The following is a 56,660-nucleotide window of genomic DNA, read 5'->3' on the forward strand; positions in this document are numbered from 1 at the left end:
CAGAGGATCGCCGGGCATGTACACCAGCACGGGGCCGGTGGAAAAATCCTCGGCGCCCGCCTGACTGAACACCAGCACACCCCACAGGTTGGCATGATGAGCCGCGATGCCCTGCCAGCGCAGCGGCTGCCCATTGAACCGCACGTGGGTGAGGCGGTTGGCGGGCCGATCGGCATCGATCAGTGTTTGCAAAGCCGCGTACGCCGCCTGGCCGACATCGCCTTTGGCGAAAGCGATATGCAGGTCGACCAGCATGTTCATGCACATGGCCGGGCCGATGGCAGCGATTGTCGGGTTGTAATCCAGTTCAGCGTTCACCGGTTCGTCAGGTGCCGGCAGGTTGAACACCTCGCGCAGGTGCTGCTGGTAAGCGCCGCCGACATCCAATTCGCGGCAAGCGTCTACAAAGGCCTGGGCGCTGAGCGCCTTGACCACGGACTGATCCGAAGCGCGTCGAATCACCGACCCTGGCGGCAGGCTGACTGACGCCACGGTTTGCATGGCGGCGTGCAGCAAGGTGTCGTTTTGCGCAGGCTCCATTTCAACATGGGGGCCATCCAGCAGGCCGCCCGTCAGGAAATACACCCTGGGTACCTGCAGCAGGTCCCGTTCGACATTCAGGTCGGCCAGCCCCTTGGCGACCAACAGTGCCTGCAATCGGTCGCGGCAGAATTGCCGCAGCGGTATGACCCGTTCAAGCAGGCGCGCTGCCGTGTCGCGCGCGGGCTGACCGGCCTCGTAGCTGTTGAGCAGCGCCTGGCGCACCTGCGAGCTGGCGCCGGTCAGCCAGGTCGGCAAGGTGCCTTGCAGTATCTGGGCCTTGTCCAGGTCGCCGGTCAGCTCCAGCAGCGTTGCCATCATGCTGTCGGGTACGGTGGGGTCGGGCTTGGTGGCACCGTCAAGGGGTGAGTCCATGGCAATCGTCCTTATTGCGTTGAATGATGCCTGCGGACGATACGTGCACAACGCCGGATAAAGGGTTCGAATACTGGGTGGATCGAGGCGCCTGAACCGCCGAACTTTGGATAAAAGCTTGACCTGTGCACCGCACATTCCGGGCAGGCCGCGCGCGCCGGTGAGGCGTCAAGGCGGATTGCCTTATAACGTATTGTTCTAAAACTCCCACAATCTGCTCGGGTCAGTTTCTGGGTACCCGCCGTTTTGGCGCGCGGTACTTCATCCCTCCCCAACGGAAAAACCGGTAAGGAATTTATGTGCGGATTAGCTGGTGAGTTACGTTTCGATGCCCAACCTGCCGACCTGGCTGCGGTTGAGCGCATCACCCATCATTTGGCGCCACGCGGCCCTGACGCGTGGGGCTTCCATGCCCAAGGGCCGATTGCCCTGGGCCATCGCCGTCTGAAAATCATGGACCTGTCGGATGGCTCCGCCCAACCGATGGTAGACGCCCAATTGGGGCTGTCCCTGGCGTTCAACGGTGCGATCTACAACTTCCCGGAACTGCGCCAGGAGCTTGAAGCCCTCGGCTACGCGTTCTATTCCGGCGGCGACACCGAAGTGCTGCTCAAGGGTTATCACGCCTGGGGCGAAGCGCTGCTGCCCAAGCTCAATGGCATGTTTGCCTTCGCCATCTGGGAGCGCGATGCGCAGCGGCTGTTTATCGCCCGCGACCGCCTCGGCGTGAAGCCGTTGTACCTGTCGCGCACCGGTCAGCGCCTGCGCTTTGCCTCGGCGCTCCCGGCGCTGCTCAAGGGCGGCGATATCAACCCGATCCTCGATCCGGTGGCGCTCAACCATTACCTGAACTTCCACGCCGTGGTGCCGGCGCCGCGCACGTTGCTGGCGGGCATCGAAAAGCTGCCGCCGGCCAGCTGGATGCTCATCGACGCCGACGGCAAGACCGAGCAGAAAACCTGGTGGACCCTGCCCTACGGCCCCCATGACGATGAAAAGAACCTGACCCTGCAAGACTGGACCGACCGCGTGCTCGACAGCACGCGCGAAGCCGTGGCGATCCGCCAACGCGCCGCCGTGGACGTGGGCGTGTTGCTCTCCGGCGGTGTCGATTCGAGCATGCTCGTGGGCCTGTTGCGGGAAGTCGGCGTGCAGGACCTGTCGACCTTCTCCATCGGTTTTGAAGATGCCGGCGGCGAGCGTGGTGACGAGTTCCAGTATTCGGATTTGATCGCCAGGCACTACGGCACGCGCCATCACCAGTTGCGCATTGCCGAGAGCGAAATCATCGAGCAACTGCCGGCGGCCTTCCGGGCCATGAGCGAGCCGATGGTCAGCCACGACTGCATCGCCTTCTACCTGCTGTCGCGGGAAGTGGCCAAGCATTGCAAGGTGGTACAGAGCGGCCAGGGCGCCGACGAATTGTTCGCCGGTTACCACTGGTACCCGCAAGTGGACGGCGCGAGCGACCCGTACGCGGCCTATCGCGAGGCGTTTTTCGACCGCAGCTACGACGACTACGCGGCCACCGTCGCGCCCAAGTGGTTGACCGCCAACGACGCCGCCGGTGACTTCGTACGCGAGCATTTTGCAATGCCGGGCGCCGATGCCGCCGTGGACAAGGCTCTGCGCCTGGACAGCACGGTGATGCTGGTGGACGACCCGGTCAAACGCGTCGACAACATGACCATGGCCTGGGGCCTGGAAGCGCGCACGCCCTTCCTCGACTATCGCCTGGTGGAACTCTCGGCCCGTGTGCCAGGTAAGTTCAAACTGCCCGATGGCGGCAAGCAGGTGCTTAAAGAGGCCGCACGCCGAGTGATCCCCAGCGAGGTCATCGACCGCAAGAAAGGCTACTTCCCGGTGCCGGGTCTCAAGCATTTGCAGGGCGATACCCTTAACTGGGTGCGTGAATTGCTGCTGGACCCGAGCCAGGATCGCGGCCTGTTCAACCCAGCGATGCTCGATCGTCTGCTGACCGACCCCCAAGGCCAGCTGACCCCGCTGCGCGGCTCCAAGCTGTGGCAACTGGCAGCGCTGAACCTGTGGCTCAGCGAACAAGGAATCTGATTGATGAAACCTCACGCCGCGGCTTACAGCCAACGTTTGTTGAAGGGCCAGGCGCCGACCTATGAGCGCCTGCAGGCCCGCCTGGCCGAGGATGGCAGCCCCCTGGCCGCCGAGCCGATTGCGGTGCATTGCGGCTGGGGTCGCCTGTTGATCGGTCACACCTTTCCCGACCCGACCAGCCTGGCTAAAGAGTTGCTCAAAGAGCAGCCGGGGGAGCGCGATATCGCACTGTACGTGGCCGCGCCCCAGCAGATTCTGGGGATCGACCCGCAGCAATTGTTCCTCGACCCGTCCGACACCCTGCGTTTGTGGTTCAGCGACTATCGCCCGGCCACGCGAGTATTTCGCGGGTTCCGCATTCGCCGTGTGCAAAGCGAGGCGGATTGGCACGCGGTTAACCTGCTGTATCAAGGCCGGGGCATGTTGCCGGTGGACGCCGAGCGCCTCACTCCACGTCATCAGGGCGGCCCGGTGTACTGGCTGGCCGAGGATGAAGACAGCGGCGCGGTAATCGGCAGCGTCATGGGCCTGAACCATCAAAAAGCCTTTCACGACCCGGAAAACGGCTGCAGCCTATGGTGCCTGGCGGTCGACCCGCAGTGCACCCGCCCCGGTGTGGGCGAAGTGCTGGTGCGCCATTTGGTCGAACACTTTATGAGCCGTGGCCTGAGCTACCTCGACCTGTCGGTGCTGCACGATAACCGCCAGGCCAAGAACCTCTATGCCAAGCTGGGTTTTCGCGCGCTGACGACCTTTGCGATCAAGCACAAGAACGGCATCAACCAACCGCTGTTCCTTGGCCCCGGCCCCGAGGCGGGGTTCAACCCGTATGCGCGGATCATCGTCGAAGAAGCCCATCGGCGCGGCATCGATGTGCAGGTCGATGACGCCGATGCCGGGCTGTTCACCCTCAGTCACGGCGGGCGCCGGGTGCGCTGCCGCGAATCGTTGAGCGACTTGACCAGCGCCATCAGCATGACCCTGTGCCAGGACAAGAGCCTGACCCACAAGGCCTTCGAGGCGGCCGGGTTGAACGTGCCGTCGCAGCAGTTGGCGGGCAGCCCCGACGACAACCTGGAGTTTCTCGATCGACACCAGCGCATCGTGGTCAAGCCGCTCGATGGCGAACAGGGCCAGGGGGTGGCGGTGGATCTGCGCACCATTGAAGAGGTCCAGCAGGCCATCGAAGCGGCGCGCCAGTTCGACAGCCGCGTGCTGTTGGAGAGCTTCCACGAGGGCCTGGACCTGCGCATCCTGGTGATCGGTTTCGACGTGGTCGCCGCCGCGATCCGGCGTCCCGCCGAAGTCACCGGCGATGGTCAGCATTCCATCCGTGCGCTGATCGAAGCCCAAAGCCGACGTCGCCAGGCCGCCACCGACGGCGAGAGCAAGATCCCACTCGACGCCGAGACCGAACGCACCCTCGCCGCCGCCGGTTATGACTACAGCAGCATCCTGCCACGCGGCAAAACCCTGGCGGTGCGGCGTACCGCCAACCTGCACACCGGCGGTTGCCTGGAGGACGTCACGGCAATCCTGCACCCCACGCTGGTGGACGCCGCCGTGCGCGCCGCCCGTGCCCTGGACATCCCCATGGTGGGCCTGGACCTGATGGTGCCCGCCGCCGATCAACCCGAGTACGTGTTTATCGAAGCCAACGAACGGGCCGGCCTGGCCAACCACGAGCCGCAGCCGACGGCCGAGCGATTTGTGGACCTTCTATTTCCACACAGTTAGAAGCCTCGAGTTACAAGCTGCAAGCTTCAAGAGTAGAGCATTGCCGGCAAGCCTCAGATACCGCTTTTAACTTGAAGCTTGCAGCTCAACGCTTGCAACTAAAGGAAACCTTTATGACCCGAACCATCCCAGAACCGGATCTCAACTACCTGCAAAAAGTCCTGCTGGAAATGCTCGCCATTCCCAGCCCTACCGGCTTCACCGACACCATCGTGCGCTATGTGGCCGAGCGCCTGGAAGAACTGGGCATTCCGTTTGAAATGACCCGGCGCGGCACTATTCGCGCCACGCTCAAGGGTCAGAAAAACAGCCCGGACCGCGCGGTGTCGGCGCACTTGGACACCATCGGCGCCGCCGTGCGCGCGATCAAGGACAACGGCCGCCTGACGCTGGCGCCGGTCGGTTGCTGGTCGAGCCGCTTTGCCGAAGGCAGCCGGGTCAGCCTGTTCACCGACAACGGTGTGATCCGTGGCAGCGTGTTGCCACTGATGGCCTCCGGGCATGCGTTCAACACCGCCGTGGATGAAATGCCGGTGAGCTGGGACCATGTCGAGCTACGCCTGGACGCCTACTGCGCGACCCGCGCCGACTGTGATTCCCTGGGGATCAGCGTGGGCGACTACGTGGCGTTCGACCCGTTGCCCGAGTTCACCGAAAGCGGGCATATCAGTGCCCGCCACCTGGACGACAAAGCCGGCGTCGCCGCCCTGCTCGCGGCGCTCAAGGCAATTGTCGACAGTGGCGAACCGTTGCTGATCGACTGTCATCCGCTGTTTACCATCACCGAAGAAACCGGCAGTGGTGCGGCGGCGGCGCTGCCTTGGGATGTGAGTGAATTTGTCGGTATCGACATCGCCCCGGTCGCGCCCGGCCAGCATTCCAGCGAGCATGCGGTGAGTGTGGCAATGCAGGATTCCGGCGGGCCGTACGACTATCACCTGTCCCGGCACCTGCTGCGCCTGGCGGCGGATAACGAACTGCCGGTGCGCCGTGATCTGTTCCGCTACTACTTCAGCGACGCCCATTCGGCGGTGACCGCCGGCCACGATATCCGCACCGCCCTGCTGGCATTCGGCTGCGATGCAACCCACGGCTATGAACGCACGCACATCGACAGCCTGGCCGCGCTGAGCCGCTTGCTGGGCGCGTATATTCTCAGCCCGCCGGTGTTCGCCAGCGACGCGCAACCGGCCCAAGGCTCACTGGACCGCTTCAGTCATCAGATCGAGCACGAAACGCAGATGGAGAGCGACACGCGAGTGCCATCGGTGGACAGCCTGATCGGTCAAAAGTCCTGACGCTGGCAACTGGAGTCCCGGCGCAGTAGGATCGCCGGGATCCAACACCCGAGGCTTGTATGCTGATTCCCTACGATGCACTTGAAGTCGACACCCTGACCCGCCTCATCGAAGACTTCGTCACCCGCGACGGCACCGACAACGGCGACGACACGCCGCTGGAAACCCGCGTGCTGCGCGTGCGCCAGGCGCTGACCAAGGGCCAGGCCCTGATTGTTTTCGACCCTGAAAGCGAGCAGTGCCAACTGATGCTCAAGCACGACGTGCCCAAGCATCTGTTCGACTGAGCGGATCTTTCAGGGGTTGGGCACCACCACCGGATGAGTGGCGGGTCCCTGGCGCTTGAGGATTTTCTGGTACACCTCGGCGCGATGAACATTCACCCCGGCCGGGGCCTGGATGCCGAACTTCACGTGGTTCCCGTTCAATTCGACGATGTGCAAGGCGATGTCATCGCCGATGGAAATGCTTTCGCCTACGGCGCGGCTTAAGACCAGCATGGCGGTTGTCCTTTTAGAGTGACAGGACCCCGACCATGCGCGCCGGATGTAAAAGCATCAATGCCCTGCCCCTAAAACAGGCAGGCCCTACATCGACCGGTAATTTAACTGACAGACTGGGTGAAAGATGCGAAGGGGTTTTCCACTCTCTCACCTATGGTTTTCTACATAAATTCATCACCCTCGGGGGCAAGCCTGAGAAATTGAGGTTCTTGTGATGTTTCAGCCTTTGGTCGCCTGCGCCTTGGCGCGCATTTTGTCGGCCATGCTGGCCATTTCGTCATAAAGCAGTTGCGGGTTCTTTTGCTTCAATGCCCAGGCCATCCGCCCCTGTTCATGGGGCAGAATCATGAACTCGCCCTCGGCGACACGCTGGTAGATGTAATCGGCGATATCCGCCGCCGAGATCGGCGAACTCTCGAGCAACTTGCCTACCTGCGCTTTCATGGCCGGCGTGGGGCCTCGGAACGAGTCCAACAGGTTGGTCTGGAAAAACGATGGGCAGACCACGTGTACCCCGACTTCCTGTTGCCTGAGCTCCACCAGCAGGCTCTCCGACAGCGCCACCACGCCGGCCTTGGCAACGTTGTAGTTGCTCATGGCCGGGCCCTGCATCAGCGCCGCCATGGACGCGATGTTGATGATGCGACCCTTGCTCTTTTCCAGCAGCGGCAGGAACGCTTTGCAGCCCTTGACCACGCCCATCAGGTTAATTGCGATCTGCCAGTCCCAGTCTTCCAGCGACAGCTCCGCAAAGAACCCGCCGGAAGCCACCCCGGCGTTGTTGACGATCACATCGATCCCCCCCAACTTGACCTCGCAGGCCTGGGCAAACGCGGTGAGCTGGCTGTAGTCGCGGACATCGCAGCGCTGTACGAAGCCTTCGCCGCCGACTTCGCGTACCTGTTTGAGGGTTTCCTGCAGGCCGGGCTCACTCACATCCGACAAGGCCAACTGCCAGCCCTCGCGCGCCCAGCGCAGCGCGATTTCGCGACCCAGGCCGGAGCCGGCACCAGTGATCATCATGCGATTTTGCATAAGAAGTAGCCTTGTGGTTCACAGAAGAAGTGATCGGCAGTGTAGCGAAGGTTGTTGGGCGGCCCACTCACCATCAGAGTGATGAATGCCCCGGGCAAACCGGCGGCCAGGTCGGATGCCTGCGCTCGGCCTAAGTTCAATCTTTTTTTAACTAAGGCTTAGTCCGACGCAGTATTTAAAGGAAATAAGCTAGTTATCGAAATGGATTAAAAAAACAGGGAATTTTCTGTACGGCACTACAGTCGGAGTTGTTAAGGCGCCGGTAATTAACATTACGGTCCTACCGTTAAATAACCTGTCCTTGCATAAGGCCTATAAGGAAATAAAACCATGAGCCTCATTTTAATCATCATTCTAATCCTGCTGCTGGTCGGCGGTCTGCCGGTGTTCCCGCACTCGCGCAACTGGGGCTATGGCCCGTCGGGTATTCTGGGCGTGGTACTGGTCGTGCTGCTGGTGCTGTTGTTGCTCGGCAAGATATAAAAGCGCAGTCAAAAAAAGAGGCCTTCAAGAAGGCCTCTTTTTTATTGCCGGTCAATCAGTCCGGCTTGCCGTCTACCACGCCCGCGGTATTGTCCAGCAGGCTCTTGGTGGCCGTTTGCAGGAACGACTCAAGTTTCTGCTTGAGCGCCGCCTCGTCCGAGGACTCGGGAATTAATTTACCGGTCGGGTTGGCGCCCAATTCGTACTGCCACAACTTTGGTGGCATTTCCTTGGGCAGTACCAGGATGCGGTCCGCCGTCACCAACGCCACGGTCTGATCGCTGCCCGAAGGCTTGATCACGCCGAAGCCCTTGTCGCCTTCCGGCAGGTTCAGCAGGTCGCGCCCCCAGCACTGATGCAGGGTTTCGCCACCGAGGCGTCCCATGATGGTCGGCACGATGTCGATCTGCGTACCCACCGTGTGATCGCGCTCGCCGAACTTTTCCTGCATGCCCGGCGCGATCATCAGCATCGGCACGTTGAATCGGCCCAGGTCCATCTCGGTGATCTGTTGTTCGTTGCCGAAGCCGTGGTCGCCGACGATCACGAACAGGGTTTCCTTGAAGTACGGCTCTTTACGCGCCTTTTCAAAGAACTGGCCCAGGGCCCAGTCGGAGTAACGCATGGCGGTCAAGTGTTCGTTGAGACTGCCACGGTCGGTGACTTTCTCTACCGGCAATGGCGTGGGCAACGCGTACGGCGTGTGGTTGGACAGGGTTTGCAGCAGCGCGTAGAACGGCTTGCCGCCTTCACGGGCCTTCAGCTCTTGCAGGCCACGGTTGAACATGTCCTGGTCGGACACGCCCCAGGTCGGATCGGAGAACACCGGGTCGACGAAGTCGTTACGGCCGATGAAGTTGGTCATGCCCTGGTTGCTGAAGAAACCCGACTGGTTGTCCCAGGCGAAGTCGCCGTTGTAGACATACACGTCGTCGAACTTGCGCGCGCTGAGCAGCTGCGGCAGGCCCGACAGTTTGTGGCTGCCTTCGGGGGTCTGCATCAGGTATTCGAAGCCCGGCAGGTTCGGGAAGCAGGCCATGGTGGCGAACATACCCTGGTGGGTATGGGTACCGTTGGAGAAAAAGCGGTCGAACAGCAGGCCTTCCTTGGACAATTTGTCGAAGTATGGCGTGATGTTGCCCGGGCGGCCCAGCGCACCCACCGAGTGGCCGGCGAAGCTTTCCATCAGGATCACGACAACGTTTTTGATCGGCAGGGTCTTCTCGGCCGGCGGCAGGTAGTCACGGCGTACGGCGGCAGTGTCGGTGTCTACCAGTTTTTCCGCCGGCAGTACCAGCATGTCGCGCACGGTCTGGGTCGCCAGCGGCTGTTCCAACGTGGCTTTCCAGATGTTGGAGCGGTCCTCGGAGAAGCGCGCCTTGGCCGCTGCAATCAGTGACAGTGTGCCGTTGAGGCCCAACTGGTTGGCGAAGTTGGACTCGGTGGTGTACACGTCGCCCCAGCGCAGCGGCGGGCCCTGGCGCAGGGTGCCACGGGCGGCGACCACGGCCACCAGCAGGCACACCACAAATACGGCGATGCGCGAATACCACGGCGCTACCTGGCGCGTACCGATGCTGCCGCCGCTGAACGGGCCGCGCGGGCGCGTGGCGCGGTCGGCGCCTTTGAATGCCATGCTCAGGATCAATGTACCCACGGCCCACGCCAGCAGGTAACGCACCACCGGGAAACCGTACCAGAGCATGCTCATCACGGTTTTGGGGTCTTCTTTCACATACTGGAACACCAGGCCGTTGAGACGCTGGTGGAACTCGCGATAGAAGTCCATTTCCATCAGGCCCAGGAACAGGGCAATGCTGGACGCGACGGTCAACCAGAAACGGAAGAACCCCCGCGCAGCCATCGCGCGCACGCTGAACAGTGCCAGCAACAGCGGGATGCTCAGGTACACCACCAGGCGCAGGTCCAGGCGCAGGCCGTTGCCGAACGCTTCGAGGAACGTCGAGGCCGGCGTGTCGAGGATCATCTCGCGGTTGTACACCAGCAGCGCCAGGCGCAGCAGGGAGAACATCACCATCATGATCAGTGCGCACAGCAGCGTGTAGGCCAGATGGGATTTGACGGTCGGTTGCAGCAGGCGAGTCGAGGCTCGCTGCTGGCTCAGGGCGTCCGGGTTTGCCATGTCGTTTCAGGACCCATTGGAAGTTGAAGTGACGAAGTATTGCAGTGGCGCGAATGGTGCCCGATCAATGCCATCAAGGCTATTAATTACTGAACGAGCACCGCTGCGCCGCCTTTAAAAGCGCCTGAGGCAGGGGCCTTGGCCGGGAAATGGAGCCGGGGGATTGTCTTGAATGGGATGTGAAAATTTTGTGCAGCGAATATTTGGACACACAAATCTGTGCAATGCGCTGAAACCAGGCTGGGAGGGAGCAGGCCCCCTCCCACGCTTACCGTGCCGCTGAGCGAGCTGTCAGATCCGCACGTTACCGCGCGGCCCGGCGATCGCCCAGATGATCAGGCCCAGCACCGGCAGCAGCAGGATCAGCAGGATCCACAACACCTTGGCCCCAGTGCTGGCGCCACTTTTGAAGACGTTGATAATCGCCCAGATATCCAGCGCGAGGATGATCAGGCCGATCAGGCCGTTGAAAGTGGAACCCATGGTGTCGCTCCTAAGTGAGGGCATGCCCTTGTAGGATAGTCAGCCCCTGCCAGGGTTCCGTTTTATTTCAGACATGTACGGCGATTTTCAGGGCTTCCAGGGACGGCTCGGCCTTGATCCCGATCTCGGCGCACAACGCCAGCACGCGCGGCAAGGCATTGCCGTGGACCAGCACCACCTGGATGTCGTCGTCCAGCAACTGGCTGAAGTTCACCAGCACATAACCGCCGTCTTCCCGGCTCAAGGCGCTCATTTGCACCTGGATACGATTGAGCGCGGTCAGCGCCTCGGTCTTGGCCAGTTGCTTGGGCTTGAGGTTGAACGCCACGCCGGGGCCGAACGAAGCGACGATCTGGGCAAACAGGTCGCCATAAGTGTCGGCCTGGAACAACACCGTGTCGGGCAGGCTGCCGACTACGACCCACTCTCCCAGCGGAATCGGGAAGGTGTCGTCGTAGTTGATATCCGGGTTGGCCGCCAGAAACGCTGCCGGATCGGCGTAGGCCTGGGCTGCTTCCTCGGCGATGCGCGCCACCTCATCCTCGCCCATGACGCCGGCGCTGATGTGACTGATAAGTTCGACGAGGGCGGTTTTCATGGGGCATTCCTGCAGCGGTGTGATTTTCGAGGGCGCAAAGCCTACACCAGATTCTGCAAGCGCGCCGCCGTATCCATCGCACCCATGGTTTGCGCCGCCGCCAGCGCCGTAGCGCCCTGGGCGTCGGTGGCGTTGGGGTTGGCGCCCTGGGCGAGCAGGTAGTCGAGCATTTCAACGCGATTGAACATCGCCGCCATCATCAACGCGGTGCGACCGTCCGAAGATGCGGCCTCCACCGGTGTACCGCCTTCGATCAGGGCCTTGACCACGGGCAGATTGCCTTTGAACGCCGCGCCGGCGATCGGTAATTGATTCTTGTCGTTGGCGATCAGCGGGTTGGCCTTGAATTCCAGCAATACTTTGACCGCTTCGGCATGGCCGTGGTACGCGGCGAGCATCAGCAAGGTGTCGCCATTGTGGTTGCGCAAGTTGGCCGGCAAACCCTTGGCCAGCAGCGCGGCGAGCATGGCGGCGTCGCCTTTGCGGGCCACATCGAAGACCTGTTCGGCAAATTCGGCGGCTTCGTCTTCGGTCATTTGTCGAGGGGTGGACATGCGGGGCTCCTTAGCGGGTGCGAATTCAAGTACTCATAGGGCGCCCAGTGTCGCGACGGAGTTCCCCACTGTCATGGCTTTTTTGTCAAAAGCCCCCATAGCCACAATCAATAGCGAAAATGGCCGCCCTGGATTTGCGCCAGTAACTCACCGGTGACCGGTACGTACCCCTGCGACCCCGGCAGCCAGGCATACACCGGGTCGTTGCCCGCCCTGGCCGGGTCAAAGGCTTCTTCCTTAAGCCGTACTTTCTGGTACTTGAAGGTGCCGGTGGTTTCCATCTGCACCTTGATCCGCAGGAATAGCGGCACTGCGTAGGGGGGCAACTGACTGTGGGCAAATTGCAGCAGTTCACGCATGTCCAGTGCGGCCAGGGACTCGCTTGGGGTGATCGCGACCATGCCGGCGCGCCCGTTGGTGTTGTTGATTTCAACGCCATAGGCCACCACTTCGGCGATCTGCGGATGCTGCAGCAGCACATTCTCGACCTCGGTGGTGGAGACGTTTTCACCCTTCCAACGATAAGTGTCCCCCAGGCGATCGACGAACTGCGCATGGCCGAACCCGATGCTGCGCAACAGATCGCCGGTATTGAAGTAGCGATCACCCGGTTCGAAGACGTCGGTGAGGATGACCCTGAGATTCTTTTCCGGGTCGGTGTAACCGTCGAAGGGCGACTTGTCATCGATCCTGGCCAGCAACAGCCCCTGCCCGCCCGTCTGCACCTTGCGCATGAAACCATCGCCGCCACGAATGGGTTCGCCGCTGTCATGGGCGTAGTCCACCAGTGCCCAATGCTGCAGGCAAAAGCCGATGGTGTTGTCGAAATTCAGCACGTTGGTAAAACCGATATTGCCGTCACTGGCAGCGTATAACTCGCAGACATGCGCCACGCCGTATCGCGCCTTGAACTGGGCCCATACACCGGGGCGCAGGCCATTGCCGACCATTTTGGTGACACGGTGGGCTCGATCGCTTTCGCTCGGCGGCTGGTCGAGCAGGTAACGGCACAACTCCCCCACATAGCCCAGGGTGGTCGCGTTGAACGTGCGCACATCGTCCCAGAACTGGCTGGCGCTGAACTTGCGGCGGATAGCGAACCCCGACGCGCCGACAATCGCCGAGCCCCAGCACACACACAGGCCGGTGGCGTGGTACAGCGGCAAGGTGCAATAGAGGACGTCATCGGGGCCCATGTCCAGGGCGATACGGCCGAAACTCACGGCGGTCCTGGTCCAGCGCCCGTGTTTCATGATGCCGGCCTTGGGCAGGCCAGTGGTGCCGGAGGTATAGATATAGAAACAGGGGTCGTTGAAGAACACCTGGGCAGTGCTGGCCGGGTTGCCCTCCGGGCAGTCGGCACTGGCCGCGATCAGTTCGATATAGCCCTCGGGCTCTGGTGCGGGCTGGTCAGGAATGAACCAGGTGCGCGCGGCCTGGATCGATACCTGATCGCGCACAGCGTCATAGGCCCCCATCAATTCCCCGCCGACCACAATCGCCACCGGGCTGACCAGGTTGAGGCTGTGCACCAACGTTGCCTGGGTTTGCGCGGTATTGACCATCGCGCAGACGCCACCCAGCTTGGCTACCGCCAGCACACACAGCAGCAACTCGGGGCGGTTTTCAATAAACAGCGCAACGACGTCCCCCTTGCCCACGCCTTGGGCCTGCAGGTAATGGGCGATACGGTTGGCCTGCCGATTGACGTCGGCGTAACTGAGCACGCGGTCGCCATACAGCACCGCGTGGCCGTGCGGGTTGCGCAAGGTGGCTTGCTCGAAGTGCCAACCCAGCCCGCACGGTTGGCCGGGGTCGGTGACATTCGCCGCGCGCAGACCGCGCACCACGCGCGGCAGCGCGCGGACAATGGCGGGCACCTTACGCAGCATCTTGCCCCAGGTGATCATGTCGCCGTGCGGAGGGTTCATGGTGGAACGTCCTTTTTCTTATTCTTCGAATGATGCACAGGCAGCAGCTTCACCGTAGGACGCTGCCAGATACCTAGCGGGAAAATACGTGAGCCCCTCTTCAGCTGTACACGCGGGATTTGAAAAGTTTTGTATCCCGACAGGCGTGCTCGGCAAAAGGGAATTTAGCGGCGCCTGCGCAGTCTTTAAACATAACCAGATGCCGATTGCACCGCATCGAGTAACGCAAAATGCAGGATGCATGATGGCCATTCATGCAAATTGCACGAAATCGAAAATTCTGATTTTTTGCAAGCCAATGATTTATAAAGAGTTTTTTAATTTCTGCTAGCTGGCACAATCGCTGCACCTATCACTCCATGCTTGCCCACTTGAGCCAATGGAGCTGATAAACATGAGCCTGATCCAAGATAAATTCGCTTCGGTATTCTCCAACTACGACGTCACCACTCAGCCTCGTCCGGACGGCGGCATCCTGTTGACCCTGCGCAACAGTGAAGGCAAGCAGGTCAAGCGTTCGATCTCTTACCAGCAGTTGCACACCGCCGACCAACTGACCTGGGTGATCAGCGCGATCCGCCGTGACCTGGCCGAGCAAGCCAGCGAGCTGCCGCAGATTTCCATGCTGCAAAGCCAGAATCGCTTCGCCCTGCCGACTTACCATTCCGCGTAAGTCAGCAGCGCAAAAAAAGGGCCGCGACGCCGTTGAGCGTCGCGGCCCTTTTTTGTGGGTTCAACATAGGCCCCGGCGGGCGGCTTCGTTCATCGCTTGCACACGGTTGTTGACCTGCAATTTGCCGTAGATATTGCGCAGGTGAAATTTCACTGTGGCCTCGGACGTGGCGCGAATCTGGCTGATTTCCCAGACAGTCTTGCCTTCCGAGGCCCATCGCAAGATCTCCAACTCTGAACAGGTCAGCGGTTTGCCGGACAGGTTAAGGCGCCTTCTGACAGCATTAGGCACGGAATACGACGCTTCAAACGGCTCCTCTGGGCGATTCATCGGTTCTCTCCTTTTATTGGCTAATGCCTTATCACCCTTCGGATTCCTCCTATTGACAGGCGATACAAACACTGAGGCCGCAGAAGAGTTACACAACCAGGAGCGCCCATGGGCAGGGCTCAGGATAAACAGCAGCGCCCTACAACTGACTCAGCTACTTCCCACACAAACTTACAACGTTTCGGGGTTGAAGATTCTGACGCAAGGGCCTAATCGTCCAAACCGGGAAAACAGCCGGCGATGGCGTCTGCGGTCAATACCGGCACGCAATCCTCGGCGCTGTTGAACATGCGCAGCGCCACGGCATGGGGATGCTCACCGAAGTCCAGCCAGTGCGCTGTGTCGGCCGGCACGATCAGTAGATCGTTTTTCTCGCAGCGCACGATGTAGACGTCCTTGCCCATGTGCAGGCCGAAGAGTCCTTGGCCGGCGATGAAAAAATAACCGTGGGTGTCTCGGCAACGCTGTTCGGCGCGTGCCGGGAAAGGGTGTGTGATGTTGAGTACCTCGACGTTGCTGTAGCCCAGGTCATTGATCGGTGCGCGATAGGCCTCGATCATCACGGCGTCGCTGGCGCCCTTCTCGATCGGGCCGGGTTGCCAGCGCTCGAACCGTACACCGTGCTCGGCCAGGGTGCTGGCGATATCTTCGACATGGGTCAGGACCTTGTTCGGCGTATCCGGTGCAGCGACGTGGTAGACGGCGACATAGCTCATTGAGGGGTTCCTTGGTTCTGCTCGTGCAATCGAAAGCCGATGATAACGGCCGCGGCCAGGGCGGCGACGCTGGCAAGACTAAAGGTGAAGGTCGGGCCCAACAGGTTCCAGCTGTAACCGGCATACAGCGCGCCCAAGGCACCGCCGGTGCCGGACAACGCAGCGTACAGCGCCTGGCCCTGGCCCTGTTGTCTGGCGCCGAAGCTGCGCTGCACGAAGGCAATCGCGGCGGCATGGAAACTGCCGAAGGTCGCGGCGTGCATCACCTGCGCCAGCAGCAACACCCAGAAGAATTCGGCAAAGCTGCCCAACAGTAACCAGCGCAGCGCCGCCAGCACAAAGCTGGCCAGCAGCACCCGGCGCAGCGAAAAACGCGTGAGGATACGGCTCATGCCGAGGAACATCAGCACTTCGGCCACCACCCCCAGCGCCCATAGCAACCCGATCACCCCACGGCTGTAGCCCAGGTGCTCGAGGTGCAAGGTCAGAAATGTGTAATACGGGCCGTGGCTCATCTGCATCAGCGCCACGCACAGGTAAAACGCCAGCACGCCGGGGCTGCGCAGTTGCTTGAGGAAACCATCCCCGGCCAGGCGATTGCCGTGGCTGGCCGGTTGCGCATTCGGCACCCACAGGCTGGCGCCGATAATCCCGGCCATGATCACCACGACCACCACCGGGTAAATGTCCAGGCTCAGCCAATCGAACAGGCGGCCCATGATGACCACGGTGAGGATAAAACCGATGGAGCCCCACAGGCGGATCTGGCTGTAGCGTGAAGTCTGTGTTTGCAGGTGAGCCAGGGTGATGACTTCAAACTGCGGCAACACCGCGTGCCAGAAGAACGCATGCAGCGCCATCACCAGCGCCAGCCAGGCGTAGCTGTGGCTGACGAAAATCAGCGAAAAACTCAGCAACGTACACACCGCGCCAAACCGCACGATGGCCAGGCGACGACCGGTGTAGTCACCCAGCCAGCCCCACAGGTTTGGGGCCACGCAGCGCATCAGCATGGGGATGGCCACCAGCTCGCCGATACGCGCGCTGGAGAACCCCAGGTGATCGAAGTACAGCGCCAGGAACGGTGCCGTCGCCCCCAGCAGGGCGAAGTAGAACAGATAGAAACTGGAGAGGCGCCAATACGGAAGGGCTGTCACAACCAGCCCGTCACAGCTGGCCCAGCACCGGTGTACTCACACGCACATCGGCGTTTTGCCCGCGATTGCGCAGCAGGTGGTCCATCAGCACGATGGCCATCATTGCTTCGGCGATCGGCGTGGCGCGGATGCCGACGCAGGGATCGTGACGGCCCTTGGTGATCACGTCCACCGGGTTGCCGTGCACGTCGATCGAGCGGCCCGGGGTGGTGATGCTCGACGTGGCCTTGAGTGCCAGGTGCGCGACGATGGGCTGGCCGGAAGAAATACCACCGAGGATGCCGCCCGCGTTGTTGCTGAGGAAACCTTGCGGCGTCAGCTCATCGCGATGCTCGGTGCCGCGCTGGGCGACACAGGCGAAACCGGCGCCGATCTCCACGCCCTTGACCGCGTTGATGCTCATCAGCGCGTGGGCCAGTTCGGCGTCGAGACGGTCGAAAATCGGCTCGCCGAGGCCCGGCTTGACGCCTTCGGCGACCACGGTGATCTTGGCGCCGACCGAATCCTGGTCACGGCGCAGCTGGTCCATGTAGGCCTCCAGCTCCGGCACCTTGTCCGGGTCGGGGCAGAAAAACGCGTTGTCTTGCACGCTGTCCCAGGTCTTGAACGGGATTTCAATCGGGCCAAGCTGGCTCATGTAGCCACGGATCAGGATGCCCTGGGTTGCCAGGTATTTCTTGGCAATAGCCCCGGCGGCCACGCGCATGGCGGTTTCCCGCGCCGAACTGCGGCCGCCGCCACGGTAGTCGCGCTCACCGTATTTGTGGTGGTAGGTGTAGTCGGCGTGGGCCGGGCGGAACAGGTCCTTGATCGCCGAATAGTCCTTGGACTTCTGATCGGTATTGCGAATCAGCAGGCCGATGGCGCAGCCGGTGGTACGGCCTTCGAACACGCCGGAGAGGATCTCGACTTCATCGGGTTCCTGGCGCTGGGTGGTGTGGCGGCTGGTGCCGGGCTTGCGGCGGTCGAGGTCACGCTGCAGGTCGTCCAGGCTCAACTCAAGGCCGGGCGGGCAGCCGTCGACAATGGCGACCAACGCCGGGCCATGGCTTTCGCCCGCGGTGGTGACAGTGAACAGCTTGCCGAAGGTATTGCCGGACATGCAGGGCGCTCCGTGAAATCAGTTGTAATCACTCAGGGGTGATAACCAAGCGCGCCAGTATACGCGGGCCCACCGACTAGTTCATCCTCGAAACCTTACCGGTCGGCATGGGTCCAACCGGCACCTCCCTGATGATGGCGCGATGATGCTGCGAGTTTTGCTGTTCACCCTCACCCTCTTGACCACCCTGGCTCACGCCGCCTCCCCCGTTGTACTGCAACGGCCTATCAGCCTCGATACGGGCAATGGCGAGTTGTTCGGCTCGCTGCTGCTGCCGCAGTCGGACCGCCCGGTGCCGGTGGTGTTGATCATTGCCGGTTCCGGGCCTACCGATCGCAACGGCAACAGCGCCGACGGCGCACGCAACGACAGCCTCAAGCGCCTGGCCTGGGTGCTGGCCCGGCACAACATTGCCAGCGTGCGCTACGACAAGCGCGGCGTGGCCGCCAGCCTGGCCGCCACCCCGGACGAACGCAACCTGACTCTGGATGCCTATGTCGCCGACGCTGTAGCCTGGGGCAAGCTGCTCAAGGCCGACAAGCGCATGGGCCCGGTGATCGTGCTGGGTCACAGCGAGGGCGCACTGGTGGCGGCGCTCGCGGCGCCGCAGCTGCAACCGGCTGGCGTGATTTCCTTATCGGGCAGTGCGCGCCCGGTCGACCAGGTGATCCGCCAGCAACTGGCCGATCACCTGCCCCCTGCGCTGCTGCTGCGCAGCAATGAGATCCTCGACCACCTCAAGGCCGGCCAGGTGGACGCCGATGTCCCTGCTCCGCTGGAAGGTATTTTCCGACCGAGCGTGCAGCCGTATCTGATCAGCCTGTTCCGCGCCGACCCGTCGGCCGCGTTCGCCAAGCTGAGCATGCCGGCACTGATTATCCAGGGCACCCACGACATCCAGGTGGGCGTGAGCGACGCACAGCAACTCAAGCAGGCCAAACCTGACGCGCAATTGGTGGTGATCGACGGCATGAATCATGTGATGCGCATCGTGCCCAAGGAGGTGAAACAGCAGCTGGCATCCTACAACGACCCGCAACTGCCGCTTGCCGCAGAGCTGGGCAACCGCATAGTGCGCTTTATCGACGGACTTCAAACCCGATAAGCGACAAATTACCTCCAGTCCTGGCAAATCCGGCCGATAAGCCCAGGGTCGACAGTAAAAAGACTGTCGGCTCGCTGGGCCTGGACAGGATCGCACCGCATGACAACCACTGAAGTACTACCCGAACCGACCGCCGACGCCTCGGCCGCGCCACCCGAGGTTGCTGACGCGGCGCCTTTGCCGTGGGCGGATGTTCAAGCCGAACATTTCAAGATGCTGCGCCTGGCGCCCCTGGCCACCGACCGCGCCACCGGTGCACGGCCGCTGCGGTTCGTGCAGTTCGGCTATGCCGAGCGCAACGACAAGCACCGCAGTTTGCTGCGCATGGTTATCCAACTGCCCGGCCAGCGCGTACGCCGTGAGCAGAACCATCTGGATGTGTGGGTGGACCACGATACACATCGCGTGCATTTCGGCCCCGGCAACAGCCTGGAAATCGAACCGCCCAACCGTGGCATCGGTCGATTCCTGGTGGCCCAGGCTGCGGCGTGGGCGAAAAAGCACGGGGGCCATTACCGCGTCGACGGCGTCGACCTGGCCAACAAGGACGCCCTCAACGAATCCACACGCCTGCGCCGCGATCACTTCTTGCGCGTCCAGGGCTTCGACGTGGCCTACGCCGACGTGCAGCACCTCAAAGGCAATGTGCAACCCGGCAAGGTCAGCGCCGTGCTGGACAGCTGGAACACCGAGAAGGTGCAGTTCGTGGAAATCCTTGAAGCCGCGCAGATGCTGCAACAGGCGGAGCAGAACCTGCTGGAACAGGAAGTGAAGCTGCGCAAGGAAGAAGAAAAGGTCACCAAGTTCAAACGCGAAGACAGCGGCTTGCGCTTTACCATCACCTGCCTGGTGGCGTTTACGGTGTTTCAAGCGGGGTTGTTGATCTGGATTGCCACGCACCGGTAGCCGTTTGAAAGGCGATCCATGTGGGAGGAGGCAAGCCTGCCTCCCCCATTTTACCTGTGCCCCTGCCGTTAAACCTTGGCGGCGAACACCGCTTGATGGGCGCGGCACTGTTCGGCAGTCAACATGAACACCCCGTGCCCGCCGCGCTGGAACTCCAGCCACGCAAAGTCCACTTGCGGGTACAGCGCTTGGACATGCACCTGGCTGTTGCCCACTTCGACGATCAGCAAACCTTTTTCGGTCAGGTGGTCCGCCGCTTCGGCGAGCATGCGCCGTACCAGGTTCAAGCCGTCATCCCCGCAGGCCAGGCCCAACTCCGGCTCGTGCTGGTATTCGTCCGGCATGTCGGCAAAATCCTCGGCGTCCACATACGGCGGGTTGGAGACAATCAAGTCAAAGCGCTGCGCCGGCAGGCCGTCGAAACCGTCGCCCTGCACGGTGTACACACGCTGATCGAGGCCATGACGCTCGATGTTCTGGTTGGCCACTTCCAGGGCTTCAAAGGACAGATCCCCCAGCACTACTTCGGCATCCGGGAACTCGTACGCACAGGCGATGCCGATGCAACCGGAACCGGTGCACAGGTCGAGGATGCGCGCCGGGGGCTGGGCCAGCCAGGGTTCGAAGCGGTTTTCGATCAGTTCGCCAATCGGTGAGCGCGGGATCAGCACCCGCTTGTCGACGATAAACGACATGCCGCAGAACCACGCCTCGCCCAGCAGGTAAGCCGTGGGCACGCGCTCATGGATGCGGCGATGCAGCAGGCGCTGGACGTGAGAGATTTCCTCTTCTTCGAGGTTGCAGTCCAGGTAGCTGTCGGCCATTTCCCATGGCAGATGCAGGGCGCCGAGCACCAACTGACGGGCTTCATCCCAGGCATTGTCGGTGCCATGGCCAAAAAACAGGTCTTCCCCATGGAAACGGCTGACAGCCCAACGGATATGGTCGCGCAAGGTGCGCAGGCGGGAAGTGATCACGGGGGCAGACTCCTGGAAAAAACGACTGGCAATTCTAACAGCCTTCGCCTGTACCGACGATGTACGAAAAACCTGGTGCCATACGTCGGATTTCATCCAAATTGCCAGTATTGCCCCAGACGAGTTCGCCTCTTGACATGGCTGCACGCCAGCAACGGCGTACCTTACGATGGTAGCGATTCACAGAAGCGCTCAGCCAGTGGACAATGTCGCAAATGCCCCCCTCACAGGAGCCCCCAGAATGTCCGTTCCAAAGACGATGTTTCAACTCAGCGGTCGTGGTTACGCAGCTGCCAACCTCAGCCATGCGACCCTTGTGATCATCGACGCCCAGAAGGAGTACCTCAGCGGCCCACTCGCCCTCTCAGGCATGGACGCGGCCGTGGCCAATATCAAGCAACTGGTCGCGGCGGCGCGCGAAGCCGGGCGCCCGATCGTGCATGTGCGTCACCTGGGCACCGTGGGCGGCCTGTTCGACCCACAAGGCGAGCGCGGTGAATTCATCCCGGGCCTGGAACCTGCCGCTGACGAAACCATCATCGGCAAACTGCTGCCCAGCGCTTTCCATGGCACCGAACTGCTCGACCGACTGCAAAACCTGGGTTCCCTGGACCTGATCGTCTGCGGTTTCATGAGCCACTCCAGCGTCAGCACCACGGTGCGCGCAGCCAAGAACCTGGGGTTTCGCTGCACCCTGGTGGAAGATGCCTGCGCCACCCGCGACCTGCCCTACAAAGGCGGCGTGCTGGGTGCCGAGCAGGTGCAGCAAACCGAAATGGCGATCATGGCCGACAACTTCGCCACCCTCGCCCTGACCAAAGATCTGATCTGATCTGATCGCTGCCGGGATGAGCGGGTTTATTCCCCCGCTCATCCGCCACGCCCTTTCATTTGGCGCATTTACCCCTCCCGCCGGAACAACCTGGGTATCTTCCGGTCGAAGGGCCGATACCCTGGAGGAAAGGTCGGGATGAAGATATCCGATGGTTTTGACGCTCGTCGCTTGCGCCCCAAGGGCCCGAGCAATTGGCGTCTGCGCCTGGTGGCCGGCATTGCCGCGTTGCTGGCGATTGTAGGTGTGCTGTTGGCGGGCGCTGGTGGCGCCGGTCTGTTTGGTCATTCACCGGCGCTTGGCGAGTTGAATGCCAGCCCGGGCGGTTCGGCCCTGCTGCTGGGCATTGGCCTGCTGGTGCTGTGGCTGGGCGTGTGGTTGTGGCGCCGCAGCCGACGCCGCATGCGGCAGCCGCTGTCATTGAACATTGCCTCGCACTTGATGAAGAAGCACGACTAGTGGCGCTTGGATAGCGTTTCCTGCGCCCGGCCGCCGCGATTTAGGTAAACTGCCCGCCCTTCGCGGAGGCTGACATGCAAGACGACGATTTTTCCCTGTTCAAAAACGAGCTGCGCGGCGTCAAGCCGATCAAACACGATCGTGCCGACACCGGTAAACCCAAGGCCGACCGCGCGCAGATCGCCACACTGCGCCAGGCCGCGACCGTGCGCACCGACGCCACCACGGTGGATGGCCTGTCGGACCAGTTCGTGATCGACGTCGGCCCCGAAGACGAGTTGATGTGGGCCCGCGACGGCGTGCAGGAAAGCCAGATGCGCAAGCTCAAGGCCGGCCAGATCCCCTTCGAAGGCAGCCTGGACCTGCACGGCATGACCGTGGAAAAAGCCCGGGAAACCCTGTGGGCCTTTCTCGCCGAAGCGACCAAGTTCGAAATCCGCTGCGTGCGCGTCACCCATGGCAAGGCCGTGCGGCTGGACGGCAAGCGGCCGATGATCAAGAGCCACGTCAACACCTGGCTGCGCCAGCATGCCCAGGTACTCGGCTTTACCTCGTGCCAGGCCCGCCACGGCGGCGCGGGGGCGGTGTATGTGATGCTCAAGCGGACCATGATGGAAGGGCGCGACGAGTAACAAGTGCCGTCGTCGTGCTTGCAGCGATGTGCCCGCCACCGTAACCTTGCGCTTTGCGAAAATCCCACAGGTAGTTTCATGTCCCTGGAACAGAATTACACCGCGATCCTCGGCCAACTCGGCGAGGACGTTTCCCGCGAGGGCCTGCTCGATACGCCCAAGCGTGCCGCCAAGGCGATGCAGTACCTTTGCCGCGGCTATGAACAGACGCTCGAAGAGGTCACCAACGGTGCCCTGTTCAGTTCCGACAACAGCGAAATGGTGCTGGTCAAGGACATCGAGTTGTACTCGCTGTGCGAACACCACCTGCTGCCGTTCATCGGCAAGGCCCATGTGGCCTACATCCCGAGCGGCAAGGTGCTGGGCCTGTCCAAGGTGGCGCGGATTGTCGATATGTACGCGCGCCGCCTGCAGATCCAGGAAAACCTCAGCCGCCAGATCGCCGATGCCGTGTTGCAGGTGACCGGCGCGCTGGGCGTGGCGGTGGTGATCGAAGCCAAGCACATGTGCATGATGATGCGCGGTGTGGAGAAGCAGAATTCGTCGATGATCACCTCGGTGATGCTCGGTGAATTCCGAGAAAACGCGGCCACTCGCAGCGAATTCCTCAGTCTGATCAAGTAACGGGCTGCGTAAAAAAAACCGGCGCTCATCGCCGGTTTTTTTTCGCCTGCACAAATCAGGTAAGCTGCGGCCCCTTCTGTGTTCGGCAAGAGGTTTCAGCCATGTTCGTCAAAGCACTTCGAGTGGGCCTCGGCCACGTCATCATCGCGGGCGATTTGCTGACCCGTCCTCGCAAAAAGCAGCGCCCCGCCGAGCAGCAGGCACAGGTCAACGAAGCGGCCAAGGGCCTGACCCTGTACCAGTTCCACGCCTGCCCGTTCTGCGTGAAGACCCGCCGCACCCTGCATCGCCTGAATGTGCCGGTGGCGCTCAAGGACGCCAAGAACAATGAGCAGGACCGTCAGACCCTGCTGGAGCAAGGCGGCAAGATCAAGGTGCCGTGCCTGCGTATCGAAGAAAACGGCCAGACCACCTGGATGTACGACTCCAAGGTGATCATCGATTACCTGGACAAGCGGTTTGCGGCGATCTGACACGCCTGCACCGCCCCCACCGTCAGTTCGGTATTGGCACATCCAGGTCCAGCAGCGCCGAGCCGAGGCACTTGCCATGGGCATCCAGTGCCAGTGAGCGGGTCACGCCGCCGCGCAGTATCCCCGGCAGCACGAAGTTCAGCGCGTGCACGTTGGGCAGTTCATGGCGCCGCACCGGCGCCGCACCCGGCGTGAGCAGCCCGGCAAAAAACGCGGCGACCCGCTCGGCGGTGAGCTGCTCGCACAGCAACGGGTAATCCTCGGCGCGGTAGGCAATGATCGAGATGTTCGACGTATCGCCCTTATCGCCGGTACGGGAATGGGCCAGAGTGTGCAGTTTCATGCCTGGATCCTCTGGTTGACAGCGTCGCGCGGCAGCAGCAGCGACGCTACCGCCACCACCTGGCGCACGCTTTTGCTGGCACCGCCGCCGCCGGACGGGCCGTTGGTGTACAGGGTTTCCACTTCGTTACCGACGCGCACGGCGTCGCTGCGTTCTGCACAGCGAGCGGCGACGCGCAGGCGCACTTCCCAGGGCTCCACGCTATTGCGCGGACCGTGCAGCGAATCCATGCCGATCAATTCGGCGCGTACGTCCTGCATCTTCACTCCCATCCATTCAAGACGCTTGAGCACCACATCCCGCGCCAACTGCGCCCGTGCGACAGCGCCGGGGCCGCCGTAGGACATCTGCCCTTCCCCGATCCAGCCATCCAGATAGCCCACGCTGACCTTCAACTGCGACGGCCGCCCACGGCCATCGGCGCCCAGAGCGCGCACACGGTCCACGCCCTCCTCGACAAAACTCACCTGGGAAAAGTCCGCAGTCACATCGGGGGTGAGATAGGCCGCCGGGTCATGCACCTCATAGATCAACTGCTCGGTGCAGGTGGCAGCGCTGACTCGCCCACCGGAACCTGCGACCTTGGTGATCACCGCGCCGCCCTCGGCATCGATTTCGGCCAACGGAAAACCCAGCCGCGCCAGATCCTCCACGTCCTTGAACCCCGGATCGGCAAAATAGCCGCCGCTGACCTGCCCCGCGCACTCGAGCAAATGCCCGACCAGCGTGCCACGCCCCAGACGCGGCCAATCGTGCGCGGCCCAGCCGAATTCAAACATCTGCGGCGCAAGGAACAGCGATGGGTCGGCCACGCGACCGGTGATGACAACGTCGGCCTCGGCGCGCAGGGCCTCAAGGATGCCGTCGACGCCCAAGTAGGCGTTCGCCGAGATCACTCGCGCGCCGAGTGAGGCAAGGGTCTGGCCGTTGTCCAGCACCTGCTCGGGACGCAGCAGCGGCAATACGTCGTCGCCGACCACCGCCAGTACTTTGAGATCCAGGCCCAGCTCATGGGCGATGCGCCGCACCTCATCAGCCGCCGACAGCGGGTTGGCCGCGCCCATATTGGTAATCACCCGCAGACGCCGACGCCCCGACTGCGCGCCCACAAACGGCAGCACCCGACGCATGCGCTCGCCCAGCAGCGGGTCGTAGCCGCCCTGGGGGTCGCTGATGCGGGCTTGCTGGGCCAGGGCGATGGTGCGTTCGGCCAGGCATTCGAAAACCAGATAATCCAGGTCGCCGTGCTCGGCCAATTCGACGGCCGGTTCGATGCGGTCGCCGGAATAGCCGGCGCCGGAACCGATGCGCAAAGTGTTCATGTCAGATCACTCCCAAAAGCAACGCGGTCAGGGTCATCAACACTGACGCGGCAAACAGAAACGGAATGGTGAAGCGCTGGTGATCGGCCAGTTCGATTTTGCACAGGCCCACCAACAGGAACGTCGCCGGGGTCAACGGGCTGACCGGGAAACCGGTGGTGTGCACGCCCAACAGCGAGGCCTGGGCCACATGCAGGGGGTCGACGCCGAGGGCCTTGCCGACTTCGGCAATCACCGGCATCACACCGAAATAGTAGGAATCGGGATCGAAGAGCATGCTCAGCGGCATGGATATAAAGCCCACCACCGCCGGGATCAGCTTGCCGTGGCCCGCAGGAATCTGCGCCACCGCTACTTCGGCGATGGCCTTGAGCATGCCGGTGCCCTGCATGATGCCGGTGAACACTCCGGCGGCGAGCAGGATACTGGCCATGGTCAACGCGGTTTTTGCATGGGCATCGATGCGCGCACGCTGGGCGTCCACGTTCGGGTAATTGATGCACAGCGCCACGACGGTGCCGAGCATGAACATCACCACCGGGTCGACCCAACCGGCAATCATCACCACCATCACCAGCACCGTCAGGATCAGGTTGAGCCAGAACAGGCGTGGGCGCCGCAGCTTGAGGTCATCCTCGCTGAGCACGCGTCGCGGCACGGCGTCCACCGTGGACCCCGCGCCCAGGCCCAGGCGTTTTTCTTCGCGGCGGCCCAGCCACCAGGCGCAGGCGAACACAAAGATCAACCCCACGATCTGCACCGGAATCAGCGGCTGGAACAGATCCGCCACCGGCACATGCAGCGCGGCCGAGGAGCGCAGCACCGGGCCGGTCCACGGCAAAAAGTTGACCCCGGCGGCCATGGCGCACACACAGGCAAGGATACGTTTGTCGATGCCCAGCCGCGTGTAGAGCGGCAACATCGCCGGCACCGTCACCAGGAACGTCACCGCGCCGGAACCGTCCAGGTGCACCAGCAACGCGAGAGTCGCGGTGCCGACGACAATCCGTGTCGGGCGCGTGCCCACCGTGCGCAGGATGCGGTCAATGATGGGATCGAGCATGCCCGCGTCGGTCATGATCCCGAAAAACAGGATCGCGAAGACAAACATGCCGACCACGGGGGCGACGTTCTTGATACCGGTGATGTTGAAGGCGCTGGTTTGCAGGCCGAACCCACCGAGCAGCGCGGCGATGATCGGCAAGGCGATCAGCGCCACCAGCGGCGAGAGGCGTTTGCTCATGACGGCAGCGAGCAGGCACAGGATGGTGATGACACCCAGGGTAGCGAGCATGGGGACTCCAGAGCGGCCTTTGGTGGCCGGTTATTGTTTTCCCCGGAGTATTGGAAGCGCGGTAGTCTTTGTAAATTGGAATATTCAGCCCGGCACGTTCGGAAAAACAAAACGATGAAAAATTCTATCCAGCATATCCAGGCCTTTCTCGCCGTCGCCCGCACCGGCAGCTTTACCAAGGCCGCCAGCGAACTGAACCTGTCGCCCTCGGCGCTCACTGTGCAAGTGCAGCAACTGGAAGAGTGGCTGGGCATTGCGCTGCTCGACCGCAGCCCGCGCCACGTCAGCCTCACCACTGCCGGCCAGGAAGCGCGCGGCCCTATGGAAAAACTGCTGCTGGACCTGGATAACATCGTCACCGGCTCGCGCGACCTCGCTGCATTGCGCCGGGGCGTGGTTACCATTGCCGCCCTGCCCTCGGTGTGTGCCGGTAGCCTGCCCCCGGCGCTGCGGCTGTTTCGCGAACGCTTTGCCGGGATCGAAGTGCGCCTGCACGATGTGGTGGCCCACCGCATTCATGCTCGGGTGCGCACCGGCGACGTGGACTTTGGCATCGGCGTGCGGGCCCGGTTAAGCCATGGGCTGGATTTCGTGCCGGTGTTCAATGACCGTCTGTGTGCGTTCGTACCACTGGATCATCCCCTCGCGGCTTTGCCACGCCTGACCCTTGAACAGCTGGCGGACCAGCCGATCATCCTCACCGGCCGCGACAGCAGTGTGCGCGAGCAGGTGGACGCGCTGTTCGACCAGACGCGGCTGAGCATGACGGCCGGCATGGAGGCTAACTACATGTCGACGGTGCTGGCTTTGGTGCGTCAGGGATTGGGGATCAGTGTGTTGCCGGAATCGGCGGCGGACAGCCTGGAGGGGTTACAGCGGATCGCTATCGATCATCCCGGGGTGAGCCGGGAGATCGGTTTGATCTGTCGCAGTGGGACAACACTGAGCCCGGCAGCGCAGCGTTGTTTCGACCTGCTGAACGATGAGTTATCTGGTACGTCATCGAACTGAATGGAGTGATCAGTCCAGCATCGCCACATGCCGGGGATGACTGGCTACCCGCGCCAGCCAAGCCTGCACCGCTGGGTACGGCGCCAGGTCGAAGCCACCTTCGTGCGCCACATGGGTGTAGGCATACAACGCGATATCGGCAATCGAGTACTGATCACCCACCAGATACGGCGTGGCTTGCAGTTGACGCTCCATCACCCGCAGTGCCTTGTAGCCGCCTTTATGGGTGGTTTTGTATTCCTCCAGTCGGTCTTGCGGCATGTTCAGGTAGTACTGGATAAACCGCGCCACGGCGATGTAGGGCTCGTGGCTGTACTGCTCGAAGAACTGCCATTGCAGCACTTGCGTACGCAAACGCGGCTCGGTCGGCAGAAACGCGCTGCCGTCGGCGAGGAAGTTGAGGATTGCGTTGGATTCCCACAGGCAGGTGCCGTCTTCCAGCTCCAGCACCGGGATTTTGCCGTTGGGGTTCTTGGCCAGGAATTCGGCGGTCTGGGTGTCGCCGTTGAGAATGTCGACATTCACCCATTCATACGGGATGCCCAGCAGGTTGAGCATCAATTTGACCTTGTAGCAGTTGCCCGAGCGGTAATCGCCATAAACCTTGTACATGGAGTTCCCCTTATGCCGCTTGCGCGTGCTGTGCTTGACGGATCACGGCGGCCAGACGCATCAGACCTTCGTCCAGGCGGGACGGGTCGATATGGCTGAAATTGAGCCGCAGTGAGCCCAGGTGCTGGTCCGGCTCGGAAAAGAAGGGTTCGCCGGGCATGAAGGCGACGTTCTCAGCGAGCGCGGGCGCCAATAAGGTGCGGGTATCGAGCGGCTGTTTCAAGGTCAGCCAGAAGAATAATCCGCCCTGGGGCACCTGCCAGTCGGCGAGTTCGCTGAAATGCCGTTCCAGTGCGGCCTGAAACCCATCGCGGCGCTCGCGGTAAAAACGGCGCAGTTCAACCAGGTGCTGCTGATAATTTGGCGTGCCGATCCACTGCATCGCCTGCCACTGGCCCACGCGATTGGTGTGCAGATCGGCCGATTGCTTGAGTTTGAGCAGATGCGGGAACAGGTCGGGACTGGCAATCAGGTAACCGACGCGCAGGCCCGGCAGCAGGGTTTTGGACACGGTGCCGGTGTAGATCCAACTGGCCTTGTGCAGGCGGCTGACGATGGGCCGCGCGCTGGCGCCGTCGAAGGTCAGTTCGCGGTAGGGTTCGTCTTCAATCAGGGTCACGCCGAATTCGTCGAGCAACTCGGCGACGGCGTCGCGCTTGGCCTCGCTATAGCGCACCGCCGACGGGTTCTGGAAGGTGGGGATCAAGTAGATGAACGCCGCGCGATGACGCTCAAGCTTGGTGCGCAACGCGGCCAGGTCGGGGCCGTCGTCCTCCAGGGGCACAGTGAGGCAATCGGCGCCGAACAGCTGGAAGATCTGCAACGCGGCCAGGTAGGTCGGGCCTTCAAGCAGGATGGGCGTGCCTTGATCGATATACAGCTTGGCCGCCAGGTCCAGGGTCTGCTGGGACCCGCTGACCACCAGCACCTGGCTGGCCTGGCACGGCACGCCCAGGGCGCGCGCCTCGGCCGCCAGCAATTCCCGCAACTGCGGCTCGCCTTCGCTCATGCCGTATTGGCCGATGTTTAATGGCATATCATCCCAGTTCAACGCCGGCAGCATGCTTTCGGCCGGCAGCCCGCCGGCGAACGACATCACTTCCGGGCGCTGCGCCGCGGCGAGGATTTCACGGATCAAAGAGCTTTTAAGGCGCGTAACACGTTCGGAGAAGGCCATAAGGTCACCGCTGGCGAAAACTGTGGGAAATACGTCAAACTGGTTGACCGAAATTACGACAGCTCACCTGGATACGTCAACATGCTTGACCTTAAAAACCAAAACAGCCAGCAACAAGCCATGGAAGCGTTTTTCTTCGGCTACCAGGCATTCACCGCCAAGGCCGATGAAATGCTCGAACGTCGCGGCCTGAGCCGGGTACATCAGCGCATTGTGTTTTTTATCGCCCGCTACCCGGCCCTGAGCGTGACGCAGTTGCTGGCATTGCTGGGGGTAAGCAAGCAGGCGCTGAACATGCCGTTGCGCCAATTGCAGGAAATGCAATTGGTGAGCAGCGTGGCGTCGCAGACCGATAAGCGCAAACGCCTGCTGGAGCTCAGCGAAGACGGCCGGCGGTTCGAACAGTCTTTGCGCCGCGAGCAGGTGAAGTTGCTGCAGCGCGCTTTCAGTGAAGCCGGCGAAGAGGCGGTGAAAGGCTGGCTGGCGGTGAATATGGCGCTGAGCGCGAATAACTAGAGGTTTGCCTTTCATCTCTTTCGCACACAAAATAGAAAACATTATTTGCTTTCTTTGTATACAAAAGCATAATTCGCTTCGTGCGAGTTCCTGACCTATCAGTCAACAAAACCCGCCGGTAACCTCACAGCGCTTCGCGCTGGCCATAACAATAAAATGCTTGAGGAGTACTCGCTGTGGATAGCCGCAAATCCGAAGCCCCTACGCTGGACCTGTCGCCCTCCTCCCAGGGCGGTTGGCTGGAACGCCTGTTCAAACTGCGCATGCATGGCACCACAGTGAAGACCGAGCTGATCGCCGGCCTGACTACTTTTATCACCATGGCCTACATCATCTTCGTTAACCCCAACATCATGGCCGACGCCGGCATCGATCATGGCGCGGCATTCGTCGCCACTTGCATCGCCGCTGCCCTCGGTTGCCTGCTGATGGGCCTGTATGCCAACTGGCCGGTGGGCCTGGCGCCGGGCATGGGCCTGAATGCATTTTTCACCTACACGGTGGTCGGCACCATGGGCTATCACTGGGAGACCGCGCTGGGTGCGGTATTTATCTCGGGGGTGTTGTTCATGCTGTTGACGCTCTCACGCATCCGCGAATGGCTGCTCAACAGCATTCCGGTCAGCCTGCGCCATGCCATGGGCGCCGGTGTCGGCTTGTTTCTCGGGGTGATCGGCCTGAAAACCGCCGGCATCATCGTCGACAGCCCAGCCACCTTGATCAAGCTGGGGTCACTGCACGAGCCGGCGCCGTTGCTGGCGGCGGTGTGTTTTTTGCTGATTGCGATCCTCAGCTATCACCGTGTGTTCGGCGCGATCCTGATCAGCATCATTGCCGTGACGCTGGCCGGTTGGGGCCTGGGCCTGGTGCATTACAACGGCATCCTCTCCACCCCGCCGAGCCTGGCCCCGACCTGGATGGCAATGGACGTCAAAGGCGTGTTCAACGTCAGCATGATCAGCGTGGTATTCGCCTTTCTGTTCGTGCACATGTTCGACACCGCCGGCACGCTGATGGGCGTCGCGCAACGGGCCGGGCTGGTGAATGCCGACGGCAGGATCGATAACCTGTCACGCGCACTCAAGGCCGACAGCGCCTCCAGCGTGTTTGGCGCCATGGTCGGCGTACCGCCGGTGACCAGTTATGTGGAAAGTGCCGCCGGCGTGGCGGCCGGTGGACGCACCGGGCTGACCGCCGTGACCGTGGGCGCGCTGTTCGTAGCGGCGATGTTTTTTGCGCCGCTGGCGGGCATGATACCGGCCTACGCCACCGCCGGCGCGCTGATCTATGTGGCGATGCTGATGATGGCGAGCATGGCTCATATCAACTGGGACGAAGCCACCGACAGCATTCCGGCGATCGTCACGGCGATCATGATGCCGCTGACGTTTTCGGTCGCCGACGGCATCGCCCTGGGCTTTATCACCTATGTGGCGCTCAAGGCCGGCACCGGCAAGTACCGCGAGATTTCCGTCAGCCTGTGGGTGCTGTGCGCGATCTTCGTCGCCAAATTTATATTTTTATGAAACAGCGGCAAGGGACAAGAGGATGATTTGTCGTTTGCCGCCGCCCCTGGAGCAATGAAATGACCCTTGAAACCTGGCTGCTGTTCAGCGGCGCTGCCTTGATCGTGATCCTGATTCCCGGCCCGTTGTCGCTGTTGATGATCAGCAACAGCCTCAACTATGGCGTGCGCCGTTCGTACCCGGCATTCCTGGGCGGGGTATTTGCCTCGATCTGCCTGCTCAGCGCTTCGGCCCTGGGGCTTGGCGCATTGTTGCTGGCCTCGGAGCAGCTGTTCAGCGCCCTGAAAATCGTAGGTGCGCTGTATCTGTTCTACCTTGCCTGGCAAAGCTGGCAGCAGTCGCGCCAGCCGGCCCAAGGTGCCGACGTGCCGCGGACGGCAGCTGTGCCGCGCTTTCGCACGCTGTTTGGCCGCGCATTCGTATTAGGCGCCAGCAACCCCAAAGACATCCTGTTTTTTGCCGCGTTCCTGCCGCAATTCCTGAGCAGCCAGCAGGCGTTTGTGCCGCAGCTTTTGGTCATGATCGCCACCTGGACCGTGCTCGACCTGCTGTGCAAGCTGGCCTACGGCCTCGGTGCCCATGGTGCGGCGGGCTATCTGCGCAGCGGCCATGGCCAGAGCTGGTTCAATCGCATCAGTGCGGCGCTGTTCGGTGCCGCCGGCGTGGCGGCGCTGATCAAGGCTAGGACGGGTTTACTTTGACAAAATAGACGGTCGGTGCAAGCGTACCGAGGGTAGGCCATTGAACGCCCGCCACGATACGAACCAGGCGGTTTTCTCTCATGGCGCTCTCGACGCCCGCCAATAGAAGCGAATTCGGATTTTTTTTGATCGCGACATTCACCCAACTGTCCGTAAGCCTCGTATTCAAAGGAATACCCGATCGCTCCAGCCAATGCGGGGAGATGTAGTACACCCTGTTTGAACTGGACAGAGGATGAGTCGCGATCAATTCATCAACAGTCCTTCGCCCGCGCAGGACTTGCAGGCGCTGCACGTTGAAACCTTGCTGTTGCAATACGCGCTCGATGCGCGCGCTCTGCGCAGCGCTTCGCTGAGCGGCACGCCCACGGCCGAGACCGCGACCGCGAGCGCGATCCCGCAGCGCAGGGGCCAATCCGGATACGTTGAAGTCAACGCGAGTGAAGCCAGGTGCCTTGCCTTCATAGCCGATGTTTATTGTGTCCTGCCTTTCGGTAGGCCGAAGCAGCCTCAGCAGATCATCCGTCTGGCCAAGCCCATTAGCGGTCGGGGTCAACCAATTATCCAGCGTCGCGCGGATATTGAGCAGGTGAGTGGCGGTGGCCGGGCGAGACGAATCTGCCAGTTCAATCAGCCTCTGCGCGGTGAAGACTCGGCTTTGAGAGGTCATCTCAGGGAAAGCGATGCCGACATAATTAGCCAAGGGCCTGTCGAACTGTACGCTGTGCAGCCTCCACTCACCGGTTGCGCTGCGTGATACCGGAATGGGCTGCTCTCCAAGCGCAGTGGTTGTCCACCGATCAATATCTACATGCGCGCGTGAAACCAGCGGCTCATTCCTGGTGATAAACGCAATGCCATCCAACGGTGCATTGGCTCCCTGGTGGAGCAACCGGTAGTACCCCGCCCCTGCCGTCGTCGGACTGTCGTACGTTCTGCCCACATAGATGACATCGAAGGGAAAATTCGGGGATTCCATATGCACATGAAACGTCCCCATGGACGACGTAGCAGACAACTGCGTCGTGGAGAGCTGCACTTTCCAATCACACCAATAGGTCGTCGGCGCCGGTGATTGACGGATGCGGTTTTCGGTCGCCGCGCGCACCACTGGCGGCCGCCAGTCCGGCACCGGTGACACGGGGGCGCGCCATGGGCTCAGCGCCCCCGCGCTGCTGCCCGGCGCAGGTTGAGGAGCGTCCGCGTCGAGCAACCACTCCCTGGAGTGGCGGATGTTCAGAATCAGTTCGTCTTGCCCTGGCGCGTGTTGATTCTTCAGGCGATACATCGGTTCGTCGCTGCGTCGGTACACCGGGTAATGGTGCACGCCATCCGCCACGAAGGATTCGCCATTTTTCACATAGATACCGTGTTCGCCCGGCGCTTTTAACGCCACCGCTTCGTCAGGCAACCCTTTGGTTTTGAAGCGCGCCAGGGCGTCAAGTTGCGTCACGGGTGACGGCACCACACGGGCGCCTCCACTTGTCGTCACCGGCAAGCGACGCATCCGCGCCAACGCTGTCCTCGATCTGGGCCGTATCGCGCGCGCAGCAGAGCCGCCCACCTTTTTCGGGCCGGGTACAAAATTCAGTAGCAAATCAATCGCCAACACGGTGCTCATAAAGCCCACATCCAGTGCATCTCGTGCGTCACCAAAACGATGAAAACGTCGCGCCGCCAGCAGCAACTCGTAGAAATCGTTGAACATTCCAAAGAGTGGAGAGAAAAAAGCCTTCACCGCCCGGTTGCGGGTATCGCTCTGCTCACCAAGACGGCGAGTGCGGTAGGCTTGCAACGCTTTGCCGGACTGGCTGGCGGCCTGGGTAGTGCGTTGCAGCTCAAGCACACTGGCGCGGTACAGCAATGCCTGGGCGTCGCTGTGGGACGTGGCAACGAGGGCCAGCCAGTCAAGCGGGTCACTGGCAATCTGCTCGAGGGCTTGCTTTTCGATCTCATCCAAAAACGGCACTGGCTCCAGATGTCGAGTGCCAAATGAGCGAATGAACTCGATACCTTGCCAAATGCCTTTGGCCATGACGAACGCCGGTATCAGGTCAAGATAATCAAGGGTCGGGCCAGACTGGTCAGCGCCATCGGGATGGTGGACGACTGCCTCGAATGCCCAGCCGGGTGCGACCTGCCGCGCCAGTGCCTTGACGTTGGCCGGCGACGCACCGAGACGGTTCAGCTCGTCATGGGCATGCTGCAGGCTGCCGTATTCGGTAAGAACCAAATCGTGCGCAGCCTCGGGCCAATACACCACGCAGAGCCCGGTGCGCTTGTCCTGTACCACGACTATTCCCGCAATGTAGCGATCATGCAGCATCGTGTGCCCAATCAAATGCACCACGTAAAGCTGCAGCTCATGCTGGTTTTTCAGCAAGTCTTGCGGCGTGCGTGCCGCCATAGCCGTGCTGAAGACGCTTTGTGCCGCAGCAGTGAGCCCCCGCTGGATCGCCGACAAAAGATGATGTTCATAGCCTGTGCGCAATGCGCGATTCAATAACGCCGGAACACGTCCCACGCCGGGTGCCTGGCTGCCTGCGACACGCGGATAAAAGACCCGAAGAATCGATGCGTCGTATTGCCCGCCGATATCCAGCGAGGACACCATGCGGATCAGATAATCGGCATTCAGCGATTGTTTCCATTCCGGTTGCAGAAAGCGTGCGCGATTGAGTCGCCAGCGTGTCCAGGGCGCCAGCGGGTCGAGGTTATGCATCGCCAGTTGTAACAGACTGAAGGAGGTACGCGTGACAGTCGGGGTCAATTGGATATTGCGGTCGCCTGCGGTACAGCCGCTTGTCCAGCCACAAAAGCTGCCCTGAACGTCATCAGGCAGTTCAATAAAGGGTTGGCCGATATCAAGCTCTGGGGAGATGCCGTCCTCGCGCAATCGGGCAGTCAAAACGCGCCGGGCGAAGGTGTACAAGTCAGGCAGCTCGTGTTCAAGCCCGGTTCTAAAAGCAAAGGTGCCGCTCAGATAAAGTTTTAGCGAGCGCCTGAAACGTTTACGCTGACCACGCGTTGCGCGCGTCAGCCAGGCCGGCATGGTTTTGGCTTCGGACGCGGCCTTGCGCACCAGCTCAATGGCGGCCTGGGCCTGGCTCAGGGCGACGTTGGCAGGAATCTTCAACTGTTGTTCCAGCTCGACGGTCAACAGCGCGCGACTCAACTCGGCATCCTTGACCTCACTGAAAAGACGCACGAGCTCTTCGTGGCTTGTTTGCAGGCGGTCGTAGCTACCAAGCAGTTTCTTGAGCGCGGCCAGCGCAGGCTTGCCCTTGATGTTCAGGTAGCGTACAGCCAATGTTCGATTGGTCGCATGGGCACGCAGATCGCGACGCTTGTCACGCTCGATATAACCCCACAGCGGGGAGTCGTCCCGACTGCCCAGGCTTGCCTTGAGGCTTCGGGTCAGTGCCTCCACCCCGGAAAAAGCCACCACCCCACCGTCCATGCCAAACGCGTACAGCACCACCGGATGCTGGCGGGTCGGAACCCTCATCGCGGGCGCCGTGGTCACCACCCAGACGTTATGCAACGCATAGAAGGCGTCCGGCTCACTGCCCACCGCGATCCAATACACCTGGGCATCGCTGTCGGTGCGTTTGTAGGCCCAGGGCTGCTCCACCACATCAATGACCAGGTCGCGATGCGCCGTGCTTAGAAGCTTGAGCTGGTGCTGCAGGTGAACTTCGCAACGCAGGGCCTCGGTTTGCGCGTTCATGAACAACGTCACACGCCGCGCAGTCCACGCACCGCCTGGGCGCTCAGCCCAAAAACCCAGCTCGAGCAAGCGGGCCCGCGCGCCCTTCATCAACGTGTCCAACGCCTGCGTATGGGCCTTAAGCTGTTCCACCAGCGTCGTGAGCGCCTGATAGGTCGGCGTGTCGGCGCCTGGGTCGGAGGGGTCAAGCAACGCAAGCACCCGTTGTTCGTAGCGCTTTGCCCGTTCCTGTACGGTGCGCAAGGCCAGCCCGGACGTGGTACTGGCGAAGATAATTTCCGCGCGCCGTCGTCGATGATCCCAATCAAGCAATTGATCGCCAAGGGCACCGAGTCGAGCGCTGCCGACCATTTGCTTCCTGAACCCCTCCGCGTATGCGAGCAGACGCACGGCGTCCAGCGGCGGTGGCCGGGGCCGATCACTGGAAAACACGTGCGCGTGGTTGACACTGACCGCACAGGCCAATTCGTTGCTCGATTGCCCTGTGAGCAAGGCCTGCGCGCCCAGTTCTAACGCATTGCTCATCACCTCAAGGCCGCGCATGACCGTGGAGGCTGCCGACAAGTCAGCAGGCCTGCATAACCCGTTACGACGGTTTAACGGCAGGCACTGCCACAGGTCGTGGAGCCGAGACGATTCCAGCTCCAGCAAGCCGCACTGAAGGCTTGCGAAAGAGCGATACTCGTAGAAATTGCGCGCCGCACCCGGCAGGTGAATAACATGGGGCGCATCCACCGGGTCGCCTTCACGATAGAGGTGCAGTGCGCCCGGGATCGCTACCGCCGAGGTACCTGGCCACATCAACTGAGCCACGCGCACACTGGCCCAGTCACCGCCCGCGCGCTGGCGCGCCTCGGCGGTCGGCGCATCGATCAGCGCCTTTACCATGGCAATACCTGCACTTGACAGTTCATCAAGTTGGCGCGCCATAAACGCCTGATCGGCGAACAGCTGCGTGTATAAATCGACCCAACGCTCCCGCCGTGTGCGCCAGGAACCCTGGGCCGGCGTGTCCCAATAATCGCTCACCGCGTGGGCCAGGCGCTCGAAAAGCCGCATTGCGATAACTCGTCGCAGCACTTGCAGCGGTGTATACGGCAACCGACGTTGCGGCTCTCCTTCGATGCTCAGGACGGTAAATTGATTGACATTGATCGACACCGAAGGCAGCACCAGCAGCAACAAAGCCCGCTCCGTCAAACTGTCCACTTTGTGGACCACCCCAGGCGCCTTGGTCTCAGTAAACAACAGGCGGTCGGGGTCAACCTCGAACGCTTTGCGCAGCTCTGCGCGGATCACCGTCAACACCTTGGGCGAACGCCCTATCAGACGAGAGAGGGCTTGGGTCGACTCTCGGCAACGGCGCTCGGCAAGACCGATCTGATTTATCAGGCGGCTGGGATGGGCGCAGGTGTTGACTCGTCGGGTCAACTGGTCGCGAATGAACTGCGACGCTGCTTCGACCGCGGCGTCGGAATCAGCGCCGTCGGGTGGTGACAGGCTGAAGGGCGGTGAGGACATAGCGTTTTCGTCTCTATGATGAAAAGGCCAAGCCTATGCACCGCAGCGCCTCAAGGGGCGCTAGATAGTTGAATGTGTGACGAAAGAAAAAAAGCCCGCAGTGTGGGCGGGCGAAACCAACGAAGAGCTTTGGGGGTGATGCGCGGTGACGACTCAGCTACCGCGATAGGTCGAGTAGCTGTAAGGCGAAATCAGTAAGGGCACATGGTAGTGATCCTGTTCGGCGCTGATGCCGAAACGCAGCACCACTACGTCCAGAAAGGCCGGCTGCGGCAGTTGCACGCCGCGGGCGCGGTAGTAGTCGCCCGCGCTGAACTGCACTTGGTAGACGCCGCTGCGATAGTCGTCGCCTTGCAGCAGCGGCGCGTCACAACGGCCGTCGCTGTTGGTCACCGCAGTGGCCACCAGTTCCAGTTGCGTGCCTTCGACGCGGTACAGTTCGACCTTGATGGCGCTGCCGGGGCAGCCGTGGGCCGCGTCGAGTACGTGTGTGGTCAGTCGTCCCATGGGTCGGGGCTCCGTTCAGTCAGGTCAATGAGGCCGCACTTTTTCAGGGCGAGAAAAACGTGGCGATGGCTGATTAAGACACTTTCAACGAAAATTGTACACAATAAAAATGACAAATTTCAGCCTGCGCCGCTTGGCCCAGTGCTGGTGTTTGAATTCTTGGTAATCCTCGCTTTTGAACGACCTTTTAGACATTTACTGACCGACCGGGCAAGTTTCTTGCAGTGCTAAGCTGTGCAAGCGGTCTGGAAAAAATGCGGAAATACAGGCTTACAAAGTGGCTATCAAGTTGTATACAATCAGCCCATCGCTGTGACGCCACCCAGTCTTTCCGCTGGCCGCCACACACTCGCTACCACGCACAAGAAGGAAGACTGCAGTGAGCGCTGACTACCCACGCGACCTGATCGGTTACGGCAGTAACCCTCCTCATCCCCACTGGCCGGGCAAGGCGCGCATTGCCTTGTCGTTCGTACTCAACTACGAAGAGGGCGGTGAACGCAACATTTTGCACGGCGATAAAGAGTCGGAGGCGTTCCTTTCGGAAATGGTCTCGGCCCAGCCGCTGCAAGGCGAGCGCAACATGAGCATGGAGTCGCTGTATGAATACGGCAGCCGTGCGGGGGTGTGGCGCATCCTTAAGTTGTTCAAACAATTCGATATCCCGCTGACCATCTTCGCCGTGGCCATGGCCGCCCAGCGTCACCCGGACGTGATCCGCGCCATGGTCGCCGCCGGTCACGAGATCTGCAGCCACGGTTACCGCTGGATCGACTACCAGTACATGGACGAAGCGCAGGAACGCGAGCATATGCTCGAAGCCATCCGCATCCTTACCGAACTGACCGGTGAACGGCCACTGGGCTGGTACACCGGGCGCACCGGCCCCAACACCCGGCGGCTGGTGATGGAGGAAGGCGGCTTTCTCTATGACTGCGACACCTACGACGACGACCTGCCTTACTGGGAACCGAACACCCCCACCGGCAAGCCGCACCTGGTGATCCCCTACACGCTGGACACCAACGACATGCGCTTCACCCAGGTGCAGGGGTTCAACAAGGGCGATGACTTTTTCGAGTACCTCAAGGATGCGTTCGACGTGCTTTATGCCGAAGGCGCCGAAGCGCCGAAAATGCTCTCCATCGGCCTGCATTGCCGTCTGATCGGTCGCCCGGCGCGCCTGGCCTCGCTCAAACGCTTTATCGAATACGCCAAAAGCCACGAACAGGTGTGGTTCACCCGCCGCGTCGACATCGCCCGTCACTGGCAAGCCACTCACCCTTACAAGGGAGCGGCGAAATGACTGCGTTCCGAACCCTGCAACCCTCGACCTTGAGCCGTGATGCTTTCGTGCAGGCCTTTGCCGATATCTACGAACACTCGCCATGGGTGGCCGAAAAGGCCTTCGACCTGGGCCAGGACGCGTCGATCGATCAGATCGAAACCCTGCACCAGCGCATGAGCGATATCCTGTTGAGTGCTGATCACGCCTCGCAACTGGCGCTGATCAATGCTCACCCCGACCTGGCCGGAAAAGCTGCCGTCCAGGGCCAACTGACCCAAGCCAGCACCGATGAACAAGCGGGCGCGGGTATTCACCAATGCACGGCCGAAGAGTTCTCGCGCTTCACCGAGCTGAATGAGGCCTACAAAGCCAAGTTCAAGTTTCCCTTCATCATGGCGGTAAAAGGCAGCAACCGGCATCAGATCCTCGCCGCGTTCGAAACGCGCATCCACAATTCGGCAGACACCGAGTTCAAGTGCGCCCTGGACGAGATCAACAAGATCGCGTTGTTCCGTTTACTGACCCTCTAAACACCATCCCCAGCCACTCTATCTAAGGCAGACAAGAAGAATGAAAGCGCAACCCGTACCTTTCGAAAAGTTCGTCAACCTGGCCGACGCCCGCTTGGGCACCAAGATCATCTCCGTAACCGATGACTGGTTCGCCGACGCCAACCGCTTGTTCCAGCCGACCCCGGCCGTGTGGAAGGAGGGCGTGTTCGATGACAACGGCAAGTGGATGGACGGCTGGGAGTCGCGCCGCAAACGCTTCGAAGGTTACGACAGCGCAGTGATCCGCCTGGGCGTGCCGGGTTCGATCAAGGGCGTGGACATCGACACTTCATTCTTCACCGGCAACTACCCGCCGTCGGCCTCCCTGGAAGCCTGCTTCCTGGCCTCCGGCGAGCCGGACGCAAATACCCAGTGGACCGAAGTACTGTCGGCCGTCGAGCTGCAGGGCAACAGCCACCACTACCACGAGATCAACAACGACCAGGCGTTCAGCCACTTGCGTTTCAACATCTACCCGGATGGCGGCGTGGCGCGTCTGCGTGTGTACGGCGTGCCGTTCCGCGACTGGTCGGCGGTGGGCGACAACGAACAAGTCGACCTGGCGGCGGCGCTCAACGGCGGTCGCGCCCTGGCGTGCTCCGACGAACACTTCGGCCGCATGAGCAACATCCTCAACCCAGGCCGTGGCATCAACATGGGCGATGGCTGGGAAACCGCGCGTCGCCGCACGCCAGGCAATGACTGGGTGATTGTCGCCCTGGGTCATCCGGGCGAGATCGAAAAAATCATCGTCGACACCCTGCACTTCAAGGGCAACTACCCGGACACCTGCTCGATCCAGGGTGCTTTCGTGAAAGGCGGCACCGACAGCCAGATCGAAACCCAGTCGCTGTTCTGGCGCGAACTGCTGCCGGCGCAGAAGCTGGAAATGCACGCCGAACATACCTTTGCCGAGCAGATCAAGGCGCTGGGGCCGATTACCCACATCCGCCTCAACGTGTTCCCGGATGGGGGTGTAAGCCGCCTGCGCGTGCTGGGCAAGGTCGCTAAATAAGCGGTGAACCCAATCGCGGGCAAGCCCGCTCCCACATTTGGAATGCATTCCCCTGTGGGAACGGGCTTGCCCGCGATAGCAATAGACCAGACAACACAGAACTCGGATAAGAAGACAGCCATGCGCACACTGATGATCGAACCCCTGACCAAAGAAGCCTTCGCCCCTTTCGGAGACGTTATCGAAACCGACGGCAGCGATCACTTCATGATCAACAACGGGTCGACCATGCGCTTTCACAAATTGGCCACGGTCGAAACCGCGAAGCCGGAAGACCACGCCATCATCAGCATCTTCCGCGCCGACGCGCAGGACATGCCGCTGACCGTGTGCATGCTGGAGAGACACCCGCTGGGCAGCCAGGCTTTCATTCCGCTGCTCGGCAACCCCTTTCTGATCGTGGTCGCGCCACTTGGCGATGTACCTGTATCAGGCTTGGTCCGCGCCTTCGTCACCAACGGCAGGCAGGGCATTAATTACCATCGCGGCGTCTGGCACCACCCGGTGCTGACGATCGAAAAGCGGGATGACTTCCTGGTGGTTGATCGCAGTGGCACAGGCAATAACTGCGATGAGCATTTTTTCCAAGAGGATGAGCGGTTGATCCTCGCCCCCCACCAATAAGAGAAGGCCGGATCACCCGACAACAAGGGTGACAGGCGAGAGGTAAAGACTGTGGAAGCACATCTGTTGGAATGGCTGAACCTGAGCGTGCGCTGGGTTCACATGATCACTGGCGTCGCCTGGATCGGCGCTTCGTTCTACTTCGTCTGGCTGGAAAACAACCTCAACCGCGTCAACCCCAAGGACGGCCTGGCCGGCGACTTGTGGGCGATCCACGGTGGCGGCATCTACCACCTGGAAAAATACAAACTGGCCCCGCCGACCATGCCGGACAACCTGCACTGGTTCAAATGGGAAGCCTATTTCACCTGGATGTCGGGCGTCGCGCTGCTGTGTGTGGTGTTCTACTCCAACCCGACCTTGTACCTGCTGGCGCCGGGCAGCAGCCTCAGTGGTCCGCAAGGCGTGTTGCTGGGCATCGGCTCGCTGTTCGTCGGCTGGTTTATCTACTCCTTCCTCTGCGACTCGGCCCTGGGCAAGCGCCCTGCCCTGCTCGGCTTCATCCTGTTCGTGCTGTTGATTGGCGCCGCGTATGGCTTCAGCCAAGTGTTCAGTGGGCGCGGCGCTTACCTGCACGTAGGCGCGGTGATCGGCACCATCATGGTGGGCAACGTGTTCCGCATCATCATGCCGGCACAACGCGCGCTGGTGGCGGCCATCGCCGAGAACCGCACACCCGATCCGGCCTTGCCGGCCAAGGGCCTGCTGCGCTCGCGCCATAACAACTACTTCACCTTGCCGGTGCTGTTCATCATGATCAGCAACCACTTCCCGAGCACCTACGGCAGCCACTACAACTGGCTGATCCTGGCCGGTATCGCGGTGGCGGCGGTGTTGGTGCGGCATTACTTCAACACCCGGCACAACAGTCAGAAATACGCATGGACCCTGCCGGTGGGCGCGTTGGCGATGATTTGCCTGGCGTATGTGACCGGTCCCAAGCCGGTCGCGGAAGTGGCCAAGGCACCGGCGGCCATCGAGTACCAGCCACTGCCGGAAACCGCCCTGGGCGGTGGTGCCAAGCCCGCCGCGCCTGCTGCGGCACCGGCGCCTGCGCCTGCGCCAGCCCAGGCGACGGTGGATTTCGACAAGGTGCATGGGGTGATCCAGGAGCGCTGCGCCGTATGCCATTCGGCCAAGCCCACCAGCCCGCTGTTCAGCACCGCGCCGGCCGGCGTGATGTTCGATACACCGGCGCAGATCCAGCAGCAGGCGGCGCGCATCCAGGCCCAGGCCGTGGCGAGCCAGATCATGCCGCTGGGCAACATTACCCAGATGACCCAGCAGGAGCGCGATCTGATCGGCACCTGGATCAACCAGGGGGCGCATACCAACTAACAGCCTGGTGCAACTCCAAAATGTGCGAGGGGGCTTGCCCCCTCCCACAGGTGACTTGCAGTGGTTTAGAGATTGCGTTCCACACAATACAAAAATAAAAAAGATTCGAGGTGTTGCATGTCCCCGTTAGAACCGCAGACTCCTGCCGCGCCCGCCATGGTGCGGCTGCCCCTCTTGCAACTGATTCTGGTCGGCCTGCAACACGTCTTGTTGATGTACGGCGGCGCCGTCGCCGTGCCTCTGATCATTGGCCAGGCCGCCGGCCTGAGCCGTGAAGAAATCGCCTTTCTGATCAACGCCGACCTGCTGGTGGCCGGCGTCGCCACCATGGTGCAGTCGTTCGGCATCGGCCCTCTGGGCATTCGCCTGCCGGTGATGATGGGCGCCAGTTTCGCCGCCGTCGGCAGCATGGTCGCCATGGCCGGCATGCCCGGTATCGGCTTGCAGGGGATCTTCGGCGCCACCATCGCCGCCGGGTTCTTCGGCATGCTGATCGCGCCGTTCATGTCCAAGGTCGTGCGCTTTTTCCCACCGCTGGTGACCGGCACCGTGATCACCGCCATCGGCCTGTCGCTGTTCCCGGTGGCCGTGAACTGGGCCGGTGGCGGCAGCGCGGCGGCCACCTTCGGCGCCCCCATCTACCTGACGATTGCCGCGTTGGTGCTGGCCACCATCCTGCTGATCAACCGCTTTATGCGAGGCTTCTGGGTCAATATCTCGGTGCTGATCGGCATGGGCCTGGGTTACGCCCTGTGCGGCGTCCTCGGTATGGTCGACCTCAGCGGCCTGGCGCTGGCACCGTGGGTGCAGGTGGTGACGCCGCTGCATTTCGGCATGCCCACTTTCGAGTTGGCGCCGATTCTGTCGATGTGCCTGGTGGTGGTGATCATCTTCGTTGAGTCCACCGGGATGTTCCTGGCGCTGGGCAAGATCACCGACCGCGAGGTCACGCCAAAGATGCTGCGTCGTGGCCTGCTGTGCGACGCCGGCGCGTCGTTCGTGGCCGGGTTCTTCAACACCTTCACCCATTCCTCGTTCGCCCAAAACATCGGCCTGGTGCAGATGACCGGCGTGCGCTGCCGCTCGGTGACGATCATGGCCGGGGCGTTTCTGATCGTGCTCAGCCTGTTGCCCAAAGCCGCTTACCTGGTGGCGTCGATTCCGCCGGCGGTGCTGGGCGGCGCGGCGATTGCCATGTTCGGCATGGTGGCGGCCACCGGCATCAAGATTCTGCAGGAAGCCGATATCGCCGACCGCCGCAACCAGTTGCTGGTGGCGGTGAGCATCGGCATGGGGCTGATTCCCGTGGTGCGCCCGGAGTTCTTCGCCCAACTGCCGCTGTGGATGAGCCCGATCACTCACAGCGGCATCGCCATGGCCACCCTCAGCGCGTTGTCGTTGAATGTGCTGTTCAACATCCTCGGGGGCGCCGAGCGAGCGGTGGTCGAGCACGCGCACACCTGAATGCCCCATCATCGCGCTGTACGCCCTGTAACAGCGCGCTTGAGGCCAGGCAGGGTTATCAGTATTCTCCGCGCCCGCTCGAATCGATTGCTCTTCAACGCGTTGGCGCGGCTCTTGCTAAACCCATAAAAGCTGACCGATCAGACGATATTCACAGCGAACCAAAGGCGCCGCATCAGAGCACCTGCACTAAAAGAAAAACATAAAACTTTAACTCGGGAGCAACCGAATGAAACCTATGTTCAAAGGCCTGGTACTGGCGGGATCCCTGCTGGCCGGCGGCCAGGCCGTGGCCGGTGACTTGTTGCAGTGGCAGAACAACAGCCTGACGTATTTGTGGGGCAAGAACTTCACCGTCAACCCGCAGATCCAGCAGACAGTCACGTTCGAACATGCCGACGCGTGGAAGTACGGCGACAACTTCTTCTTCCTCGACCGCATCTTTTACAACGGCAAGGAAGACGGCAACGTCGGCCCGAACACCTACTACGGTGAGTTCAGCCCGCGCTTGTCGTTCGGCAAGATTTTCGACCAGGACTTGTCCTTCGGCCCGATAAAAGACGTATTGCTGGCGATGACGTACGAGTTCGGCGAAGGCGACAACGAGTCGTACCTGGTCGGCCCCGGCTTCGATTTGAACATCCCCGGTTTCGATTACTTCCAGTTGAACTTCTACCAGCGCCAGACCGAAGGCAATCGGCCAGGTGACGGCGTGTGGCAGATCACCCCGGTATGGTCGTACACGATCCCGGTGGGCAACTCGAACATCCTGATCGACGGCTTCATGGACTGGGTAGTGGACAACGACAAGAACGCCCGCGGCACCTACCACGCCAACCTGCACTTCAACCCTCAGGTCAAATACGACCTGGGCAAGGCCATGAACTGGGGCGAGAAACAGCTGTACGTCGGTTTCGAATACGACTACTGGAAGAACAAGTACGGCATCGAAGATTCCGGCGCGTTCAAGACGACTCAGGACACGGCGAGCTTCCTGGTCAAGTATCACTTCTGATCGAACACCGCAGGTGCGCGTGTGAGAGGGGCTCGCCCCTCCCACAGTCAGACAGGCTGCAAACCCAGGAACCGGGTGATCTCTTCACGCTTGGCCAGCGCATCTTTCCTGCCCAACTCGATCAATTCGCTGCAATACCCCGCCTCGAACAACAAGTAGCTCAGCACCCCTGCCCCGCTGGTCTTGGTCGCACCCGGCCCGCGCAGGAACACACGCAACGCCGCCGGCATTTCCTGGCGATGCCGCGCGGCGATTTCGTCGATGGGCTGGCTGGGGGCGATCACCAGCACCTCCACCGGCGCCAGACCGCGCGCCGCGCTGTCGGCCGGTTGCAGATGGCTGAACTGATTGAGGCGTTCCAGCAATTCGATATCGCTTTCCAGGCTGTCGATGAAGGTGCTGTTGAGCATGTGCCCGCCAATCTGCGCCAAGGTCGGTTGCTGCCCGGTGTAGACGCGCTGCACGACCGGCTCGTTGCCACGCGGGTTGCCGCTGACGCCAACCACCAGCACGCGACTGGCACCCAGGTGCAGTGCCGGGCTGATGGGCGCCGACTGGCGCACCGCACCGTCCCCGAAATATTCCTGGTCGAGCTTCACCGGGGCAAACAGCAGCGGGATCGCCGAACTGGCGAGCAGGTGCTCAACCGTCAGTTGGGTCGGCACGCCGATGCGTCGATGGCGCAGCCAGGCGTCAATGGTGCCGCCGCCCTGGTAGAAGGTCACGGCTTGCCCGGACTCATAGCCAAAGGCTGTGACCGCCACCGCATGCAGGTGCTTTTGCCGAATGGCTTCATCGATCCCCGGCAGGTGCAGCTTGTCCTGCAACAGGTCACGCAATGGCGAGCTGTTGAGCAGCGCCACCGGCACCTGGCGGCCCAGACCCAACAGGCTGTGAATCAGGAAGCGCCCGGCCTGGCGCGCCACGCCGGGCCAATCGCTGCGCAGCACCAGGTGGCTGCGAAAGCCCTGCCAGAACGCGGTCAGGCGCTCGATGGACGCGCGAAAATCCATGGCGCCACTGGCCAGGCTCACGGCATTGATCGCCCCGGCCGACGTGCCGACGATCACCGGAAACGGGTTGGGCGCCCCCGGCGGCAACAGCTCGGCAATCCCCGCCAGTACCCCCACCTGATACGCCGCTCGCGCCCCGCCGCCGGAAAGAATCAAGCCTGTAACCGGTTCAGCTGGGCGCATCGCGTCACTCCATGTGGGGAAAGGTCGGTCTTATCGACGGCGTTTTTCGTACAGTTTCGGTTCACCCGCCGGCCGGCTCTTGAAGCGGCGGTGGGTCCATAGGTATTGCTCGGGGCATTCACGCACGCAGGCTTCGATCCACTGGTTGATGCGCAGGCAGTCGACCTCATCGCTGTCACCGGGGAAGTCAGCCAGCGGCGGGTGGATCACCAGGCGATAGCCACTGCCATCGGCCAGGCGCTCCTGGGTGAACGGCACCACCAGCGCCTTACCCAGGCGGGCGAACTTGCTGGTGGCAGTGACGGTGGCGGCCTGAATGCCGAACAGCGGCACAAAAATGCTTTGCTTGGCGCCGTAGTCCTGGTCCGGTGCATACCAGATGGCGCGGCCGGCGCGCAGCAGCTTGAGCATGCCGCGCACGTCTTCGCGTTCCACCGCCAGGGAGTCGAGGTTATGCCGCTCGCGGCCACGGCGCTGGACATAGTCGAACAACGCGTTGCCATGCTCGCGGTACATGCCGTCGATGGTGTGCTTCTGGCCGAGCAGCGCCGCGCCGATTTCCAGGGTGGTGAAATGCAGGGCCATCAGGATCACGCCCTTGCCGTCCAACTGCGCCTGCTTGAGGTGTTGCAGGCCCTCGACATGGGCCAGCCGCGCCAGGCGCTGGCGCGACCACCACCAGCTCATGGCCATTTCAAAGAAGGCGATGCCGGTGGATGCGAAGTTCTCTTTGAGCAGCCGCTTGCGCTCCTCGGCGGATTTTTCCGGGAAGCACAGCTCCAGGTTGCGTGCGGCAATGCGGCGGCGCTCGCCGGCCACACGGTACATGCCCGCGCCCAGCAGCCGACCAATGGCCAGCAGCGCGCGGTACGGCAATTGGGTCACCAGCCAGAGCAGGCCGAGTCCCAGCCATAACAGCCAAAATCGCGGGTGAAAAAATACAGCTCGAAAACGCGGGCGATCCATTACAGATTCCGGTAAAGACAAGGGCCGCGCATTCTACAACGGTTCGACTCGGCTTGCGGCGGGTGAGTGTTCTCGTTATAAGTCTCGACACTTTTCGTGACAAGCCGCTTTATGCCGACCATGAGCCAAACCGAACCGCTAGACCAAGATCCCGTGTTCCAGTTGAAAGGCAGCATGCTCGCCATCACCGTGCTGGAACTGGCGCACAACGACCTCGAGGCCCTGGACCGCCAGCTCGCCGCCAAGGTCGCCCTGGCCCCCAACTTCTTCAACAACGCCCCGCTGGTGCTGGCCCTGGACAAACTGCCCGCCGGTCAAGGCGCCATCGACCTGCCCGGCCTGATGCGCGTGTGCCGCTCCCATGGCCTGCGCACCCTGGCCATCCGGGCCAGCCGGATCGAAGACATTGCCGCGGCAATCGCTATTGAACTGCCAGTACTGCCACCCTCGGGTGCACGCGAGCGACCGCTCGATCCGACCGAAGGCGAGCTGAAGAAAAAACCGGAAAAACCACCCGAGCCGACGATCAAGCCTACAAAGATCATCACCACGCCCGTACGCGGCGGGCAGCAGATTTACGCCCAGGGCGGCGACCTGGTGATCGTCTCCTCCGTCAGCCCCGGCGCGGAACTTCTCGCCGATGGCAATATCCATGTATACGGCCCGATGCGCGGACGCGCCCTCGCCGGGATCAAGGGTGACACCAAGGCCCGTATTTTCTGTCAGCAGTTGACCGCTGAACTGGTGTCCATCGCCGGCCAGTACAAGGTTTCCGAAGATTTGCGCCGCGATCCGCTGTGGGGCGCCGGGGTGCAGATAAGCCTGTCGGGCGATGTGTTGAACATCGTCCGCCTTTAACGGATACTGCCGCATTTTCCAAGCATCTCTAGACTCTGATAGCACAGCGAAACCGGCAAGACTTGCGTAGGAATAACTGAAAGCTGGCGTTCCCCATGGGAGCCACAGCTTTTTTCCTACAAGGGCTGTCCGCCTGCAGCGAGTTTCAAGAGATGTTTTTCAGGGGCTGAAAAGTCCTTTTTCCTTAGGGGTGAAACACCTTGGCCAAGATTCTCGTGGTTACATCCGGCAAGGGTGGTGTGGGTAAGACCACCACCAGCGCCGCTATCGGTACCGGTCTCGCGTTGCGCGGCCACAAGACAGTCATCGTCGACTTCGACGTGGGTTTGCGTAACCTCGACCTGATCATGGGCTGCGAACGCCGCGTGGTGTACGACTTCGTCAACGTGGTCAACGGCGAAGCCAACCTGCAACAGGCTCTGATCAAGGACAAGCGTCTTGAGAACCTGTACGTGCTGGCCGCCAGCCAGACCCGCGACAAAGACGCGCTGACCAAGGAAGGCGTAGGCAAAGTTCTTGCCGAGCTGAAGGAAACCTTCGAATACGTGGTCTGCGATTCCCCTGCGGGTATCGAGACCGGCGCGCACCTGGCGATGTATTTCGCCGACGAAGCCATCGTCGTGACCAACCCGGAAGTCTCCTCGGTACGTGACTCGGACCGCATGCTCGGCCTGCTGGCCAGCAAATCCAAGCGCGCCGAAGAAGGCCAGGACCCGATCAAGGAGCACTTGCTGCTCACCCGCTACAACCCTGAGCGCGTCAGCAACGGCGAAATGCTCGGCGTTGAAGACGTGAAGGAAATCCTTGCCGTGACCCTGCTGGGCGTGATTCCAGAATCCCAAGCGGTGCTCAAGGCCTCCAACCAGGGTGTTCCGGTGATCCTCGATGACCAGAGCGACGCCGGCCAGGCGTACAGCGATGCGGTCGATCGCCTGCTGGGCAAGTCCGTGGAACATCGCTTCCTCGATGTCAAGAAGAAGGGATTCTTCGAGCGTATCTTTGGAGGCAATTGAACAATGAAATTTCTCGACTTCTTTCGCGCCAACAAAAAGCCAAGCACCGCGTCGGTCGCGAAAGAGCGTCTACAGATCATCGTGGCGCACGAACGCGGCCAACGCAGCACCCCGGATTACCTGCCAGCCTTGCAGAAGGAACTGGTCGAGGTGATCCGCAAGTACGTCAATATCGGCAACGATGACGTGCATGTCGCCCTGGAAAACGACGGCAGCTGCTCGATTCTGGAACTCAATATCACCCTGCCCGATCGTTGATCGAACGGGCGGTCGCCACGGCGGCTCGGTCATTCGGCTCCCTTCGCGGGAGCCGGGTGGCCCAGCCGCCGTTGGCGTTTGTTACGAGGCTGTTTAATGCCGTTGTCCAACATTCATATCCTTTACCAGGACGCCGCTGTCCTGGTGGTGAACAAGCCGACCCTGCTGCTCTCGGTGCCTGGGCGCGCCGACGACAACAAGGATTGCCTGATCACGCGCCTGCAGGAAAACGGCTACCCTGAAGCTCGCATCGTCCACCGGCTGGACTGGGAAACCTCGGGCATTATCCTGCTGGCCCGCGACGCGGATACTCATCGCGAGCTGTCGCGCCAGTTTCACGACCGTGAAACCGAAAAGGCCTACACTGCCCTGGCCTGGGGCCAACCGACGCTGGACAGCGGCAGCATCGACCTGCCCCTGCGCTACGACCCACCCACCAAGCCCCGGCATGTGGTGGACCACGAATTCGGCAAGCATGCACTGACCTTCTGGAAGGTGCTGGAGCGCTGCGGCGACTGGTGCCGCGTCGAGCTGACACCCATCACCGGACGCTCGCACCAATTGCGTGTGCATATGCTATCCATCGGCCACCCTCTGTTGGGGGATGGCCTGTACGCCCACGAACAAGCCCTGGCTGCGTGGCCGCGCCTGTGCCTGCACGCGAGCATGCTCAGCTTTACCCATCCGCAAAGCGGCGAGCGCCTGCGCTTCGAGTGCCCTGCACCCTTTTAAGTGGTCAACACAGGCAAATGTGGGAGGGGGCTTGCCCCCGATGACGGCGTATCAGTGACAGATGTACTGACTGACACACTGCAATCAGGGGCAAGCCTTCTCCCACATTTGTTATGTGCACTTGCCGCCATCGAACGGTAAACTCCGCGCATTGCTGTCTGGAGCTATTTATGCGCGAAGCGTTGAATCAAGGCCTGATCGACTTTCTCAAGGCCTCCCCTACTCCTTTTCATGCCACCGCCGCCCTGGCCCAGCGCCTGGAAGCGGCCGGTTACCAGCGTCTCGACGAGCGCGAAACCTGGACCACCGAAGCCAACGGGCGCTACTACCTCACCCGTAACGACTCCTCGATCATCGCCTTCAAACTCGGCCGCCATTCACCACTGCAGGGCGGCATTCGCCTGGTTGGCGCCCATACCGACAGCCCGTGCCTGCGGGTCAAGCCGCAGCCGGAATTGCAACGCCAGGGCTTCTGGCAGTTGGGCGTGGAAGTCTACGGCGGTGCCCTGCTGGCACCGTGGTTCGACCGCGACCTGTCGCTGGCCGGGCGCGTGACCTTCCGCCGCGATGGCAAGGTCGAAAGCCAATTGATCGACTTCAAACTGCCGATCGCGATCATCCCTAACCTGGCCATCCACCTCAATCGCGAAGCCAACCAGGGCTGGGCGATCAATGCCCAGACCGAGCTGCCGCCGATCCTGGCGCAGTTCGCCGGTGACGAGCGCGTAGACTTCCGCGCCGTGCTCACCGACCAACTGGCCCGCGAACACGGGCTCAATGCCGACGTCGTACTCGATTATGAGTTGAGCTTCTACGACACCCAGAGCGCCGCGGTGATCGGGCTCAACGGCGACTTCATCGCCGGCGCGCGCCTGGACAACCTGCTGTCGTGCTACGCCGGTCTGCAGGCCCTGCTGACCAGCGACAGCGAGGAAACCTGCGTGCTGGTGTGCAACGACCACGAAGAAGTCGGCTCCTGCTCGGCCTGTGGCGCCGATGGCCCGATGCTGGAGCAGACCCTGCGTCGCCTGTTGCCCGAAGGTGATGAATTCGTGCGCACCATCCAGAAATCCCTGCTGGTGTCGGCCGACAACGCCCACGGCGTGCACCCTAACTACGCCGACAAGCACGACGCCAACCACGGCCCCAAGCTCAACGCCGGCCCGGTGATCAAGGTCAACAGCAACCAGCGCTACGCCACCAACAGCGAAACCGCCGGTTTCTTCCGCCACCTGTGCATGGCCCAGGAAGTGCCGGTGCAGAGCTTCGTGGTGCGCAGCGACATGGGCTGCGGCTCGACCATCGGCCCGATCACCGCCAGCCACCTGGGCGTGCGCACCGTGGACATCGGCCTGCCGACGTTTGCCATGCATTCGATCCGTGAACTGTGCGGCAGCCATGACCTGGCGCATTTGGTGAAGGTGTTGGGCGCGTTCTACGCCAGCCACGACCTGCCCTGAAACCAGGACTGCCTGTAGGTGGGAGGGGACACCCCCCTCCCACATTGGTTTTGCATCCCCCTGACCTGCATCACCTGCACTTTGCGCAATCCGACCTAGACTGGTCGATATTCCCCTCAGACAAGGCCGTCGCTCCATGATCCCCATGTCCTCGTTCCACGCCATGCTGATTCCCATCCTGATCGGCATGATCCTGCTGGCGGTAGGCTTCAACTTTCGCGACAAGCCTCTGGGCGTATTCGGCATGTGGATCGGCATGCTGCTGATTCTGGGCACCGTGGTGTACAAAATCCTGGCCAAGCTGGCCGAATGACAATTGCACTCGCATCTGGCATAGCGCCCTCGTACACTCGGTCAATTCGTCGTCTCCAAGGTTGACCGCCTCGTGCTTTCCCGTCTGTTTGCCCTGCCCTGTTGCCTGCTGCTCGCCCTGCTCATTCTGCTGCCGACCTCGCCCGCCCACGCGGCGGGCCTGCCCGGGTTACTCGCAGGCTCCAGCAAGCCCCAACCGCAGGCCGAGGTGCCCTTGGGGCAATCGCTGGACGAGGTGATCAAGACCCTGGAGAACGACCAGCAGCGCACCCAGTTGCTCAGCGACCTGAAAAAGCTGCGCGCCGCGACGCAAAAGGCCCAGCCGGTCGCCGAGCAAGGCGTGCTCGGCTTGATCGGCAGTACGCTGTCAGGCCTGGAACAGCAATTCTCCGGCAGCGACAGCCCACTGGGGCGCTGGTCCGATGAAGTCGACCAGGCCAAGGACGAACTTGAAGCCCTGATGCTGCCAGCCAGCGAATGGCTGCCGATCATTTTCGGCTTTGCCTTGATCCTGGCGGTGTGGAGCCTGCTGGCCGCCGCGCTGATCTGGCTCAGCCACCGCGTGCGCGAACGTTTCGGCCTGCCCGAAGAATTGCCGCAACATCCACGCACCTGGGACATGCTGCGCTTCGCCCTGCGCAAACTCGGGCCGTGGCTGATCGCCCTGGTCATCACCGTGTACCTGAGCTACGCCCTGCCTTCGTCCCTGGGCAAATCCCTGGCGATGGTGCTGGCCTATGCGCTGGTGGTGGGCACCTGTTTTTCGGCGATCTGCGTGATTGCGTTCTCCCTGCTCGACGGTCCGCACCGCCATCGTGCGCTGTACATCCTGCGCCACCAGGCCTTTCGCCCGCTGTGGCTGATCGGCAGTTTCGCCGCCTTCGGCGAAGCCCTGAGCGACCCGCGCATGATGCAATCCCTGGGACCGCACCTGGCCCACACCGCCGCGACCGTGGCCAATGTGATGGCGGCCCTCTCCACCGGTGTGTTCATCCTGCGCTTTCGCCGGCCGATTGCGCACCTGATCCGCAACCAGCCGCTGTCGCGCCGCCTCACTCGCCGCGCCCTCAGCGACACCCTCTCGATTATCGGTACCTTCTGGTACCTGCCGGCGTTGTTGCTGGTGGGCATTTCGCTGTTCGCCACCTTCCTGTCAGCCGGCGACACCAGCACCGCCCTGCGCCAGTCGCTGCTGTGCACGGTGCTGTTGGTGTTGTGCATGGTGATCAACGGCCTGGTGCGTCGCCATGCGCTCAAGCCGCAGCGCGGGCACAAGCGTCATGCACTGTATTCCGAGCGCCTGAAGAGTTTTTTCTACACCCTCGCCCATCTGCTGGTGTGGCTGGCGTTTATCGAGTTGGGCCTGCGGGTGTGGGGCCTTTCCTTGATTCGGTTTACCGAAGGCGACGGCCATGAAATCAGCGTCAAGCTGTTCGGCCTGGGCGGTACGCTATTGTTTGCCTGGCTGATCTGGATCCTCAGCGACACCGCGATCCACCACGCCCTGACGCGCTCGCGCAAAGGCCTGGCCAATGCCCGCGCCCAGACCATGATGCCGTTGATCCGCAACGTGCTGTTCGTGACCATTTTCATCATCGCCGCCATCGTCGCACTGGCGAACATGGGCATGAACGTCACGCCGCTGCTGGCCGGTGCCGGTGTGATCGGCCTGGCCATCGGCTTCGGTGCACAATCGCTGGTGGCGGACTTGATCACCGGTCTGTTCATCATCATCGAAGACTCCCTGGCCATCGACGACTACGTCGACGTCGGCGGCCACCTGGGCACGGTCGAAGGCCTGACCATTCGCACCGTGCGCCTGCGCGACATCGACGGCATCGTGCACACCATCCCGTTCAGCGAAATCAAAAGCATCAAGAACTACTCGCGGGAGTTCGGCTACGCGATCTTCCGCGTGGCGATCCCGTACAACATGGACATCGACGACGCGATCAAACTGATCCGCGAGGTCGGCCAGAAAATCCGCAACGACCCCATGCAGCGCCGCAATATCTGGTCGCCGCTGGAGATCCAGGGCGTGGAGAGCTTTGAGTCCGGCAGCGCCATTCTGCGCGCGCGGTTCAAGACGGCGCCGATCAAACAGTGGGAAGTGTCGCGGGCGTTCAACCTGTCGCTCAAGCGCCAGCTGGACGAAGCGGGCCTGGACCTGGCCACGCCGCGCTTGAGTGTGCAGGTAGTGACGGCGGCATCCGGGCAGGAAAAAGACAAAACCGTCTGACTCCCGATCCCATTGCAGGATCGGGAGCGGCGCAGATCAACCGGCCAGTGCCGCGCCGTCCATCTTCTGGCGCAGGCTCAGGGGACGCATGTCGGTCCAGACTTCTTCGATGTAGGCCAGGCATTCTTTCTTGAAGCCGCTCTTGCCCACGGTGCGCCAGCCTTCGGGCACGGCCTTGTAGTCGGGCCAGATGGAATACTGTTCTTCGTGGTTGACCACCACCTGAAACAGGATGTCGTCGCGGTCAAATACTGAGGTCATTGCGGTTCTCCGTCGTTCATGGGCTGGCTGTGCAGCGTGCACAGCGTCGATATCTGTAGAAACGTAGCGCGCCTACAAAAAATTAGAGGCTGGCGACGGCTGCCGCGAGGGCGCGACCGAAAATCTCGGCCACCTGGTCGATTTCGCCGGCGGTGATCACCAGCGGGGGCAGAAATCGCACCACGCTGGCGTGGCGACCGCCCAGCTCCAGGATCAGCCCGCGCTTGAGGCATTCGCGTTGCACCAAGGGCGCCAACTGGCGATGCACCGGAGGGTGGCCCTGCTGGTCGAGCGCGCCGTGCGGGTCCACCAGCTCGACGCCGAGCATCAGCCCGCGCCCACGGATGTCCCCCAGGTGCGGGAAGTCACGCTGCAGCAGGCGCAGGTGTTCGCCCAGGCGCTCGCCCATCGTTGCCGCGTGGCCGGGCAGGTCATGGGCCTTGAGGTAGCGCATCACCGCCGAGCCTGCCGCCATGGCCATCTGATTGCCGCGAAAGGTCCCGGCATGAGCACCCGGCAACCAGGTGTCGAGCCAGTCGCGGTACACCACCACTGCCAGCGGCAGGCTGCCGCCGATGGCCTTGGACAGCACTACCACGTCCGGAATGATGCCGGCGTGTTCAAAGGCAAACATTTTGCCGGTGCGACCGAAGCCGCTCTGGATTTCGTCGACGATCAACGCGACGCCCGCCTGTTCGGTGATACGCCGCAGACCGCGCAGCCAGTCGAGGTCCGCCGGAATCACGCCGCCCTCGCCCTGCACGACTTCCACAATCACCGCAGCCGGCAACAACACGCCGGCTTCGGGATCGTTGAGCAGGTTCTCGAGGTAATGCAGATTGACCCGCACCCCCTCCGCGCCGCCCAGGCCGAACGGGCAACGGTAGTCGTAAGGGTATGGCAGAAACTGCACGCCATGAGCAAGCAAGGCGCCCAGGGGTTTCTTAGGGCCCAGGCTGCCCATCAGGCTTAACGCGCCCTGGCTCATGCCATGGTAACCGCCCTGGAACGACAACACGGTGCTGCGTCCGGTGGCGGTGCGCACCAGTTTCAGCGCGGCTTCCACCGCATCGGTACCGGTGGGGCCGCAGAACTGGATCTTGGCCTGGCGCGCCAGTTCGGCCGGCAACAGGCCGAACAGGTCCTGCACGAATTGATCCTTGACCGGCGTAGTCAGGTCGAGGGTGTGCAGCGGCAGCTCATCGATCAGCACCTGCCGGATCGCGTCGATCACCACCGGGTGGTTATGCCCCAGCGCCAGCGTCCCCGCGCCGGCCAGGCAATCGATAAAGCGGCGACCTTCCACGTCTTCCACATAAATACCCTTGGCGCGTTTGAGCGCCAGGGGGATGCGCCGTGGGTAACTGCGCGCGTTGGACTCCTGCTGACATTGACGCGCCAGCAGCGGGGTTTCGTCGAACTGATAGAGCGTTTCATGCACCTGGGTATCTTCAATACGGCTGGTAGCGACTGACATCTCTGGATCCCTCAATACGCTGGATGATGGTGACCAAACTGCCGATCCGTTGGCGTCTGGCCCGAGGGCATGCGCACGGATTTCCTGTTCTGGAAACGCACCAGCGAGAAGAGGATTTAGGCGGCAGTGATGAATGCCCCTGATGACCCTAGGCATCTACCCATCTTCGGTGAAAACATAACCTGAAAAAATCAGGTTCTGGTGGCGAGCAGGCTTGCCCTGCGCCGGGCTTCAGAGCCCGCGGTATTTTTCATTCAAGGCATACAGAATCGCGCAGGTTTCGGCGTCCAGCACGCCGCAGTAATCCCGTGGCCGGAAATGCATTTGCAACGCACGCGTTCTCAGTTCGAACGCCTGGCGATTCTGCGCCGGTTTGTACCCATAGCGCTGGAAGGCCCGCTCCACTTCGACTTCCGGTGGCAGACCGACACAGAAGCGTCGTTGGTACATGGCCCGCGTCGGCTCATCGAACCAGGCGCCGATACCTGCCCTGTGCAGTCGCTCCCAGGGCAGCCGAGGCCCCGGATCGCTCTTGCGCCAGTAGGCCACGTCGGAGTGGCCGAGGATATCGGTCGGCGTAATCCGCGGATAGCGCCC

At 61.8% G+C, this 56,660-nt stretch carries 56 protein-coding genes (2 of these 56 cut by a window edge); 31 read left to right on the forward strand and 25 right to left on the reverse strand.

Going from position 1 to position 56,660, the window contains the following annotated elements; translation table 11 throughout:
- Positions 1-915, reverse strand: partial view of an NEL-type E3 ubiquitin ligase domain-containing protein gene (locus QRN10_RS04625; protein ID WP_285427928.1) — the 5' end (the start) only. The gene continues 3,903 nt to the left of window position 1, outside the view; 915 of the gene's 4,818 nt are visible here — the first part of the coding sequence; the start codon lies at positions 913-915; its stop codon lies beyond the left edge, outside the window.
- Between the two features lie 297 nt (positions 916-1,212).
- Here QRN10_RS04625 and QRN10_RS04630 point away from each other — a divergent pair, with 297 nt between their 5' ends.
- From QRN10_RS04630 to QRN10_RS04645, 4 genes are all read left to right on the forward strand, one after another.
- Positions 1,213-2,985 carry an N-acetylglutaminylglutamine amidotransferase gene (locus tag QRN10_RS04630; protein WP_285427929.1) on the forward strand — a complete coding sequence of 591 codons (1,773 nt, stop codon included), beginning with the start codon at positions 1,213-1,215 and terminating at the stop codon, positions 2,983-2,985.
- A 3-nt stretch (positions 2,986-2,988) separates the two neighbouring features.
- Complete coding sequence (ngg, locus tag QRN10_RS04635; RefSeq protein ID WP_181075678.1) at positions 2,989-4,722, forward strand: N-acetylglutaminylglutamine synthetase; 1,734 nt, start codon at positions 2,989-2,991, stop codon at positions 4,720-4,722.
- 113 nt (positions 4,723-4,835) lie between these two features.
- Positions 4,836-6,020, forward strand: a complete 1,185-nt coding sequence (locus tag QRN10_RS04640) for an osmoprotectant NAGGN system M42 family peptidase (protein WP_181075680.1) — start codon at positions 4,836-4,838, stop codon at positions 6,018-6,020.
- Between the two features lie 59 nt (positions 6,021-6,079).
- A complete protein-coding gene (locus QRN10_RS04645; protein ID WP_003192759.1) occupies positions 6,080-6,307 on the forward strand; it encodes a YheU family protein in 228 nt (75 codons plus the stop codon).
- 9 nt (positions 6,308-6,316) lie between these two features.
- Here the strand turns inward: QRN10_RS04645 and csrA are convergent, their stop codons facing one another.
- Positions 6,317-6,520, reverse strand: a complete 204-nt coding sequence (gene csrA, locus QRN10_RS04650) for a carbon storage regulator CsrA (protein WP_181075682.1) — start codon at positions 6,518-6,520, stop codon at positions 6,317-6,319.
- A 222-nt stretch (positions 6,521-6,742) separates the two neighbouring features.
- A complete protein-coding gene (locus tag QRN10_RS04655; protein ID WP_181075684.1) occupies positions 6,743-7,558 on the reverse strand; it encodes an SDR family oxidoreductase in 816 nt (271 codons plus the stop codon).
- A 330-nt stretch (positions 7,559-7,888) separates the two neighbouring features.
- Here QRN10_RS04655 and QRN10_RS04660 point away from each other — a divergent pair, with 330 nt between their 5' ends.
- On the forward strand, positions 7,889-8,041 hold the full coding sequence (locus tag QRN10_RS04660; protein WP_003192767.1) for a DUF3309 family protein: 153 nt from the start codon (positions 7,889-7,891) through the stop codon (positions 8,039-8,041).
- A 55-nt stretch (positions 8,042-8,096) separates the two neighbouring features.
- Here the strand turns inward: QRN10_RS04660 and QRN10_RS04665 are convergent, their stop codons facing one another.
- The 5 genes from QRN10_RS04665 to QRN10_RS04685 all read right to left on the reverse strand — a co-directional run bounded on the left by QRN10_RS04665 (position 8,097) and on the right by QRN10_RS04685 (position 13,750).
- Positions 8,097-10,184 (reverse strand): LTA synthase family protein, encoded by a 2,088-nt coding sequence (locus tag QRN10_RS04665; protein WP_253508680.1) that lies wholly within the window; start codon positions 10,182-10,184, stop codon positions 8,097-8,099.
- A gap of 291 nt (positions 10,185-10,475) precedes the next feature.
- The gene (locus tag QRN10_RS04670; RefSeq protein WP_003172956.1) at positions 10,476-10,667 is read right to left on the reverse strand and encodes a PLDc N-terminal domain-containing protein; all 192 of its coding nucleotides are present in this window, start codon (positions 10,665-10,667) and stop codon (positions 10,476-10,478) included.
- 67 nt (positions 10,668-10,734) lie between these two features.
- A complete protein-coding gene (locus QRN10_RS04675) occupies positions 10,735-11,265 on the reverse strand; it encodes a hypothetical protein (protein ID WP_266246243.1) in 531 nt (176 codons plus the stop codon).
- Between the two features lie 41 nt (positions 11,266-11,306).
- Complete coding sequence (locus QRN10_RS04680) at positions 11,307-11,819, reverse strand: ankyrin repeat domain-containing protein (protein WP_181075689.1); 513 nt, start codon at positions 11,817-11,819, stop codon at positions 11,307-11,309.
- Between the two features lie 107 nt (positions 11,820-11,926).
- Complete coding sequence (locus QRN10_RS04685; protein WP_285427930.1) at positions 11,927-13,750, reverse strand: long-chain-acyl-CoA synthetase; 1,824 nt, start codon at positions 13,748-13,750, stop codon at positions 11,927-11,929.
- Between the two features lie 394 nt (positions 13,751-14,144).
- Between QRN10_RS04685 and QRN10_RS04690 the strand changes: the two genes are divergently transcribed.
- Entirely contained in the window at positions 14,145-14,423 is a 279-nt protein-coding gene (locus QRN10_RS04690; RefSeq protein WP_003172952.1) for a DUF3509 domain-containing protein, read from the forward strand.
- Positions 14,424-14,483: 60 nt separating this feature from the next.
- Here QRN10_RS04690 and QRN10_RS04695 read toward each other — a convergent pair whose 3' ends face one another.
- The 4 genes from QRN10_RS04695 to aroC form a co-directional block, all read right to left on the reverse strand.
- A complete protein-coding gene (locus QRN10_RS04695) occupies positions 14,484-14,753 on the reverse strand; it encodes a response regulator transcription factor (RefSeq protein WP_181075693.1) in 270 nt (89 codons plus the stop codon).
- A 209-nt stretch (positions 14,754-14,962) separates the two neighbouring features.
- Positions 14,963-15,469 carry an acireductone dioxygenase gene (locus QRN10_RS04700; RefSeq protein ID WP_285427931.1) on the reverse strand — a complete coding sequence of 169 codons (507 nt, stop codon included), beginning with the start codon at positions 15,467-15,469 and terminating at the stop codon, positions 14,963-14,965.
- Complete coding sequence (locus QRN10_RS04705; protein WP_266247489.1) at positions 15,466-16,632, reverse strand: MFS transporter; 1,167 nt, start codon at positions 16,630-16,632, stop codon at positions 15,466-15,468. The genes QRN10_RS04700 and QRN10_RS04705 overlap by 4 nt, the downstream gene beginning before the upstream one ends.
- A gap of 4 nt (positions 16,633-16,636) precedes the next feature.
- The gene (gene aroC / locus QRN10_RS04710) at positions 16,637-17,728 is read right to left on the reverse strand and encodes a chorismate synthase (protein ID WP_181075697.1); all 1,092 of its coding nucleotides are present in this window, start codon (positions 17,726-17,728) and stop codon (positions 16,637-16,639) included.
- A gap of 142 nt (positions 17,729-17,870) precedes the next feature.
- On the opposite strand from aroC, the gene QRN10_RS04715 reads away from it, so the two are divergent.
- On the forward strand, positions 17,871-18,833 hold the full coding sequence (locus QRN10_RS04715) for an alpha/beta hydrolase (RefSeq protein WP_266246254.1): 963 nt from the start codon (positions 17,871-17,873) through the stop codon (positions 18,831-18,833).
- A gap of 99 nt (positions 18,834-18,932) precedes the next feature.
- A complete protein-coding gene (locus QRN10_RS04720; RefSeq protein ID WP_181075701.1) occupies positions 18,933-19,739 on the forward strand; it encodes a hypothetical protein in 807 nt (268 codons plus the stop codon).
- Positions 19,740-19,807: 68 nt separating this feature from the next.
- On the opposite strand, the gene prmB is transcribed toward QRN10_RS04720, so the two are convergent.
- Positions 19,808-20,716 (reverse strand): 50S ribosomal protein L3 N(5)-glutamine methyltransferase, encoded by a 909-nt coding sequence (gene prmB, locus QRN10_RS04725; protein ID WP_181075703.1) that lies wholly within the window; start codon positions 20,714-20,716, stop codon positions 19,808-19,810.
- Between the two features lie 241 nt (positions 20,717-20,957).
- Between prmB and QRN10_RS04730 the strand changes: the two genes are divergently transcribed.
- The 5 genes from QRN10_RS04730 to QRN10_RS04750 all read left to right on the forward strand — a co-directional run bounded on the left by QRN10_RS04730 (position 20,958) and on the right by QRN10_RS04750 (position 23,736).
- The gene (locus tag QRN10_RS04730; protein WP_181075704.1) at positions 20,958-21,548 is read left to right on the forward strand and encodes a cysteine hydrolase family protein; all 591 of its coding nucleotides are present in this window, start codon (positions 20,958-20,960) and stop codon (positions 21,546-21,548) included.
- A gap of 138 nt (positions 21,549-21,686) precedes the next feature.
- Complete coding sequence (locus QRN10_RS04735) at positions 21,687-22,007, forward strand: hypothetical protein (protein WP_034099345.1); 321 nt, start codon at positions 21,687-21,689, stop codon at positions 22,005-22,007.
- 74 nt (positions 22,008-22,081) lie between these two features.
- On the forward strand, positions 22,082-22,639 hold the full coding sequence (locus QRN10_RS04740; protein WP_181075706.1) for a Smr/MutS family protein: 558 nt from the start codon (positions 22,082-22,084) through the stop codon (positions 22,637-22,639).
- 78 nt (positions 22,640-22,717) lie between these two features.
- Positions 22,718-23,263, forward strand: coding sequence for a GTP cyclohydrolase I FolE (gene folE / locus QRN10_RS04745; protein WP_003236739.1), 546 nt, complete (start codon positions 22,718-22,720; stop codon positions 23,261-23,263).
- 101 nt (positions 23,264-23,364) lie between these two features.
- Positions 23,365-23,736: a glutathione S-transferase N-terminal domain-containing protein gene (locus QRN10_RS04750; protein WP_181075712.1), complete on the forward strand. Its 372-nt coding sequence runs from the start codon at positions 23,365-23,367 to the stop codon at positions 23,734-23,736.
- A 22-nt stretch (positions 23,737-23,758) separates the two neighbouring features.
- Here the strand turns inward: QRN10_RS04750 and QRN10_RS04755 are convergent, their stop codons facing one another.
- Genes QRN10_RS04755 through QRN10_RS04765 form a run of 3 tightly spaced genes read right to left on the reverse strand, consistent with a single transcriptional unit; the run spans position 23,759 to position 26,695 of the window.
- Complete coding sequence (locus QRN10_RS04755) at positions 23,759-24,079, reverse strand: AtuA-related protein (RefSeq protein ID WP_181075714.1); 321 nt, start codon at positions 24,077-24,079, stop codon at positions 23,759-23,761.
- The gene (locus QRN10_RS04760; protein ID WP_285427932.1) at positions 24,076-25,401 is read right to left on the reverse strand and encodes an acyclic terpene utilization AtuA family protein; all 1,326 of its coding nucleotides are present in this window, start codon (positions 25,399-25,401) and stop codon (positions 24,076-24,078) included. The genes QRN10_RS04755 and QRN10_RS04760 overlap by 4 nt, the downstream gene beginning before the upstream one ends.
- A 1-nt stretch (position 25,402) precedes the next feature.
- Positions 25,403-26,695, reverse strand: coding sequence for a CitMHS family transporter (locus QRN10_RS04765; protein WP_285427933.1), 1,293 nt, complete (start codon positions 26,693-26,695; stop codon positions 25,403-25,405).
- Positions 26,696-26,809: 114 nt separating this feature from the next.
- Here QRN10_RS04765 and QRN10_RS04770 point away from each other — a divergent pair, with 114 nt between their 5' ends.
- Positions 26,810-27,706: a LysR family transcriptional regulator gene (locus tag QRN10_RS04770; RefSeq protein ID WP_285427934.1), complete on the forward strand. Its 897-nt coding sequence runs from the start codon at positions 26,810-26,812 to the stop codon at positions 27,704-27,706.
- Between the two features lie 9 nt (positions 27,707-27,715).
- Here the strand turns inward: QRN10_RS04770 and QRN10_RS04775 are convergent, their stop codons facing one another.
- Both QRN10_RS04775 and QRN10_RS04780 read right to left on the reverse strand, forming a co-directional pair.
- Positions 27,716-28,318, reverse strand: a complete 603-nt coding sequence (locus QRN10_RS04775) for a glutathione S-transferase family protein (protein WP_253508697.1) — start codon at positions 28,316-28,318, stop codon at positions 27,716-27,718.
- A 10-nt stretch (positions 28,319-28,328) separates the two neighbouring features.
- Positions 28,329-29,495 (reverse strand): aminotransferase-like domain-containing protein, encoded by a 1,167-nt coding sequence (locus QRN10_RS04780; protein WP_285427935.1) that lies wholly within the window; start codon positions 29,493-29,495, stop codon positions 28,329-28,331.
- A gap of 81 nt (positions 29,496-29,576) precedes the next feature.
- Here QRN10_RS04780 and QRN10_RS04785 point away from each other — a divergent pair, with 81 nt between their 5' ends.
- From QRN10_RS04785 to QRN10_RS04795, 3 genes are all read left to right on the forward strand, one after another.
- Positions 29,577-30,011: a MarR family winged helix-turn-helix transcriptional regulator gene (locus QRN10_RS04785; protein WP_285427936.1), complete on the forward strand. Its 435-nt coding sequence runs from the start codon at positions 29,577-29,579 to the stop codon at positions 30,009-30,011.
- Between the two features lie 263 nt (positions 30,012-30,274).
- On the forward strand, positions 30,275-31,537 hold the full coding sequence (locus QRN10_RS04790) for an NCS2 family permease (RefSeq protein WP_370694781.1): 1,263 nt from the start codon (positions 30,275-30,277) through the stop codon (positions 31,535-31,537).
- A 59-nt stretch (positions 31,538-31,596) separates the two neighbouring features.
- The gene (locus QRN10_RS04795; RefSeq protein WP_181075730.1) at positions 31,597-32,238 is read left to right on the forward strand and encodes a LysE family translocator; all 642 of its coding nucleotides are present in this window, start codon (positions 31,597-31,599) and stop codon (positions 32,236-32,238) included.
- On the opposite strand, the gene QRN10_RS04800 is transcribed toward QRN10_RS04795, so the two are convergent.
- Entirely contained in the window at positions 32,219-37,489 is a 5,271-nt protein-coding gene (locus QRN10_RS04800) for a dermonecrotic toxin domain-containing protein (protein WP_285427937.1), read from the reverse strand. The genes QRN10_RS04795 and QRN10_RS04800 overlap by 20 nt on opposite strands.
- Before the next feature lie 153 nt (positions 37,490-37,642).
- Positions 37,643-37,996, reverse strand: coding sequence for a hydroxyisourate hydrolase (gene uraH / locus QRN10_RS04805; protein WP_181075732.1), 354 nt, complete (start codon positions 37,994-37,996; stop codon positions 37,643-37,645).
- 379 nt (positions 37,997-38,375) lie between these two features.
- On the opposite strand from uraH, the gene puuE reads away from it, so the two are divergent.
- The 7 genes from puuE to QRN10_RS04840 all read left to right on the forward strand — a co-directional run bounded on the left by puuE (position 38,376) and on the right by QRN10_RS04840 (position 45,291).
- The gene (puuE, locus tag QRN10_RS04810; RefSeq protein ID WP_181075734.1) at positions 38,376-39,302 is read left to right on the forward strand and encodes an allantoinase PuuE; all 927 of its coding nucleotides are present in this window, start codon (positions 38,376-38,378) and stop codon (positions 39,300-39,302) included.
- Positions 39,299-39,814: a 2-oxo-4-hydroxy-4-carboxy-5-ureidoimidazoline decarboxylase gene (gene uraD, locus QRN10_RS04815; RefSeq protein WP_181075736.1), complete on the forward strand. Its 516-nt coding sequence runs from the start codon at positions 39,299-39,301 to the stop codon at positions 39,812-39,814. Before puuE ends, uraD begins: the two co-directional genes overlap by 4 nt.
- 40 nt (positions 39,815-39,854) lie before the next feature.
- Positions 39,855-40,850, forward strand: a complete 996-nt coding sequence (alc, locus tag QRN10_RS04820) for an allantoicase (RefSeq protein WP_253508705.1) — start codon at positions 39,855-39,857, stop codon at positions 40,848-40,850.
- Between the two features lie 120 nt (positions 40,851-40,970).
- Entirely contained in the window at positions 40,971-41,474 is a 504-nt protein-coding gene (locus QRN10_RS04825; protein ID WP_181075740.1) for an ureidoglycolate lyase, read from the forward strand.
- Between the two features lie 51 nt (positions 41,475-41,525).
- On the forward strand, positions 41,526-42,812 hold the full coding sequence (locus tag QRN10_RS04830) for a urate hydroxylase PuuD (RefSeq protein WP_181075742.1): 1,287 nt from the start codon (positions 41,526-41,528) through the stop codon (positions 42,810-42,812).
- A 117-nt stretch (positions 42,813-42,929) separates the two neighbouring features.
- On the forward strand, positions 42,930-44,276 hold the full coding sequence (locus QRN10_RS04835) for a nucleobase:cation symporter-2 family protein (RefSeq protein ID WP_285427938.1): 1,347 nt from the start codon (positions 42,930-42,932) through the stop codon (positions 44,274-44,276).
- Between the two features lie 229 nt (positions 44,277-44,505).
- Positions 44,506-45,291 (forward strand): outer membrane protein OmpK, encoded by a 786-nt coding sequence (locus QRN10_RS04840; protein WP_181075746.1) that lies wholly within the window; start codon positions 44,506-44,508, stop codon positions 45,289-45,291.
- A 47-nt stretch (positions 45,292-45,338) separates the two neighbouring features.
- Here the strand turns inward: QRN10_RS04840 and QRN10_RS04845 are convergent, their stop codons facing one another.
- Both QRN10_RS04845 and QRN10_RS04850 read right to left on the reverse strand, forming a co-directional pair.
- Positions 45,339-46,487, reverse strand: coding sequence for a patatin-like phospholipase family protein (locus QRN10_RS04845; protein ID WP_181075748.1), 1,149 nt, complete (start codon positions 46,485-46,487; stop codon positions 45,339-45,341).
- A gap of 30 nt (positions 46,488-46,517) precedes the next feature.
- Positions 46,518-47,453, reverse strand: a complete 936-nt coding sequence (locus QRN10_RS04850) for a lipid A biosynthesis lauroyl acyltransferase (RefSeq protein ID WP_181075750.1) — start codon at positions 47,451-47,453, stop codon at positions 46,518-46,520.
- A 120-nt stretch (positions 47,454-47,573) separates the two neighbouring features.
- Here QRN10_RS04850 and minC point away from each other — a divergent pair, with 120 nt between their 5' ends.
- The 7 genes from minC to QRN10_RS04885 all read left to right on the forward strand — a co-directional run bounded on the left by minC (position 47,574) and on the right by QRN10_RS04885 (position 54,325).
- Positions 47,574-48,311: a septum site-determining protein MinC gene (gene minC, locus QRN10_RS04855; RefSeq protein WP_285428011.1), complete on the forward strand. Its 738-nt coding sequence runs from the start codon at positions 47,574-47,576 to the stop codon at positions 48,309-48,311.
- Between the two features lie 200 nt (positions 48,312-48,511).
- Positions 48,512-49,324, forward strand: a complete 813-nt coding sequence (minD, locus tag QRN10_RS04860) for a septum site-determining protein MinD (RefSeq protein WP_034099397.1) — start codon at positions 48,512-48,514, stop codon at positions 49,322-49,324.
- A 3-nt stretch (positions 49,325-49,327) separates the two neighbouring features.
- Positions 49,328-49,582, forward strand: coding sequence for a cell division topological specificity factor MinE (minE, locus tag QRN10_RS04865; protein WP_003175252.1), 255 nt, complete (start codon positions 49,328-49,330; stop codon positions 49,580-49,582).
- A gap of 96 nt (positions 49,583-49,678) precedes the next feature.
- Positions 49,679-50,314, forward strand: a complete 636-nt coding sequence (locus QRN10_RS04870) for an RluA family pseudouridine synthase (RefSeq protein ID WP_181075752.1) — start codon at positions 49,679-49,681, stop codon at positions 50,312-50,314.
- A 170-nt stretch (positions 50,315-50,484) separates the two neighbouring features.
- The gene (locus QRN10_RS04875) at positions 50,485-51,774 is read left to right on the forward strand and encodes a M18 family aminopeptidase (protein ID WP_181075753.1); all 1,290 of its coding nucleotides are present in this window, start codon (positions 50,485-50,487) and stop codon (positions 51,772-51,774) included.
- Between the two features lie 145 nt (positions 51,775-51,919).
- Positions 51,920-52,087 (forward strand): hypothetical protein, encoded by a 168-nt coding sequence (locus tag QRN10_RS04880; RefSeq protein ID WP_253512110.1) that lies wholly within the window; start codon positions 51,920-51,922, stop codon positions 52,085-52,087.
- 72 nt (positions 52,088-52,159) lie between these two features.
- Positions 52,160-54,325, forward strand: coding sequence for a mechanosensitive ion channel family protein (locus tag QRN10_RS04885; protein WP_253508714.1), 2,166 nt, complete (start codon positions 52,160-52,162; stop codon positions 54,323-54,325).
- A 36-nt stretch (positions 54,326-54,361) separates the two neighbouring features.
- Here QRN10_RS04885 and QRN10_RS04890 read toward each other — a convergent pair whose 3' ends face one another.
- The 3 genes from QRN10_RS04890 to QRN10_RS04900 form a co-directional block, all read right to left on the reverse strand.
- Entirely contained in the window at positions 54,362-54,586 is a 225-nt protein-coding gene (locus tag QRN10_RS04890; RefSeq protein ID WP_181075759.1) for an MbtH family protein, read from the reverse strand.
- Positions 54,587-54,668: 82 nt separating this feature from the next.
- Positions 54,669-56,063 carry an aspartate aminotransferase family protein gene (locus QRN10_RS04895; RefSeq protein ID WP_285427939.1) on the reverse strand — a complete coding sequence of 465 codons (1,395 nt, stop codon included), beginning with the start codon at positions 56,061-56,063 and terminating at the stop codon, positions 54,669-54,671.
- A gap of 231 nt (positions 56,064-56,294) precedes the next feature.
- A protein-coding gene (locus QRN10_RS04900) for an N-acetylmuramoyl-L-alanine amidase (protein ID WP_285427940.1) crosses the window boundary here: on the reverse strand, positions 56,295-56,660 show its end. The gene runs 402 nt beyond the window's last position; 366 of the gene's 768 nt are visible here — the last part of the coding sequence; its start codon lies off the right edge, out of view; it ends in the stop codon at positions 56,295-56,297.

The organism is Pseudomonas sp. lyk4-R2A-8, assembly GCF_030209095.1.
GTDB lineage: Bacteria > Pseudomonadota > Gammaproteobacteria > Pseudomonadales > Pseudomonadaceae > Aquipseudomonas > Aquipseudomonas quebecensis.

Coding starts and splice junctions, on each gene's coding strand:
- QRN10_RS04655 (WP_181075684.1), bottom strand. CDS start 7,558: ATGCAAAATCGCATGATGATCACTGGTGCCGGCTCCGGCCTGGGTCGC.
- QRN10_RS04645 (WP_003192759.1), top strand. CDS start 6,080: ATGCTGATTCCCTACGATGCACTTGAAGTCGACACCCTGACCCGCCTC.
- QRN10_RS04665 (WP_253508680.1), bottom strand. CDS start 10,184: ATGGCAAACCCGGACGCCCTGAGCCAGCAGCGAGCCTCGACTCGCCTG.
- QRN10_RS04840 (WP_181075746.1), top strand. CDS start 44,506: ATGAAACCTATGTTCAAAGGCCTGGTACTGGCGGGATCCCTGCTGGCC.
- QRN10_RS04790 (WP_370694781.1), top strand. CDS start 30,275: ATGCATGGCACCACAGTGAAGACCGAGCTGATCGCCGGCCTGACTACT.
- QRN10_RS04700 (WP_285427931.1), bottom strand. CDS start 15,469: ATGAGCTATGTCGCCGTCTACCACGTCGCTGCACCGGATACGCCGAAC.
- QRN10_RS04770 (WP_285427934.1), top strand. CDS start 26,810: ATGAAAAATTCTATCCAGCATATCCAGGCCTTTCTCGCCGTCGCCCGC.
- QRN10_RS04720 (WP_181075701.1), top strand. CDS start 18,933: ATGACAACCACTGAAGTACTACCCGAACCGACCGCCGACGCCTCGGCC.
- QRN10_RS04875 (WP_181075753.1), top strand. CDS start 50,485: ATGCGCGAAGCGTTGAATCAAGGCCTGATCGACTTTCTCAAGGCCTCC.
- QRN10_RS04640 (WP_181075680.1), top strand. CDS start 4,836: ATGACCCGAACCATCCCAGAACCGGATCTCAACTACCTGCAAAAAGTC.
- QRN10_RS04695 (WP_181075693.1), bottom strand. CDS start 14,753: ATGAATCGCCCAGAGGAGCCGTTTGAAGCGTCGTATTCCGTGCCTAAT.
- QRN10_RS04835 (WP_285427938.1), top strand. CDS start 42,930: ATGTCCCCGTTAGAACCGCAGACTCCTGCCGCGCCCGCCATGGTGCGG.
- QRN10_RS04715 (WP_266246254.1), top strand. CDS start 17,871: ATGATGCTGCGAGTTTTGCTGTTCACCCTCACCCTCTTGACCACCCTG.
- minC (WP_285428011.1), top strand. CDS start 47,574: ATGAGCCAAACCGAACCGCTAGACCAAGATCCCGTGTTCCAGTTGAAA.
- QRN10_RS04660 (WP_003192767.1), top strand. CDS start 7,889: ATGAGCCTCATTTTAATCATCATTCTAATCCTGCTGCTGGTCGGCGGT.
- QRN10_RS04750 (WP_181075712.1), top strand. CDS start 23,365: ATGTTCGTCAAAGCACTTCGAGTGGGCCTCGGCCACGTCATCATCGCG.
- alc (WP_253508705.1), top strand. CDS start 39,855: ATGAAAGCGCAACCCGTACCTTTCGAAAAGTTCGTCAACCTGGCCGAC.
- QRN10_RS04735 (WP_034099345.1), top strand. CDS start 21,687: ATGAAGATATCCGATGGTTTTGACGCTCGTCGCTTGCGCCCCAAGGGC.
- QRN10_RS04870 (WP_181075752.1), top strand. CDS start 49,679: ATGCCGTTGTCCAACATTCATATCCTTTACCAGGACGCCGCTGTCCTG.
- minE (WP_003175252.1), top strand. CDS start 49,328: ATGAAATTTCTCGACTTCTTTCGCGCCAACAAAAAGCCAAGCACCGCG.
- QRN10_RS04730 (WP_181075704.1), top strand. CDS start 20,958: ATGTCCGTTCCAAAGACGATGTTTCAACTCAGCGGTCGTGGTTACGCA.
- QRN10_RS04685 (WP_285427930.1), bottom strand. CDS start 13,750: ATGAACCCTCCGCACGGCGACATGATCACCTGGGGCAAGATGCTGCGT.
- QRN10_RS04765 (WP_285427933.1), bottom strand. CDS start 26,695: ATGCTCGCTACCCTGGGTGTCATCACCATCCTGTGCCTGCTCGCTGCC.
- QRN10_RS04895 (WP_285427939.1), bottom strand. CDS start 56,063: ATGTCAGTCGCTACCAGCCGTATTGAAGATACCCAGGTGCATGAAACG.
- QRN10_RS04670 (WP_003172956.1), bottom strand. CDS start 10,667: ATGGGTTCCACTTTCAACGGCCTGATCGGCCTGATCATCCTCGCGCTG.
- QRN10_RS04785 (WP_285427936.1), top strand. CDS start 29,577: ATGCTTGACCTTAAAAACCAAAACAGCCAGCAACAAGCCATGGAAGCG.
- QRN10_RS04675 (WP_266246243.1), bottom strand. CDS start 11,265: ATGAAAACCGCCCTCGTCGAACTTATCAGTCACATCAGCGCCGGCGTC.
- uraD (WP_181075736.1), top strand. CDS start 39,299: ATGACTGCGTTCCGAACCCTGCAACCCTCGACCTTGAGCCGTGATGCT.
- QRN10_RS04775 (WP_253508697.1), bottom strand. CDS start 28,318: ATGTACAAGGTTTATGGCGATTACCGCTCGGGCAACTGCTACAAGGTC.
- ngg (WP_181075678.1), top strand. CDS start 2,989: ATGAAACCTCACGCCGCGGCTTACAGCCAACGTTTGTTGAAGGGCCAG.
- folE (WP_003236739.1), top strand. CDS start 22,718: ATGTCCCTGGAACAGAATTACACCGCGATCCTCGGCCAACTCGGCGAG.
- QRN10_RS04850 (WP_181075750.1), bottom strand. CDS start 47,453: ATGGATCGCCCGCGTTTTCGAGCTGTATTTTTTCACCCGCGATTTTGG.
- QRN10_RS04690 (WP_003172952.1), top strand. CDS start 14,145: ATGAGCCTGATCCAAGATAAATTCGCTTCGGTATTCTCCAACTACGAC.
- aroC (WP_181075697.1), bottom strand. CDS start 17,728: ATGTCCGGCAATACCTTCGGCAAGCTGTTCACTGTCACCACCGCGGGC.
- QRN10_RS04890 (WP_181075759.1), bottom strand. CDS start 54,586: ATGACCTCAGTATTTGACCGCGACGACATCCTGTTTCAGGTGGTGGTC.
- QRN10_RS04845 (WP_181075748.1), bottom strand. CDS start 46,487: ATGCGCCCAGCTGAACCGGTTACAGGCTTGATTCTTTCCGGCGGCGGG.
- QRN10_RS04630 (WP_285427929.1), top strand. CDS start 1,213: ATGTGCGGATTAGCTGGTGAGTTACGTTTCGATGCCCAACCTGCCGAC.
- QRN10_RS04825 (WP_181075740.1), top strand. CDS start 40,971: ATGCGCACACTGATGATCGAACCCCTGACCAAAGAAGCCTTCGCCCCT.
- QRN10_RS04760 (WP_285427932.1), bottom strand. CDS start 25,401: ATGAACACTTTGCGCATCGGTTCCGGCGCCGGCTATTCCGGCGACCGC.
- uraH (WP_181075732.1), bottom strand. CDS start 37,996: ATGGGACGACTGACCACACACGTACTCGACGCGGCCCACGGCTGCCCC.
- QRN10_RS04880 (WP_253512110.1), top strand. CDS start 51,920: ATGTCCTCGTTCCACGCCATGCTGATTCCCATCCTGATCGGCATGATC.
- QRN10_RS04795 (WP_181075730.1), top strand. CDS start 31,597: ATGACCCTTGAAACCTGGCTGCTGTTCAGCGGCGCTGCCTTGATCGTG.
- QRN10_RS04780 (WP_285427935.1), bottom strand. CDS start 29,495: ATGGCCTTCTCCGAACGTGTTACGCGCCTTAAAAGCTCTTTGATCCGT.
- QRN10_RS04680 (WP_181075689.1), bottom strand. CDS start 11,819: ATGTCCACCCCTCGACAAATGACCGAAGACGAAGCCGCCGAATTTGCC.
- QRN10_RS04755 (WP_181075714.1), bottom strand. CDS start 24,079: ATGAAACTGCACACTCTGGCCCATTCCCGTACCGGCGATAAGGGCGAT.
- csrA (WP_181075682.1), bottom strand. CDS start 6,520: ATGCTGGTCTTAAGCCGCGCCGTAGGCGAAAGCATTTCCATCGGCGAT.
- QRN10_RS04800 (WP_285427937.1), bottom strand. CDS start 37,489: ATGTCCTCACCGCCCTTCAGCCTGTCACCACCCGACGGCGCTGATTCC.
- QRN10_RS04740 (WP_181075706.1), top strand. CDS start 22,082: ATGCAAGACGACGATTTTTCCCTGTTCAAAAACGAGCTGCGCGGCGTC.